This window comes from Peribacillus sp. NJ11 (genome assembly GCF_030348405.1).
Lineage (GTDB): Bacteria > Bacillota > Bacilli > Bacillales > DSM-1321 > Peribacillus.
Window position 1 is genome coordinate 634,387 of sequence record NZ_JAUCFO010000001.1, and the last position, 57,671, is coordinate 692,057.

A 57,671-nucleotide genomic window follows, 5' to 3' on the forward strand; every position below is an offset into this window, starting at 1 on the left:
ACCAAAATGAGTGCAGCAAGAACAGGTGTTAAAAACAGCCAATATGCGGCATCCCGATTCCTCAACGAAACCGACCTCCTTGAAATGATTTAATAGTTAACGGGTTTTAAATTATAGAAAAATCATCGATCATGACTAAGTTAGTTGATGAAAATCTTGTTGCGGCAAATTCCCTTAGAGACTTTCTTGTAACAAGGAACAACCAATCGACACACTTTTTTCATGCCGATTGGTCATTTGCCTTTCCAAACACTTATTTGCTATGAATCTTCTCCCAATTTTCAATGTTCTGTTGTACAAATTCCTCCCACGTCAATTTACCAGTTACGTATTTTTGGACACTTGCACCAAGGTCATCATTCCAACCAACCGGATATCCATTGAACACCCAACCAATCGTATTTCCTTCTTGGGAGTATTTATAAATTTCTTTTGAAATTGGATCGGCTATTTTTTCTACATCATATCCTTCATAAGCAGGAATGAATTTAAAATCCTCCAAAACGGCTTTTTTCCCTTCTTCAGATGTATACATCCAGTCGAGGAACTTCTTCGCTTCTTCCTGCACCTTTTCATCCGATTTCTTGTTCACTGCCCAATAGTTCGGTACGCCGACTGGCATGCCCGCAGAGTCTCCATTAGGAATCGGAATGATGCCAATGCCTTTTTCCGCTAACTCAGGGTCCATATCATACACTGTGTTATATACCCAGTTACCTTGCTGAATGATTGCAACCTTTTCAAGTGAGAACAGCTCTTCCACTTGTTGGGAGTAATCGAGACTTGCTGTCGGCTGGACGGAATATTTATTTTGGATATCGACCATTTGTTTAAACTTGTCACCATCAGTAAATTTAACCGTTGAGGCCTTGCTTGCTTCCAACACATTCCCATCAAACTCCGGAGATAAGAATACATTGGATAAATGGTTTCCTGTCACCCACTTCTCTTTAACCGGATACGCGAAAACTGCATCGATTTTCAATTTATCTTTCTGTGAATCCATTTTCTTAACTGCCGCCTCCAAGGCTTCATAACTTGTAATTTCATCAGGATTAATTCCGGCTTCTTTAAATATCCGTTTGTTATAAATCAAGCCGTAACCTTCCTGGTTAAATGGAAGTCCGAGAACTTGCCCGTCCTCTTCCACGCCATCCAAAGTACCATCAAGTGCCGCTGCTGCAGCTTTCGTGTCCTTTAAATCTGTTAATCTATCTTTATATTGCTCGACATCTACCGGTCCGCCAATGTTAAAAACCGCTGGCTCCTCACCGGAAGCGAACTTTGCCGTAATGGCTGATTTATAATCATTTCCACCGCCAACTGTCGATACCTTGATCTTCACATCTGGATTTTCTTTTTCATATTGTTTTGCCAATGTCTCGAATTGCGACTTGAATTCTACCTTGAACTGAAATATATCCAGCGTCACTTTATCCTTAGAGTCGCTATTTCCGCCAGTAGATGAAGAGCATCCAGCCAAAATCACACTAAAAATTAATAAAACAGAAAAGATTCCCCCGTACCATTTTTTTTGCTTCATACCTACCGACTCTCCCTTTTTCATAAGATTCACGCAATTTTAAGAAAACGTTTGCATAAAATTGTAAAATAAAAGCCTTTAATTCTGCGATAATCATAGTCTATCGTACTTCTTTTACATCACCTCCTCACAAAATCCCTTTGCAAACGTTTACATTTATGGGCTTTATATTACCACCTAATTCCATACTTTACAATAAAATTGTAGTATATTGTAAAAAAAGGATGTTAAAAACCTTCTCAACCTAATTATATGATTCAGAAACCTTTGATTATTCCTTTATCCGATTATAAAATCTAATTTATTGTACGGGCCGTTTTCTAGTATACGAAAAAGGGAAACCCAACGGTTCCCCTCTTTTCACTTCAATACCATTTTCACATTGGAAGGACCATATTCATCCTTCAATTCATAATATTTATCGCTTGCTTGTCCAAATTCTTTAAACACACCACTAATGATCAATTCATTCGTTTCCTTATCAACGACACTGTACTTGATATTGCTTTTCCCAAACTTTCTGTCATCCACTTTTAAAAGGATCATCTTGGACACCTCCACAATTAATGGCTGCACTCCTCAGGGTGTGTGGTTTCTTACTTACATAATATAACAAATTATTCCGAATTCACAGATTTTTTTTACAGTGCAAAATAAAAAAGCCTATTAGGCCTTTTCATTTCGAACTTACGATATCCTCCTTCTGCCAAATAGCTTCAGGACTTCGAAATATCCAGGAATCCTTCACCAAATACGTCCCGAACATCATGTATGGCTATAAATGCATTGCTATCAGTTGACTGAACAATTCTCTTTAACTTGAGTACCTCTTGCTTACTTATAACGATATACAAAATATCCTTTGATTCTTTTGTATAGTATCCATGACCGCTAAAAACAGTGACCCCTCGGTCCATCAATTCTGTTACTTGCTTTGCAATCTGGTCCGCTTCTTTTGAAATGATGGTAATCGCTTTTTTCGGGTTCAATCCCTCAATGATGAATTCCATCGTTTTTGTACCAATATAAAGCATGAGAATAGTAAGCATCAGACCTTCTGCACCAATGATGAAATAAGATGAGAACGCAACGATTAAATCGAAAAACAGAAGTCCATAGCTTAAGCTCCACCCCAAATATTTATTCGTAATTCGGGCTAGGATCGTTGTACCGGCAGTTGTACCTCCAACACGAATGATTATGCCAATACCTGCTCCTGCAAAAACCCCGCCAAATATCGCATTGATGACCAATTCATCTGAAGATATACTCCAACTTTCGGTTAAATGGAGGAAAAGCGAATTAAATGCAACGGCAATAATTGTATAAACCGTTGTCATTTTCGACAAATATTTATAACCGACAATGAGCAGGAAAGCGTTAATGATCAAACTTAACAGCCCTGGTGACCATTCAAAAAGATAAAATAAAATGATGGTTATCCCCGTGACTCCTCCCTCACCAAGTTCATTGGGAATAACGAAAAGATTTATTGCCAAAGCGAAAATAAAAGCTCCTATTAATATAAAGAAAACATCTAAAGAAATCTTTTTCATATTTAATACCTTCCTTTAAGTAATGGTTAATGTGAAAAGAGATAGGTTAATTTCACTGCTCTATAGTAACATGGATTGCCATTTAATCCTTCAAAGATTTGAAGGTTTAACAAAAAGACTCCCTTGGAAGTTAAATTATCTTCAATGAACTTTCATTAAGCTCTTTTAGCCATTAGCTCAAAAAAGCTGCTGCCAAAGGAAAACGCAGCCAGTCTTTGTGATTACCCAACCTGGATGCACCGATGATGGCCCTCATTTCTCCCTTCACATAGAGCAGTCATTATTCCTCCTTATTATTATCGACAAATGCTAGTTTACTCATCATCCGCCCCGCTTGGTTCAAATCACAAAATTACCAACCAGCATGTTGGTGATAGTTGTCTTCTTTCGCCTCTTGATATCTCCCTGATTTATGGATAATTAATTCATTATCCGGTTCCATTTCAAAGCTTGACAGTTTCATTGAGTCATGATTAGAATGTTTTATATGTTAACTAATATATTATTTAGTTAACATATAAAAAGGAGAATGGCCATGCACAGTGAAAAACAATTATCTTGGGAAGAAAAAATAAAGAAAGAGCTTGCCTATTTAGAAGAGATATCACAAAAGCGTGAACTCGTAACAACGGAATTTGCCGAGCAGCCATGGCTTATGATCGACGGGTGCAGAATGCTAAATCTAGCTTCTAATAACTATTTAGGATATGCAGGAGATGAAAGGTTGAAAAAAGCCATGGTTGATGCCGTACATACATATGGTGCAGGAGCAACGGCTTCACGGTTAATTATTGGCAATCATCCTCTTTACGAGCAAGCAGAACAAGCTCTTGTCAATTGGAAGAAAGCAGAAGCAGGACTCATTATCAACAGTGGCTATAACGCAAACCTTGGAATTATCTCCGCCCTGGTGTCTCGTAACGATTTAATTTATAGCGATAAATTGAATCATGCAAGCATTGTCGATGGCACTCTTTTGAGCCGTGCGAAACATTTGCGATATCAGCATAATGATTTAGATCATTTAGAAGCATTATTGAAAAAGTCATCAATTGAAGCACGTAAATTAATCGTGACGGATACAATCTTCAGCATGGACGGTGACTTTGCTTACCTTGAGGACCTTGTTCGGTTAAAAGAACGTTATAATGCAATGTTAATGACTGATGAAGCACATGGAAGCGGCATCTACGGTAAGAACGGTGAAGGTTATGCCTGTCATCTCCATCTTCAAAAAAAAATAGATATCCAAATGGGTACTTTCAGCAAAGCGCTCGGTTCATTCGGAGCCTATGTTGTCGGGAAAAAATGGCTTATCGACTATTTAAAAAATCGCATGCGCGGATTCATTTATTCAACTGCACTTCCCCCTGCCATACTTGGTGCTATAAAAACAGCGATTGAACTTGTGCAAGAAGAGCCAGAGCGCCGCACACTACTCCAAATGAATTCGGAATACTTTAGAGAAAAACTCACATATTACGGGTTTAATATTTGTGGAAGTCAATCACAAATTGTTCCCATTGTCATCGGAGAAAACGAAAAAACGATGAAATTTGCCAAACGTTTGCGGAAAGAAGGAATTGCAGCTATCGCTGTCAGACCGCCGACCGTTCCTGAAAATGAGGCGAGAATCCGGTTTACCGTGACAGCTCTCCACGATAAAAAAGATCTTGAGTGGGCAGTTGAAAAAATTTCGATTATTGGAAAAGAAATGGGTGTTATTGAATGAAAATGCCGAATTTAGTCATGCTTCCAGGCTGGGGAATGGAAAAAGGGGCGTTTCAACCGTTAATTCAACCGCTGTCTGAAGTATCTAACCTTTCATTTATAGAATGGAGAGATATGAAAACACTAAATGACTTTGAAGAAAGAGTCATAGACACAATCGCATCCATCGATGGTCCAATTTATTTACTGAGCTGGTCATTAGGATCACTAATATCACTGGAACTTGCAAGTTCGTATCGAGAAAAAATAAAAGGTTTCATACTCTTTGGCGCAACAAGTCGGTTTACCACAGCAGAAAATTATTCATTTGGCTGGGATCGACTTATTGTCGAGCGCATGAAGAAACAACTACAGCGTAATAAAGAGAAGACTTTGACTTCCTTTTATGAAGCAATGTTTTCCGAAGCTGAAAAAGAAGAAGGTTTTTATCATCAATTCAACGCGACAATTCAACGTGAATTTCATGGAGATGAGGTGTTTTCGCTTTCTATAGGTTTGGATTATTTACTTCAGAAAGATGCTAGAGTAAATCTAGACAGGATTGAAACCCCCTTTTTATTGATTCATGGGAGGGAAGACAAAATTTGTCCACTCGGAGCCTCATCTTTCATTAAAGAAAATCTGGGTGGGAAATCAGAGTTTCATATTATGGAAGGTGCAGGTCATATTCCATTTTTCACAAAACCACAGGAATGTGTGCAGCATATCAAAACATTTATTCAAAAGGAGTACATTCATGATTGATAAACGATTGTTAAGTAAGCGGTTCAGTGAACACGCGAAAACATATGATGCGTACGCCAATGTTCAAAAAAACATGGCAAAACAATTAGTGGATTTGCTTCCTCAAAAAAACACCAATCAAAAAATCAATATTCTTGAAATCGGCTGCGGCACTGGTTACTTAACCAGGTTACTAGTCCAAACATTCCCTAATGCCGCTATTACCGCTGTTGATTTAGCACCAGGAATGGTTGAAGTGGCAAAAGGAATGACAAAGGATGACCGTGTTACTTTTTTATGTGCTGATATCGAAGAAATGGCGCTTAATGAAAATTACGATATGATTATCTCTAATGCAACGTTTCAATGGCTGAATAATCTTCCTGCAACCCTTGAAAAACTGTGTACACGATTAACGGCTGAAGGGAGCCTGATATTTTCAACGTTTGGAATCGATACCTTTCAAGAGCTTCATAGGTCATATGAATATGCGAAAGAAAAGCTTCAACTTTCCATTGATAGTTCACCAGGCCAAATGTTTTATACTCTAGAAGAATTATCTCAAGTTTGTGAAGAAGCACTCCCCTTTTCACCAGCATTTCCAATCGAGATAACAAAAAAAGAAAATCTTGAACTAGAGTACTTTCAGACAGTACGTGAATTTTTCACTTCAATTAAAAAGATTGGTGCAGCTAACAGCAACAAAGAAAACTACTGCCAGCGCCCTTCCTTTTTTCGAGAGTTAATCAGCATATACGACACAGAATACCGAGATGAATCAGGTGTGAAAGCAACCTATCACTGTTTGTTCTTTAAAATAAAAAAACATGATTAATCCGAAGATAACCATCTGAGATCCAAGCAAAATATAATACATAATTGCAGGCCGTTTATATAAAGTAACGACTAGTATTTCAACTGCTTACTGTCGATTAACTAGGTTCTAATTCAAGCGATTCAGGTCGCCGCCTCCCCTAATTCCTTTGGAGAAACGGCGGCCTATTTACCGCTTATTGTAATGACTCAACTCATGAGAGTGTGTTTTACGTATAACTTTATCCAAATACCTTGCCATCTGTAATATTGACCACTCGATCACATAAATCTAACATTCTTTCATCGTGCGTTACCATGATGGCCGCTTTATTTCTTGACTTCACCTCATGTGCAAGCATTTCAACAACATCCCTGCCTCTTTTGGAATCAAGACTTGCGGTTGGTTCATCCGCTAAAATGATTTCTGGATCATTCATCAGCGAACGGGCGATGGCTACACGCTGCCTCTCACCGCCCGACAGTTCTTCTGGCAAGTGACCTGCCCGATGTCCAAGTCCAAGGTGGCTAAGCAATTCGTCCGCTTTTTTCACAATTTTTTTATCCCGCTTGCCAATCAGTTCAGAAAGTAGCAGAAGCTGATCTCGTACGGTGAGATATGGCACAAGATTCGACGATTGGAATACAAATCCGATCTTTTCAAGGCGTACTCTAGTCAATTCCTTTGGGGATAATGTTGTAATATCCTCATCATTAAGCAGTAAGCGACCTTTGCTCGGGGAAAGTAACGCACCTGCTATTGAAAGAAAAGTACTTTTCCCTGAGCCTGAAGGACCCACGATGGCGACGAATTCCCCCGCTCTCACATTCAGGGAAATATTATCAAGGGCTGTCACCTTATTATCGCCTTCCCCATAAATCTTACTGACGTTTTCAAATAATAGCTTATCCCCCATCATGATACCCTCCCTATTGCTTCGATCGCATCTATCTTCGATACTCGGTATAGTGATAGCAGCGAACCCAATACGGATACAACCAAAAGTAACAAGGAATATTTAATGACCAAATCTGTACTCAATTCAAATGGCACTCCTTCTGGCATGATTAAAGTGACGCCATATGTCAGTGCAACACTGATGGCTATACATGTCACGGCAAGCAGCATTACTTGACCAACGATACTTTTTGCCAGGTAGCCCGTATTGGCCCCGAGTGCTTTAAGGACTCCAAATTGATTCGTCTTCTGCAAGGTAATCACATAAAAGAATACAGCCAAAACGAAAGCTGCTATGACAAACAAGAAGGCAATCATCATCGTCAATGTACCCTGTTCCTCTTTGAAGCCTGGTATACTCTGAAGTGATTCTTCTTTCGAAATGAGCGTTACGCCTTCAGGCAATGATTCACGTACATTTCCTTCTGCCTTCGAATCCATTTGCACAGCTATTGTGCTGATTGAATCTTTCTCTTGATTTTTCAATGCAGGATTAATCTCCTGCCACCCCTTAACATTCATGTAAACTACCGGTGAATGGCTGTAAGATTGCTTTTCAGTAAAACCAACAATGGTGAAAACCTTACCTGATAGGTCATCTTTAAGTGAATCACCCAATTTATAACCCACTTCTTTTAAAGAACGATCTGCAACGACTTCACCTTGTTTCTTATTGTCATAGTTCGTTCCTTCTATGACCTTCGGTGCTAAAATTCCACTGGCATCGGTCGCAAAAATGGTGACATCCGTTTTTTCCGATGAGCCGATTTTATTCAATGTGATCATCATTTGCCCCAGACCTTCGGCTGCTTTAACATCCGACGAGGCACGGATTTCATCTAGCTTTTCCATGGATATGATGGATCGGTTCAATTTATTTTTAGACTCATGCTCCATAACGAAATAGTCGGCCTTCATGTTTTGTATGGATGAAGCATTATCTGAAGAAAGTCCATTAGCTAATCCTGAAATGATAAAGACAAGCAAAGCGACCAATACCATGATCAGTCCAATCAGCAGATAACGTAACTTTGAATGCTTTAGTTCACGTAATGCCAAAAACATCATTTCATCTCCCATTCCTTTTGTTTACCGATCAAGTCCTACCTGACTCGGTATGACCCGATTGTAAACAATCAATATGAATGGAAGATGAACAACTGATTACATAAGGGGCAACCGTATATAAAAAGTGGTCCCTTTACAAAGTTCGCTTTGAACTTCGATCGTTCCCCCATGAAGTTCAACCGTCTTCTTCGTAATCGAAAGTCCTAATCCGCTGCTTGTTTCACTCCTGTTCCTCACTTTGTCGACTTTATAAAAGCGATCAAAGATATAAGGGAGGTCTTCTACTGGAATTCCCATGCCCGTATCCGCGATCATCACTTCAACAGCACTGCCTATACTTTTAATCCGAATATCGATCGAACTGCCGTTTTCCGAGTATTTAATGCTATTTGTTATCAAATTCGTCCATACTTGATTTAAAAGTTTCTCATCTGCAGAAATAAGGGTTGAAGGCAAATCCATTTCGATCACCATATCCTTTTCCCGCCAATTCCATTCAAGCATGAACAACACTTGCCTTATTTGCTGTGCTAAATCGAAATTGGACCGTTGCAGCGGATCTTCTTCTTTATCCAACGAAGCAAGCAGGAGCAGCTGTTTGCTTAGTAACGACATGCGCCTGCTTTCTTTTTCAATAATGGACAAGTAATGATTTCTTCGTTCCTTTGTTAATTCTTCCGATTGGAGGGTTTGAGAAAAACCTTGGATGGATGCAAGCGGAGATTGAATTTCATGAGATACATTCGATACGAACTCCTGCCTCATATCATCTAACCGCTGTATGCTTTGAGTCATTTTCGAGAAATTTTGAGCCAAATCCCCAATTTCATCACTGCGGGTAACGTTCAATTCACTACTATAATCTCCATCGGCAATCCTCTTTGTAGCTTCCGTTAATTTCGTAATTGGTTTAACGATGAAACGCGTGTTAATGATCACAAATAAAAAGCTGAGAAGGAGCGTGAGAACAAGCAAAACTGCAAGAAAAAAGCGGAATTCACCAAACTGCAGCTCTATATTCGGCCTTACAAACAATGCATGTTTTTCGCCATTCACGTTCAATGGGACCCCAATGCTATTAATCAATACATCTTCAAAAAATCCGGTAATAAACAACCCATTATTATAATTGGCTATCCCTTGATAGGTCTTCCCGTTCAAAACTCCGGAAATCGTATCTCGATCCAAACCAGTTTCCCGAAACGGCTCACCATATAAAGTTCCTTCACCCTGCTCATTAAATAGATACATTTGATAGTGCAATCCTGCAATATGATTTAAATACGCATCAATATCCTGATCAGGATTTTCCTCATATAAGGAGACGATATCACTTGCAACTTTCTTTATCTTCTCACCATTGTTGGGTTTTTGAACCTGATGATAATAGACATTGGAAATCAAAAAGGCGATGACACTGGCAAGCACCATGATCAAAATGGTTTGAATAACTATCCTGAAATAGAGTGTTTTCACTTCTTGTTGACCTCCAGTTTATAACCTAAACCACGGACTGTCGTTATAACAAAATCATCGGTCCGCCCGGCAAAACGTTCCCTTAACCGTTTAATATGGACATCAACCGTCCGATCATCCCCTTCAAAATCAGCACCCCACACCAATTCAATAAGCTGCTCACGCGTAAAGACCTGATCAGGAAAACTCCCCAGCTGAGCCAGCAGCTCAAATTCCTTAAGCGGTAGGAGCAGCGTACTCCCATTTAGTCGCACCTCATAACTTTTACGGTCAATGACCGTTTGATTCAATGAAATGGATTCAGAATTCACCATACGGTACCTTCGTAATAGCGCTCTTATCCGAAATAGAAGTTCCCGTGGCTCAAATGGCTTTACGAGGTAATCATCCGTACCCGCAAAGTACCCCTTTTCCTTATCGATAAGTTGATCTTTAGCTGTCAATAAAATGACCGGCAGATCATATTGATCCCGGATTTCCTTACAAAGATCCAGTCCGTTTTTAAACGGCATCATAATATCAACAACGGCCAGATGGATCCGTTCCTTCTCCAGTATCAAGGAAGCTTCATTCCCGTCCTTCGCTTCGAATACCATGTACCCTTCCTTTTCCAAGTGAAATTTAAGCAACTCCCGAATATGCCGATCATCATCCGCAATTAATATATGTATCAAAGAAACCACATCTCCACTTCTTTTATAGCCCTGGCTAAACATACAATAGCAATAATTAAACCTGTAAAACAACAAATACTATTTCCTACTCTAGAAAACCGGTAACTACTTTCCATATCATTAGTATGCCAATAATTTGCACCTCTCTTATTTTTCAAAAAAAGAAAAAGGATAAAAGTGAACAGAATTTCTAAAACCTTTTTCTTTGTTAACAACCGCTAGAGAATTACAGTTCAAAAAAATCCCCTATATATATGTCTGTCCATAATGAAACAACCCTAAAGGCTGGTAGAAACGTATTGATTTCAGAAAAAGGTTTAAAATATTCTGAATATAAACTATAATTGTTTTATTTTAAAACATCTAGGAGGTCACTATGGGAGTAGTAGAGAAAATCAGCGGATTTGCTGGTAAAACATTTACCTTATGGGTCATTATATTTGCAGTTATTGCGTATATCTTACCTAATCATTTTGTATGGATTGGAGACTATATTGTTCCATTATTAGGAATTGTCATGTTTGGCATGGGGCTTACATTATCAACATCGGATTTTAAAGAAGTTTTCCGACGTCCGAAAGAAGTGGCACTAGGGGTAGCAGGACATTTTATCATTATGCCATTATTGGCATTTGTATTAGCAATAGGGTTCGATTTGCCCAAAGAAGTGGCTGTTGGTGTTATTTTGGTAGGATGCTGCCCTAGTGGAACAGCTTCAAATGTCATGGTGTTTCTTGCGAGAGGAAATGTTGCGCTTGCAGTTGCCATTGCTTCTGTTTCCACTATTCTAGCGCCAATCGTAACTCCCCTGCTTATTCTGCTCTTGGCAAGTAAATGGGTCAATATCAGTATTGGGTCATTATTCATTTCCATAATTCAAGTGGTGATTATCCCACTGATGCTTGGATTCATTGTTAAAAAGTTTTTCGGTAAACAGGCAGAGGCAGGTGCAAAGGCTTTACCTCTAGTATCTGTCATTTCCATCGTTCTGATCGTATCAGCCGTAGTAGCTGGAAGCCAAGCTCAGCTGGCTAAAACAGGTTTGCTTATTTTTGCAGTAGTCGTTCTTCATAATGTTCTTGGTTTTTTACTCGGCTTTTTCTTTGCTCGTTTATGCGGGATGGATTTAGCTAAACAGAAAGCTGTTGCAATGGAGGTTGGTATGCAGAACTCTGGTTTGGGTGTAGCTATAGCAACAGCCCACTTCTCACCTTTGGCCGCTGTACCTAGTGCCATTTTCAGTGTTTGGCATAATATATCAGGTTCCGTTCTAGCCTATATCTTCAGTCGTATGAAAGATAAGAAAAATGTAGGGACCGTTAAAAATAATTCGATAAAAGCAGACGCATCATAATCTTTTGGAGATGAACCAAAAACTCTTTTCATTAAATGAATAAAAAAAGCCGATTGAATAAATCGGCTTTTTTTATTGTGAATCAACCATCCGCATCTTCGAAATTCAAAGGAAATATCAATGATTGTGGTCTTAATAAGTGATTTCCCCATTCCCCACTAAATGAACTTACTACCCTCGTTAGGAGTATTTTTTTGAACTACCTGCTATACTACTAGATAAAAGTAAGACATTAAACATATAGATGATTCGTTAATAGTAATTGAATTTCATTTTAAGGATGAGAGAATATAATGTCACCAAAAATAAAATCGTCAAGAAAAATAGCTAGATATTCACTAATTATCATGGGGGCGGGTTATATTGCAACCACTCCATTTCAAGGTTCATTGCCGTTGGATTTATTACATGGAGGGTTTGAGGCCGGTTTAGTTGGCGGATTGGCAGATTGGTTTGCAGTCACTGCATTATTCCGCCATCCGCTTGGATTACCAATCCCCCATACAGCGCTTTTGCCCAACAATCGTAAAAGAATGACAAATGCACTTGTTTCGATGTTAAAAAACGACTGGCTTTCTAAGGAAAGTATTCAGGACAAAGTAAAACATATTTCTTTTACTGAGAAATTAATCCCTATTTTAGTAAAAGAGATACAAAGTGATACTTTTAGAAAAGTCCTGATTAAACTTATCAAGCAAATGATTGGTTATATAGATATTGAAAAGATCACACCTTTCGTTGCAAAAAAAATTAAAGCATCACTTTCTAACATAGACATGAGCAAGATTCTTCATTTAGTAAGTTCACAGTTACTTAACGAAGAGTTTGATAAGAAGGCTTTGGATCATGTTTTGAAAAAAGCTGAAGATTGGTTAGGAAAAAAACAAACCAGTCACCGTCTTGGCACTGTTTCCATGGATGTACTCAGCAAGATTGAACTGGAAGGTATGCTTCAGTTTGCCGTTAAATCCATTCAAAGCCTACTTAACGAAGAGAAACTTGGGAATATCATACAAAACCTGTTATTAAGTGTCGTAAATAATTTACAAAACGAGGACGAACCAAATAGAGAGGCTTTAATCTTATATATCAGGAAAGAGATACAAGGCATTAATCATAACCGGGAACTGTTAGAAGGAGTTGAAAAATGGAAAAAACAACTTCTGACAAAATGGGAGCCTGAGGCGACAATAAAGGGAAGTCTACAACAAATTCAACAAGAAGCATTGGATTTCGTCGAAGATGAACATTTCATGGATACTTATCTGACTCCAATGATTCATCACGTACTGGACAACATAAAAGAAAATAGCACCCACATCGATCATTGGATACAGAAACAAATTACTGTTCTCATTGAAAATAATCATACGCAGATCGGCAATCTTGTACAAGAAAATTTAGATAAGCTAGACAATGAAACGCTGATTGATATGATGGAAAATGGTGTAGGAAAAGACTTACAATGGATTCGTGTGAACGGAGCGGTCTGCGGTTTTATAATAGGACTTATCCTAACAGGTGCACAGGCTCTGCTTAGGCTATTATAATTCAGGCACCTTCGGCCGATTTGGTAACGGCAGTCTACTGTCGTTACCAAATCAACTGGGGCTGATTCGTTGCCTGTAGTTTGATACCCCTCAGTAAAAATATTGAGTTCTTGTAAATCTATACCTAACTCTTTTATCTTATTTTCATATTCACTTCGTGTCATTTTACCTTTGGAAATAAAGTATGCTGATTCCCGCATCACTGGACCGCGGATCATACCATTGGGTAATCTTACCCCATTCAAATACATTTTCAGACAATATTCCCTCAGGATAACCAATTTGCTCTGTAAGCCATTCGCCATGCTGAGATAGTTTTTCTTCATAGTCCCATTGGTTAATGGATGGATTATTTACTTTCAGATCAATCCCCCATATTAAATTATCTTTAAATGATAATCGGACATTAAAATATTTGCTACCTAATTTAGGTGCGTTTAAAAACCTTAAAGATTCATTATGACTATCAAGGATTATAGATTTAAACTTACTTGAAGATTCTTTTGTTTTTATATCAACTAATTTACAGTTAGGAAAAATAAAAACACCATCTATTTCTAACTCTCCCTTTTTCAGATTACTCATCACTTAATCCCCCCTCCACTTTCTTCTAATAATTTTACAGCTTTTTTAATTTGTAAAACTTCTTCTTCAGTTAATTTAAAATTTTTCAATTTGATAACATTTGGATCCTCTGCTATCTCTACAAAAGTCTTACTGATTGTTTCGTATATGTACTTACCACTTTCATCTTTTTGTTGTAACAATGTTGGATTAAATTCTATTCCATTTCCTCTTAATTTTTGCTTAGTTACATCGTCCAGTACAGGATTTACTTTTCCTTCTCTAAGTAGATCTTCAAAATCAGGTGTGAATATTTGCTCTAAACCGCCTGATCCAAATTGAGGATTCGCATCTGTCATACCTCTAGCTGATGGTAAATCATCCAGTAATTCGAACTCGATGACTTGAAATTTATAATCTCCCGTTCCATCATCAAATTCTCTAGGATTAACTTGAACACCTTGAAATAATTTTTTTGAATCTCCGTCTACGCTATCTAAAACCTCTTTTGTAAAACAATAACCTGTTGGTCTTGGATATCCAGCAAATAAGATTGTGCCTTTTTTCAAAATAATATCCTCATATGTATCTATACCAAAGTAAGGATGAGAACCTTGCCATAACCTTGCTCTCTGTGAAGGTTTAAGAATGGTCTTATTTTTTAAAGTAGCTTCCTCTATTACACTCCATTTTAAATTTTCCAGTTCTCTTATCGTGATATTCGGCTTAACTTCCTTTAAAACTTTTTCAACAACATCTCCATCGAGCATAACCTTAGTTCCTATGGAATTTTGTTTCTTAATTACATACTTTAGTACGTCTTCAACAGGTTTTGGATTTGGATGTTTCGCTATTTCCTTAGCATATTTTCTTAATACTTTATTTCCCTTTAATAAGTCAGTAGTTTGATAGAGTGCATTCTTTGCCTGTAAATGATCCACATACTTCGCCGCACCTGCCACACCGCCGATGCCGAGTGCCATCAACAGCCCGTTCTGGCGCTGTTCCTCGGTTAGCTGGTTACCGAACATGTCTTTGCCGGTGACGGCTTCGCCGAGTCCGTTGGCTGCGAGGAGTCCGTATATCCCGTATTCGGTTTTCTGGAGGAGACAAAAGTCCTTCAGTCATTATTATAAAAGGACCTTAACAACTTATGTTAAGGTCCTTTTATTAGCAAAAAATACTTTTGATAAAATATCTTTTATTTCATCTAATTCGTTATTAGCAACAATTCTCTTGTCATAGTTATCATGCCAAATAAAATAATCAGATAAACCCACTCTGGGTTTATTTATATCACGATAGATGCTACTCAATTCCATCATAGTTTTACGATATTGTTCTGATGATTGACAATCCAATAAGCAAGCATCAATCAACTCAATTGAGGCTTTAGCTTGACTTATTATAAATTCTAAATCATTCTTTTCCTTTGTCAATATTTTAACCAAACGAACATAAGCATCTTGAATAACTAATAATGTTTGCTCCAAGTTTATCCCCCATATTACAATTATTTTATTGGAATTTCATTAATCACTTCTAAATCCTTAATTTTCCATGGTTCTGACACAAAAATTTGATTTCCTCCACCTGAATAGATTCCAGCTTGATGGCCCGCTGGCCCCTCATATATAGTAGTTCCTTTAGGAATTTTCAGTGTATAAACACTATCTAGTGGCGATGAACCAGTTAGTGAACCTGTTTTTGGATCAATCCACTGTGCCTTTACAGCCAAATCAATTCTTCCTTCTATTCTAGTTGAAGGTTCCCTTGTAAAATATTGGCCTAAAGCATTTCTCCCACCACCGGCTTTTCCCGCTCTATATAAAATCAAATCTTGCTTAAGTACTTCCACATTATACTTTCCGCTTCTAAAGGTAGATGCAGCTCCCGGATTAATGTCTGCTAAAGGTCCTGGATTCTCTATCATATTATACTTATAGTTATCTCCAGGTCCGCCATGACCTGCTTTATCTAGTGATGTAATTGTTCCTCTATTTATTAATGCTGGATTCTTTGCCTGTAAATGATCCACATACTTCGCCGCACCTGCCACACCGCCGATGCCGAGTGCCATCAACAGCCCGTTCTGGCGCTGTTCCTCGGTTAGCTGGTTGCCGAACATGTCTTTGCCGGTGACGGCTTCGCCGAGGCCGTTGGCTGCGAGGAGTCCGTATATCCCGTATTCGGTTTTCTGGAGGAGGCTAAAGCCTTTTGTCGTTTTATAGGCATCGAGCGCGTGGTTCGCCGCGTTGAGTCCTTTGGCCGTTTTGTATAGGGCGCTGCCGCCTTTGATGGCCCGGCCTGCCCAGCCGACGACGGGGATGAATCCAGCGGCTGCCATGGCGCCGGCGGCGATTCGTTCGGCATCGGAAAGCTTGCGGCCCGTTACTGGATCGACTCCGGTTGAGGCCCTGATTGAATCATAATATCCCGTGAATTCCCCTGTAAAGGTTTTTGTGGTATCCCAGGCTTTTTCATACCATGGGCGGTTTTCGAGTTCTTCCATTTCACGTTCGATTTTCTGGGCCCCGGCTTGTTGCTTTTTGAAGGTCTGATAGTCTTTCATCTGACCGGCGACTTCATCCTTCACTTGATAGACGTCACTATTCTTGAATGCCGATTGGTTGAACGTCATCGGCGAAACGTTGCCGTCCTGTTTGGTGGCATCAAGCAAGGCGCGGAAGAGGCCAACGGCCACGTTTTCCTGCCCGACGGACACATCATATTCCTCAACCAATTGCCGGTCGACATTCTCGACCTTTGTCACGGTGTCATCCAGCCTTTGTCCGGCCAGTGTGATTTTTTCATTAAAGTCCTTTTGGTTGAACATATCAAGAGGCAGGATATCGTCAATGCTATTCAGGATCCTTTGGAGATCGTTCGCTTGTTCATCGACAAGCGACTTCGCTTGGTTAATGCCGGTCGAGACTTCGCCATCTAAAAAGGGAACCTCGACCACCGTATTTCCGGATAGGTCCGCCTCTTCCAGACTGGCTGGAATGCCATCCAAAAAACTGATCTGGGTAGTGAATAGTTCCATCCAGGCGTCGGCCACCTCGATTTGTGCTTCATAAAAGCTTTTGATGGCTGCGGCACCGGCCCCTTGAAACTCGTTATCCAGGCCGACGATGCCCTGAAATTCCTTTTTCAGGGCTGTGACTTCCTTCTTTAGTTCTTCATATTGCTTGGCCCGCGACTTGGTTGCGGCCGTCAATGTCTTGGCTTCATATATTTTCATCGCGGCTGGTACCCATGTGAAGACGTATGGGCGATGGCTTCATCCTGTTCTTTCAATAAGTCAATGTTGGCACGGGTATCTTCCACATTTTTCTGGACGATTTTGATATATTGCTCGAAGACCTTCTCCAGGTTCGTTTCCCGGTCAATCCATTTCGAGGTGAATTCCAATATATTGCTGCCAAGTTCGCCTGCCGGCAGATTTCCAAGCGTGACTGTACCAAGCGCCGTCTTCACCTGATCGACTTGCTTCATTACGGCAGGATGATTCAGTTTGATCGTCGTCATTAAAACAACCACCCTTTTAAATATGATATTTTACTTTCCAGTTGATCTATGACGGCTTCTCCTTTACCTAAAAGTACATCCGCTTCATGAGCTATGGTGCCTGCTGCACTCAGAGCCTTTTTCTCTATATTAAGCATCATGATTTTACCGTCGATTTTCTCTTGATAGTCGTCATAATCATCATGAATGATCGTTGACATTGCCTTGTATGCATCACTGCGGGCATCTTGAAAGCCTTCTGCTCGGTTCCCCGTCCAGCTTTTTGCCAAGTCTGGATTTTTAATTTTAGCAATTTCCCCCAGACAAGCGTTCTGTTCGTCTTTGATTTGTCTTTTTGCCTGCTCCAAACGATTAATTTTTTCATTCACATCGGACATTTTACTGGAGAGGGCAGAGTGAATTTCACTCAATGAATTTGCATACACTTAAAAAAATCACCTCAAACATACTATTCTCATTATGTAGACTGTCATATTTTTCATATTTTTTATTATAAGGATTATAGTCTTAGAGTTAAATAGGGATAAATAAGCTATTTATGCTAGGTGTTTAGGGAATTCATCCCATTCCGAACAATTACCGCTTAGACTTTTTACCTCTTCATTTCCATTTTCAAACATAAAAAGAGAGTGCAGGCTGCACCCTCTGACTATTTACTGCATTATTTGAATTCCTTTTCGTCAAATAAATGCGGAACTTTCACCTTTTTCCCTTTTTTATGATTGAGATCAGGTTTTTCAGTTTCGATTTTAGCTTGGTCATAGACAGCGGTGCCGACAATTTCAGCAACATCTTGAAGCTTTTCTTTTGAGATTTTATCAATGGTATCATCAGGAGTATGATACCAAGGTTCTGATGGACTATGGATGAATAATGCAGCGGGAATCCCAGCCTCTGCGAAAGATACATGGTCACTTCTACCGCCTTGTCCATATGGAGTCGGCTCGCCATTCAGTCTTGCACTTGATGCCTGAGCCAGCTCGGTTACAAGATTCATTTCTCCATCATTAGTTAAAATGACCAAATCTCCTGCGTCCCGGCTTCCTACCATATCCAGATTGAAGTTGGCAAGCGTCCGCTTGATATCATCATCAGAGAGATTGTCCACATAATGCTTCGAACCTAGAAGTCCATTTTCCTCGGCCCCAAAGGTGACGAAGCGAATTTCCGTATCTGTAGGAAGATTCTTCAGCACACGTGCAAGTTCAAGGGTGACGGATGTTCCTGATGCATCATCATTCGCTCCGGGTGCTCCAGCGACGGAATCATGATGTCCAGTAATATAAATGATATCGCTCTTTTTTGCTTTGATGTTCTTGGTTGCTTTTTTCGTTGCCACTACATTATAAGAGGTTTTCTCTCCGGAATAAGCTCCTTCAATTTTTAATGATGCTGTCAATTTAGCTCCAGCATTTAATTTCTCCAGCAGGGCTTCTCCATCCTTTTTGGTTATCGTGACAGATGGAATATACTTGTCATTAACCCCTCCGAGTGTCCCGTTTAATTCCCCATCGGCATTATTGAACAGGATGACTCCCGCTGCCCCTTTTTCTGCTGCATTCAATACTTTCTCTGCAAAAGTGAGGCTGCCTCTTTGTATAAGGGCAATCTTCCCTTTAACATCGGTTTCCTCAAGTTCTTCTTTCGTTCCTAAACCGGCGTATACCACTTCACCGGATAAATTCCCATTAACTGAATAAGTTAAATGGTTCGCTTGGATTTCCCCATCAATTCCAGCAACGGACAGCTTGACCAGATTTGGGTCTGTATAAGATAAAAAATTGAACTCTTCTATATCGGCTTCATAGCCATAAGAATTGAATTGCTTTTTGATGAATTGGACGGCCTTATACTCAGAATCCGTACCGGCCACCCGAGGTGTTTGTGAGAGGTATTCAATATTCTTGTAGATTTTGTCGACATCAATTTTCTTAACGACTTTCTTGTCCGTGGATGGCGCCTGTTGCACCTGTGATGAATGCGGCGTCGCTAAAGCGGTAGTTGTCCCAGTTGTCCCGAGTGTCAATGCTGCGATTAATGTTATCGATAGAAATTGTTTTTTCATAGATTGCCTCCCAGTTTAATAGATTACCTCCATAATTTTACAATATATAGATAATACTAACTAGGTAGGTTTATCCCTATTAATGCATGTCTAAAGTAACGAATTTACAAATTAAAGAAATAAGCAGGACATTTGACACGTGCCTAAAGTTCTCTACCATTTGATATTTTGTCATATTATATAAAAATACCTGGAATCCAAACAGGATTTTCGCTCTTTTTCGGGAAAATAATACAGAAGAGATTGAATTTTTACAGGGAGAAGGCGCAAAGATGTCGATAACTAAATTTGTGATGCCGGAAGTGATTTTTGGAAATGGTTCGATTGAACAAGCCGGTGAGGCCTGCTTGCGGTTGGGTGCCAAAAAGGCGCTTATAGTCAGCGACTCTGGTGTGGCCAATGCTGGCTGGTTAGATAAAGTCATTAAATCCTGCCAAGATGCTGGTCTTGCTTTTGCTACCTTCATTGATATGACGACCAACCCGAAAGACAGGGAGATTGAAGCCGGCTGTTTGACATTTAATGAACAAGAATGCGATGCCATCATTGGTTTAGGAGGAGGCAGTGCTTTGGATGTCGCCAAAGGGGTAGCCCTTTTAGCTACGAATGGCGGCATCATCAGTGATTATGAAGGCGTTGATAAAGTTCACTCCCCCCTCCCACCCATGGTGATGATCATGACTACGGCCGGATCGGGATCAGAGGTCTCCCAGTTTTCGGTGATTGTCGATTCATTCCGCGAGAAAAAAATGACGATCATTTCAAAATCACTCGTCCCCGATATTGCAATAGTCGATCCCGGTACCTTAACCACCTTGGGTCCGGATTTGACCGCGGCTACGGGAATGGATGTTTTAACCCACGCCATTGAATCCTACGTTTCAATCGCTGCCACACCATTGACCGATGTCCAAGCTAAAAATGCGCTTTCCATCGTTTCCCGTCACTTACGCCCCTCTGTTGCATCCAGGCATAATGAGGAAGCAAAAAAAGCGATGGCGATGGCAAGCCTGCAGGCAGGACTAGCTTTTTCCAATGCCATTTTGGGAGCGGCCCATGCCATTTCACATGCCATCGGCGGCAAGTACCTCCTTCCGCATGGTGAAATCAATGCGATACTCCTTCCCCATGTCATGGAGTTCAATCGAATTGCCTCACCAAGGCGATTCAGTGAGATTGCAGACATCATGGGCATCGATACTCGTGCATTGACCGAGCAGCAAGCTGGAATGGCAGCCATTCACTTCGTAAGGGAATTATCCCAGGATATAGGGGCTCCCAAGAGTTTAAGTGATGTCGGCATTACAAAGGAAATGATAGATCCCATAGGGATGACTGCCCTTGAGGATGCCTGCATGATCACAAATCCTCGTGATATGTCATTAGAACAGATTAATCATCTGCTTCTTACAGCCCTATAAGAGGTGAAAAACATGAACAAACTTGAATTGATAGATTTAATGACAGGTGTAAAATCTTCAAAAAAAACGTATTACACGGAACTTAAGAAAACTGTGGATCAGCTGAAGAAGAAGAATATGCAGCTTGAAATTATGAATGACATCACTAAAAATATGAATATGGACATCGACATCCAAGAGATTCTCCGAAATGTTATTGCAAAGCTCAAGCAGCTAATTACCTTCGATGACAGTCACTTTGTCATATTGTATGAGGAAGAACCTGCCCTGCTTCACATCTGCCCCAATGGTCACTGCGAACTTGAAATTGATTCCAATAACCTGTTACACCCATTTCAGGATTTCTCGTCTGCTCTGAAAGACAAGCAGCCCATTCAGGTGGAAGTTAAACGGTTACCGGACTTCCCAGAAAAAGAACGACTATTATCCCTTGAGATCGAAGCACTTCTATTGGTTCCTTTGTACGGAAAAAGTAAAAAAATCGGAATTTGGACTTTCGGCAGGAAGAATAAGAAAACATGGCATAAAGATGAACTGGATTTTCTTGAGCAACTATCAAATCAGCTTGCACTAACTTTGGAGAATGCCCAGCTTTATAAGGAAGTCCTTCATTCCAAGCAGGAGTGGGAGGATACGTTCAAGGCAGTTGAAGATATGATCATCGTTTTTGATCACAAAGGAACCGTCTATCAATCCAATGATTCTGCCAGGAACTTTTCCGACCTGGTTCCTTTAATTGAAAAATCCCAAAATCTGATTCAAGATACCTTTTCATTCAATAAGCCAGGATTTCAAGAAATACTCCTTCAGCATGATACCATCTTGGAAATGCATGCCTACCCGATTCAGAATAAGGAGCATCAAGTCTATGGGGTCATTGCTTATTATAAAAATGTCACTGAAAGAAGACAGATGGAGGTCCAGCTATTGCATGCCGGTAAACTTGGGGCGATCGGTGAAATGGCAGCAGGGATTGCCCATGAATTGAATAGCCCCTTAACGGCCATTCTTGGTAACTCCCAGATTTTATTACGGAAAACTCCCCATGACAATCTGGACTATATGCTTTTGAACGATATTAAGATTTGCGGGGACCGATGCAGGCAAATAGTGAAAAGCCTGCTTACCTTTTCGAGGCAGGATGAGTATAGATTCCACTATTACTCTATTAACGAAGCCATTCATCAGGTTCTGAACCTTTTGAAGTTTCAACTGGGGAAGAAGCAAATTTCCCTTCATCTTTCCCTTCAGGAAGACCTTCCTTTCATAAAGGGCAGCCAACCTCAAATAGAACAGATCATCATCAACTTGTTATTGAATGCCAAGGACGCATTGGATGAGTCCTCTCAATCGGAAAAATCGATTTCGATCACTACCTATTCAGAAGACAAGTTCATGGTGGTACAGGTGACTGATAATGGAACGGGGATTGAAAAAGAACGCCTGCCCTTCATATTCCATCCCTTTCATACAACTAAAGACCGTGAAAAAGGTACAGGTTTGGGGCTGTCCGTAAGCCTTGGCATCGCCAAAGACCATGGTGGCAAGATCGACGTTTTGAGCAAATCAGGACAAGGAAGCACTTTTTTCCTGAGGCTTCCCTTGCAAGCAGAAGAGGAAAGGCGATGATAAAGTGATCCATTTACTTGTGGTAGACGATGAGAAAGAAGTTGGGACTTTTCTATCCCGCCTTTTTACGATGAAAGGTTACCTCGTACAAGTTGTGAATAGCGGAAAGGATTTCCATGAAATCGATTGGAATCAGCAGCGTTTTGATGTAGCACTGATAGACCTGAAGCTTCCGGATTGTGATGGCCTTTCCCTCCTGCAACATCTAAAACAACTACAGCCGCGTTGCAAGGTACTGATCATGACCGGATACAGCACCGTCAAGACCGCTGTTGATGCAATGAAACTTGGCGCGAGTGATTATATGGAAAAACCCTTTGTGGATATTGAAGTATTGGAAAAGCAAATTGACAACCTATTGAATGAAAATGAAGATTTGAATCAACATTTCATCCATAAGCTAGCCGAGGAATCAGGATTGATTGTCGGTGAAAGTACTTTAATGAAGAGTTTGATTGAAACTGCATTCAAGGTTGCCCAAAAATCAGTCAATGTATTAATTGAAGGAGAAACCGGCAGCGGCAAAGAAGTGCTTTCACGTTTCATCCACATAGCCAGCCCCCGAAACCATGAACCTTTTATCGGCATCAATTGTGGAGCGATCTCTGAATCCCTGCTTGAAAGCGAATTATTCGGCCATGAAAAGGGGGCTTTCACCGGAGCTACCCAGTTGCGAAAGGGTTTTTTCGAAATTGCAGGGAATGGTACGCTTTTCCTTGATGAAATTGCGGATGCGAGTCCCGCCATTCAAGTCAAATTGCTACGAGTGTTGGAAACACGGGAATTCATGCGGGTTGGCAGCAGCGGGACATTACGGACGAATGCCCGGTTAGTGGCGGCTTCCAATGAAAACCTGCAACAGGCAGTGGACAAAAATAAATTCCGGGAAGACCTATTTTACCGGCTGAACGTCGTGACTCTGGATATCCCGCCTTTGCGCAACCGAAAAGAGGATATTCCCTTGCTTGTCCGTCACTTGATTGAGAGAAATGGTCATGGAGATATCTCTTTTTCCAATGAAGCCATTGAAAAATTACAGCAATACAACTGGCCAGGCAACATACGCGAACTATCTAATGTGGTCATGCGCACGCTAACTCTTGCAGACAATAAGTCTGAAATAACAGCCAATGATATCTCGCTATCTAACAGCCAGGTCACTCCGAAGAAGAAAGAGCGTCCGAATGAGATTCAGACAACTGAAAACCTTCTTGAAGAGTGGCGAAAAAAGCTGGTGGCCGACTTTAATGAGAAAGATGAACTGATGCTTGAAGAAATCCTTACGGAAATCAAACAGCTTCAATCCACAATTGGAAAGGAACTCGTCATGCAGGCACTGCAAAAAACCTACGGCAACCGGAATGAAGCAGCCAAACGCTTGCAGATATCCATAAGGAAATTACGCTATATATTAAATGAGAAGAACCAGACATAAAAAAAGGGGGATGCCCCGTTCCAGGGCATCCTCCTCTGTTACTATTCTAGCGTCAATACGATGCGTCCATTGATTTCTCCCTTTTCCATCATTGAAAACACATCATTGATTTCATCAAGTTTCCTCGTCTCTATATTCGTTCTGACTTTACCCTCAGCCGCAAATTGAACAGCTTCCTGTAAATCTTTTCTCGTCCCGACGATTGACCCTTTTACAGTTACCCCATTTAATACCGTATCAAAAATCGGGATTGGAAGTTCATCATTCGGCAATCCGACTACGACCAGTGTCCCGCCCCTCTTGACTGAACTGTAAGCCTGTTCGAATGCTTTTTTCGTAACCGCTACAGAAATGGCTGCCTGCACACCGCCAACTTTATCCTTAATGGCTTGTACAGGATCAGTCTTAAGCCCATTAACCGTGAAATCCGCCCCCAGTTCCGCCGCCAGATCAAGCTTATCATCTTGAATATCGACAGCAATGACATTAAAGCCCATCGCTTTCGCGTATTGAAGGGCAACATGTCCCAATCCGCCAATTCCATAAACCGCTACCCAATCACCAGGTTTTGCTTCTGATACCTTAAGCGCTTTATAAGTCGTTACGCCTGCACAGAAAATCGGTGAAACTTCCGCAAAGTCAAGCCCTTCAGGAACCTTCACCACATATTTGGCAGGTGCTTTACAGTATTCCGCATACCCCCCGTCCACGGAATAGCCTGCATTCAATTGATCCAAGCAAAGTGTTTCCCTTCCAGTCAAACAATACTCACAATCGCCACAGGCCGAGTAAAGCCATGGGATCCCAACGCGGTCACCGACTTTCAAGGAAGTTACGCCTTCTGCCACCTTTTCTATGATGCCTACACCTTCATGTCCAGGGATAAGCGGAAGTTTAGGTTTAACCGGCCAATCGCCATGTACCGCATGTAAATCGGTATGACACACGCCACATGCTTTAATTTTCACTAATATCTCACCATATTCCAATTCCGGGATGGGTACTTCTTTAATCTCAAGTTTTTGGTTAAATTCATTGACTACCGCTGCTTTCATTGTCTTGACCTGTTGTTTTGCATTCAAAGTGCTTGCCCCTTGTTTTACATTCATGATTCATATTCCTCCCTTAATTAAGTGGATATTATTTCTTACTCCACTTATACAAGATGCAAGTGCCATGCCAATGCAAAAAGGCCAAGACGACAGCATCCAATTTAAAAAAGTGCCGAAAATTCGGCGCTTTTGGACGAATTAACGGCTCAAGTTGGACGAAATCCGGTTTGTATATTGCAGAAAAAATAGCTCACCCTATAAATGGGAGGTGTCCAAAACATGGACCAATTTGAAAAAGCTTATGAATCCTATAAACAGCAGGGAACACCGCAAGCAAACCAACTTGATTCAGCAGGAAAAGAAGAAATCATCGCCGTAAGGAAAAATGAAGAGGACAATATTATCGCCATCAAGACCAACTCCGGCCGCGAACTCGACTACCCCACTGCCCTTTCGGAAGCCAAAGCAGGCATCCTGGCCAATGTTGACGTCTTTCATAAATACGGACGTGATATATTGCGGAGTGAGCCTGATGGGATAAAAGAAAATAACCTGGATCAACTGCCGGAGTTTTGAGTTTTCGGGGAAACTGCCTGATATGGGCAGTTTTTTTCTGTCTGGAGTTAAACATTAAAAAGAACCAGCATGATAGCCGGATCCTTATTTTTCATACTGATAGGATTCAGAGATTTCGAGCAGTTGCCCACAGGACTCGACAACCTCAATGATTTCCATCCACGACATGTCCAGTCCCAGTTCATTTGCATGGGAAATCTTATCCCGTAATTTCCGGATGGCATTCGCATCCTTCTTCCCTTTACTTTTCGAAGGGATTTGGAAGAAGCACCTCAATTCTTCATCCTTATGTATGATATCGAATTTATCACTGATTTGCAGGCACTCTATTAAATTGATATCCTCATTTTTATCGATTCTCCTCCTATATAATTCGGTTGCCTTTTCTAAACGGTCTTCGCTGATCATTGGATGCCAGCTTCCGTCGCCGAATCTATCCATGATGATATCGCTCATCCTCATTTCCAATAAGGTAATGTATCCGAATATCAGCATCCTGATTGGAGGCTTTTGAAGGTCGGCATGGGTAATCAACTTTTTAATTGAATTATTCTCTAATACGAAGACCCTTGTTTTATTCTTGAAAATATGGAGCAGCTGGATCAAAGGCGTTGAATCCGAAACCATTTCCCTTGGTGAAAAGTTTCTCAAATATTCCGAAATGCTCCCTTCACCCAGTTCTTCCCTTTCGATATATCCGATGATTTCCCCTTGATCTTGCACTGCCAATATATCAAAATTCTTTTTTTCCAATGCTTTCCGAATATCCAGCGCCAGATCGTTTGTATGGCAAAACTCAAGCTCCTGGGCTATGCTCTTAACCGTGATATTTTCTTCATAAAGAGTTTTAAGACTAAGATAGCTGCTATTGCTTTTTCTTTGGCTTCCATTTAACATCTTTCACCCTCCGCTCAGGAACACTTTCTGCACGATTTTCCGCTTTAAAATTATAGACCGCTAAAATGCATACGGCCCCCACAAATAAAGTCCACCCAAGTGGACTTTATCCCATTCATGTGGATCTTTTTGGTACCATTAATCAAAAGCCTTCCACTGCATTGCCTGCTGCCGTTTCCTCATTCCCCTCTTCATTCCAAGCCTTGCAAACATCCACCCAATCCTTTGCTCCTGAATATTCAAATAATTCCGCGGGTGTAAGTTCTATTGCAGAGTTCGTACTGCCGCATGCCGGGAACAATGACTCAAAGCGCTTCATCGATACATCAAGAAAAACAGCTAGATCGTTTGCCAGACCAAACGGACAAACTCCTCCGATGGCATGGCCGGTCTGCTCAAGCACTTCCTCGGGTGACAGCATCCGTGCCTTGAAACCGAACATCTGACGAAATTTCTTATTATCCACTTTTGCGTCCCCAGCCGCTACAACCAAAATCGCATCAACACCTTCCCCCCTAAAGGAAAGAGTCTTAGCAATCCTCGCTGGGATAACACCGATGGTTTCTGCAGCATCACTCACCGTAGCGCTCGATGTTTCGAACTCCATTACATCGCCTTCCCGATCCCATTGTTTAAAATGGCCTTTGACACTCGCGATAGACATATTATATTCACTCCTTTGAAGTACATATAAAAATAATATCATCCTTCATTGCCATAAATCAAAATCCTATGGATGCTTGTAAACCTATAAATTAAAACCATTCTTTACAAATTGACGAAACAAGCTTACTTGGGATACTATTAATCATCGGGCAAACGCCTATACGTGGTTCGTAACCATCCCACGATAAAAAACTAGGGAGAGAGTAAAATGAATGTTCGTACACTCGTGATAAACGGGTTATTGGCTGCCTTGTATGTGGCGGTCTCATTGGTGTTTAAACCAATAGCTTTTGAGATGTTCCAATTTCGTGTACCGGAAATGTTGAACCATCTTATTGTATTCAATAAAAAATATATCTATGGTATTGTCGGCGGCGTCTTCATATCGAATCTGCTCTTTTCACCGATGGTTCCATATGATTTAATTTTTGGGGTGGGGCAATCCTTACTCGCCTTGCTGCTTGTCATTTTTGTTTCACGTTTCATAAAAGGCATTAAAGGGCGGATGATCGCCACGATCATCTTTTTCACGTTCACAATGTTTTTAATTGCCATTGAACTGAACCTTGCCTTTGGCTTACCATTCTGGTTAAGCTGGATGACCACGGCTGTCGGTGAATTCGTTGTCCTCTTGATTGGCGCGCCAATCATTTATGGAATGAACAAAAGAATTCAGTTTGAAAAGTGGCTTTAAAGGAATCTTCTCTTCGTGAACCCACTATAATGTAAAAGAGCTGTCTGCATCATGCGACAGCTCTTTTTTCACCAATTAACTTAAAAATGATAAACTATTAGTCAGAATGGTGGTGACCCTTTGAAAAAAGTCCTGACCTTAACAGGTCTACTGGTAATTGCATTATTTATTTTTTCAAATGCAGAATTATTTACTTTGATTTGGAAAAGTGACTTGGATTCAGTTATTAGCATATTGAAGGAAAACCTTTTGCTCACTTTTATTGTGACATTCGTATTGATGTTTGTCCAAAATTCATTTACACTCATCCCCTTAATTTTGCTCCTGACTATCAATGTCACGATATTCGGATTCATATATGGCTACCTATGGAGTTGGTTTACAAGTGTCGTTGCTTCAGGATTCATTTTTTATGCAGCAAGAAATTGGTTTCAGGAACTTCTCTTAAAGAAGATGGGTGAAAAATGGCAAAAAACTGTTGTGGAGCATGGCTTCATGTACGTGTTTACAGGCAGGATTTTCCCGCTTATCCCAACAAGTTTAATTAACTTGGCAGCTGGAGTCAGCACCGTCACTTTCAAGGATTTTTTATTAGCGACGGCACTTGGCAACCTGATATACTTCTTCTTCCTATCGCTAATTCCATATGGACTCCTATCTGTTGAAATGAACCAATACACGCTAGTTGCACTCGCACTCCTCTTCTTATTATTTTTCATTATCTATAAGCGTGCAAAAAAGAAAAAGAACCTAACCTTATTCAGAAAAAACAGGTGACCTACATTGGCCCCTGTTTTTTTATTTAGGATTCTGCATATATTTTTTTCCGATAGTTTGTTAAAATGTGTATGTAATTTTACCTTTGAAATGTCTTAAAATCAGGGAGAATCTCCATGTCCAAACGCTCCATCTTAGCAATATATATCCTATCCGGGATTCTTACACTAGTCGTGTTCGACTTTTTTTTAACTACAAATATCCATAACAAAGAGGTCTTCATTCAACTTCAGAGAGTGGAAGGCATTGTTTTCCTTTTATCAATAGGCTTGATCTTATATCTTTATTTAGCTAAAAGGGAAGAATTCAAACAATTAAAAGAAGCGGAACAACGCCGGCGCACACTCATCAATTCAATGGTGGATTTCGTTAACTTCAAGGATGGTGATGGCCGATGGCTTGAGTCCAATACCTTCGGGCTGCAATTATTTCAGTTGGAGCATGTAGACTATAAGGGAAAAAAAGACAGCGAGCTCGCAGAATACTCCGAATTTTATAAAGAGTCGTTGATCTACTGTGAAGGTTCCGATGAAGAAACGTGGGTAAAAGGGGAAATCACAAGGTGTGAGGAAATCATCCCTCTTCCCGACGGCAATCACAAGACCTTTGATACGATCAAAGTTCCCCTGTTCAATGAGGATGGTTCACGAAAAGGCTTAGTAGTCATCGGCAGGGATATTTCTGAAAGGGTTGTCGCTGAGAATCAATTATTCGATAGTGAACAACGCTATAAATCATTGTTTGAACACAACCCTTATCCGATGCTGATGCTTGATTTAAACGGAATGATCACGACCGTAAATCCTAGGTTTGAAACGGTAACAGGCTTTCAACAGGAAGAAATACATGGAGCCTCATTCATTAAATTGAACTTTTCAACAGAAGATGCGGAACTGATCCGTACATCTTGCCAATATGTCATCGAAAACCATAAGGGGATTAAGAAAGGGAAAGATATAGAATTCCTAACGAAGTACGGGAAGTCCATCTTACTTTCTTGTACGTTTGTCCCGATGATGGTTGGCGAGGATTTGGTCGGGATCATCACTTATGCTAAAGAAGTCACTCAAATTCGCGAAACCGAAGCACGCTTAAGAAGAACAGAAAAATTGTCGATAGTCGGCGAACTTGCCGCAAGTGTAGCCCACGAAGTACGAAACCCGTTGACTTCTTTAAAGGGTTTCGTCCAGCTACTTAAAAAGAGCGACCATCCCTATGAACAATACTACACGATTATGTTAAGTGAATTGGACCGGATCAATCTTATTGTAAGCGAGTTACTCGTTCTGGCAAAACCACAGGAACTCCCATTCAGCAAGCATCAAATCATCGAACTGATGAATGATGTCAAAACCTTGTTGAAACCAGAGGCGGACTCGTACCCCACCCAAATATCAATATCTGTAAAAAACGAAATACCGCTTCTATCATGTGAGGGAAACCAATTAAAACAAGTATTCATAAACATGCTCAAGAATTCAATGGAGGCATCCGCCGATCACATTTGGATTGATTTTGAGCGCAAGGACAATAACCTTTCCATTACCATCAAAGATAATGGAAGCGGAATAGAAAAAAAACGGTTAAAGCATCTTGGAGAACCTTTCTATTCCTCTAAAGAAAAAGGAACAGGGTTAGGATTGACAGTCAGTTGCCGAATCATTGAGGCGCATCGGGGAAAGGTCCGCTTTAACAGCGAACCAAACCATGGAACCGAGGTCCAAATCCTTTTGCCCATATGAATATAAATCGGAGGACAAGCCCTTATCTTGTCCTTTTTTTTGCGATTCAGAACCATCCCTTGATAAAATTAAAATAGAGAGGTGAAGAAATCCTTTATATTCCCAAAGAATGACACGATCTCAACGGGCTGTTTCCCATTAACCTGGCCTCCTGTATTATTGGATGTATCGTTCAACGTCTTGCCAGCTGTACTCATTTGCGTTGCCTCAACTTCCGCCTCATTTGTTTTGACATCATCCACGGTTTCTTCCTCATCCATTTCCACATCCATATCCTTTTCGAAAACAAGGACGTAAGTACGGCGCTCCCCATCCTTTGAAACAGTAACGGAAATGGCCGTCTTCGCTTTATCCTTGATCTTCACTTTTTTACTGCTCTCACCGTCATATTCAATCGTCGCTCCGCTGGCATTTGTCGTTGCATACATTTCGACTGAAGAAACGTCATTATCGACCTCGATATGATAGGTATGCTCATTAGTATCAAAAGACTTGTTCCATACTCCGGATGATACAGTCAGATTGTTCAACACTGGTGCATTATTGCCTTCCTCGCCTAAAGAATCTGCTGACGCTACCTTCACTATAGAATCCGTTTTCGGTTTCTGTGTTGAAATACTTTCAAGTTGCTGTGCTTTCGGTACTTGGCTGACACCACTGGTTGGTTTTAGATTATTGGAGGATTCAGCTGATGTTAAAGATGATTTATTCCCCTTATCGGATGGAGGTTGAGCTTTACTTGTATCTGTTGAAGGCTCCTTTTGTACTTCACCCTCTTTAGGGGCATCTTTCGATTCGGTTTCCTTGGCAGCTGCCCGTGTAATCGTAAGCGTATATGTTTTTTCATCTCCGTTTTCTGCTGTAACGATAATCTTCACCGTTGTCTTACCGACTGGAAGGGTAACCTTTACACCGGCACTGGTTGCATTCTTTCCATTCACCTTTACAATTGCGGTACTGTCACTCAATGTCGGTGTTACTGTAACGGACTGGACTTCATTTCCAACAGAAGCATTATAAGCTGTCACTTTAGAATCGAATGTTAATGAGCCTTTTGATAATCCAATCGATGTTAAAAGGTTATCATCACTTTCAAGTTTTTCAACCTTGAGAGTATAGGCAACCGTTTCATTTTCCCCATCGCTGACGGTGATTTCAAACGTATTCATGCCAGTTTTAAGAGTTAAATCCTTCACTTTACCATCTGTCATTTTGATACCATTCACGTATATGGCTGCAGTCTCACTAGGACTTCCTGCAAGCAAGGTGATCTTTTCCACATCATTTCCCACTGCTGCACTATAGTCGTGTACACTTTCTGAAAATTTTTGATCCAGTGCTATACCCTCTATTTCTAGCCTTGAAAGACTATTTACCGTTTGTGCCTCTTCCTGCAGAACAGAAGGGCCCTCCGCAGCCTCTACCACGGGCATATAAGTGGATGCTCCCATCCCCACAAGGGAACCAACCAAAATCACCTTCACACTTTTTTCTTTTAACCCCTTATTTAGCAAAGCCTATCCCCCCTATAATTCCTGTAAACATGATAGGGTCAGGTTACCAAATAAATCTTAATTATTTCTTAATGAGGTTTATAGCTTGTTTCTTTAGGTAACAACTTGTGCAAGGGGTTACCAACCAATATTTCCCATCGATTGTTTTAATGGCTATAATGGTGGAAGCCAGACCAATCTAACCTTATGGTTATCACTTTTCTAGCGAACCTCTTAAACTGCCTTTAGATAACTAATTTATTTTCACTGTTTTTTCACATTTTCCTTTTATAATAAGCTTACATAACCTGATGAAAGGGTGATGGCACACCACGATGAAAAATTATTTATGGCTGGTATTCAGCCTATTCAGTTTGCTTTTATACCCAGCAATGGCTTCTGGTCATGCTACTGTAATAAGCTCTAATCCTAGCCCGAATGAAGCGTTAGATACTCTTCCTGAAAAGATCAGCATTCAATTCAGCGAGAATATACAACCAGCTTTCCATTCGCTTGAGGTATTCAGCCAAGATGGGGACAAAATTCAAATTCAAGACAGTACAATCTCGGAACAAAGTGAAAAAATACTGGAAGCTAAGTGGAAGGGCACTATCAATGAAGGGATTTACTACATTAAATGGAGAGTGGTCTCGAGTGATGGCCATCCCATTGAAGGAACCATTCCCTTTCAATTCGGAGATTCAGCTGGCCTTTCAGACCAAGACAATTCCGAAGTGAATGCAAGTTTTCCGAATTCCATCAATGTTATCCTGCAAAGTCTTCAATACATATGCTTCGCTGCCCTAACCGGAATCCTTTTTTTTAGATTATCGTTAATGAAGGATTCTCGACTTTTTGAAGCCAGCAGAAGAACCCGTCTATACCTTTGGCTTTCATATACAGGTTTAGCATTTTCCATCTTCTGCAGTCTGCCTTTAAAAGTTACGATTGATGCTGGCGTAGGTTGGACTGATGCATTTAAAGTGAATTATATGAAAGAAGTATTGAATGCTACAAACTTTGGAACCATCTGGATCATTGAAATTCTAATATTGCTCCTTCTATTTTTAGTGATTTATTTCATGCTCGAGAACTCCTTGAATAAATCACTACCTTACCTTTCTTTCATCATAATTGCCAGCTTGATGATTTGTAAGGCTTTCACTGGACATACAGCAGCCGTTCCTAATCAGGTTCTGGCCGTTTTGATGGATTTCCTTCATTTATTGTCCATGGCTTTATGGCTCGGCGGCCTTATGGCCTTATTGGTGATTTTGCCTGGGCTTGCTGATCGGCAGGCAGTCCAAGAAGATAAGAAAACATTTTACTGGTCGATCATTCAAAGGTTTTCCAAATGGGCATTTCTGTTTGTAATCATACTGATTGTTAGCGGGATATATAGCAGTTTACAGCATGTACCGACTATCCATTCATTGTTTAACACAACATATGGCCAATTGTTACTAGCGAAAATCGGTCTCATGTTAATCATGATCGTTTTAGGAGGCTTTCATTTTCTCAGAGGGAAAAAGCAAACGAAAAAACTTGGTTATAGTGTGGGAATGGAGTTTGGTTTAGGAATCATCATACTTCTCGTTGCAGCTCTATTGACAAATGTCCAAACTGCCATGTCTTCTCCCGGGCCAATAGAGAAAACGTTACAGACTGACGAAAATAATGAGGTCACATTAATGGTGACTCCCAATGAAGTCGGGGATAACCTGATTCAAGTAGATCTATCCAATGGTGGCAAGCCGATTGCTGAAATAGAACAGCTTACAATCACCATGCAGCCAGTCGATACGCCAGGCGGTGAAATAAAGCTGCAAATGCAGGAAAAAAATAAAGGTACATTTACATCAAAGTCAATATTAACCATGCCAGGAAAGTGGAATATCCATGTTCACGGATTAACTGAAAGCCTGGATACAATCAATGCTGATTTTATAATATTCATAGGGAATTCATAACAGGAGGGATTTATACTAATGAAAAACATTTCAAAACTACTTATTTTTACATTTGCTGCATTATTCATTTTTTCCGGATCAGCATATGCTCACGTTACAGTCAAGCCTAGTTCATCTGCACCTGAGGCGTGGGAAACTTATACACTCAAAGTACCTGTAGAAAAAGAAACTGCCACTACAAAGGTGACTTTAAAAGTACCTGAAGGGGTTACCTTTGAAAGCTATCAGCCTGTACCAGGATGGAAAGTAACAACGGAAGGTGACAAAGATGGCCATGTAAAAACGGTAACTTGGGCAGCAACTGATGAAGGAATAGCTGCTGGACAATTCCAGCAATTCTCTTTCGTAGCACAAAATCCTAAAGAAGAAACGAAAGTTGCCTGGGATGCATTTCAATATTACGAAGATGGTGAAATTGTTGAATGGAGCGGTGATGAAGGCTCAGACCTACCGCATTCTGTAACGGAAATTACGGTTGCGCCCAAGGCTGATGCAGAACCTGCGGACCATGGTCACAAAGATGAAGCTGACACTAAAGATTCAAAGACAACTGACAATTCAAAGGATTCAGCAACAACAGAAGGTGATAGCAATCAAACGCTAATCATCACTCTGGCTGTCATATCACTAATTCTTTCCATTGTAGCGCTTTTTGCAGCTCTAAGGAAAAACAAAAAATAATCATGACATTATGGAAGGTGCCCCATATTTCTCCCGGGGCACCTTTTTTCACTTCTAATATTCCATGACCACCGATTTACTCGGTAACTTAAGGTTTTCTGATTCTATGGTAATCTTAATCGATTTTTCAATTCTTTGTTCCCCTATCGTTAAGTTAAGCAGTCCATTTCCCTGTGCTTTTTTGCTGATTCCCAGATCTTCGGTATTTTTCACTAACTGTGCGTATAATTCCGCTTCGGTTAACTTACGGTCAAACTCCTTTTCAGCAATCACTTTCAAGAGAGCTGCTGCACCGCTTACATGAGGCGTAGCCATTGACGTTCCGCTCAGCCTCGCATACTTATTCCCTGGATACGTAGAGAGAATATCGACCCCTGGCGCCACCAAGTCAATTTCATCATTTGTATTTGAAAAATCCGCTAAATTCCTGCTTAAATCCACAGCTCCGACTTCCACTACTTCGGGATATGCTCCTGGATAATCCAATTCATCCGTTTCATGACGCCCATCCCCACTATTTCCAGCTGCGCAAACAACAATGATATCGTTCTGAAGGGCCTTTTGAATGAGTTTATGTTCAGCCTCATCCGGAGGTCCGCCAAGTGAAAGAGAAATAACCGAAACCTTTTCTTCATTAGGTCCCCGCCAATTGATTGCATACTCTAGAGCTCCATTAATCCAATCTATATCGCCTTGTCCTTGACCATTTAGGGCCTTTAACGCTAATATGCTTGCTTTCGGAGCCACTCCCACTACACCAGCATTATTAATGGCAGCCAAAACCGTACCGCTCACATGTGTCCCATGTCCGTTATCATCTTGAAAATCCCCGGTATTGGTAAAATCCTTCCCACCGATGATTCTTTCTTTGAGGTCTGAATGCCCCTTATCAATGCCTGTATCGATGACGGCAATTACCACGCCCTCACCATAATTGCTTTTTTCCCAAATTGCCGGTGCTTTCACAAGCTCGACACCCTCAGGAATCTTCTCTTTGACCGTTTCCATTACTTCAAGAACTTTGTAAGGTATTAATCTTTTTTCTCTTGTCATTTGATTACCCCTTCCTTCGTTCATAAGTTAAACTGCCATCAGTGTAGGAATTTTCATCCCGTCTGGTTGCCGTCTACCGTTGAAAGAGATGAGATCAAAAAACTCTTCTCTCTTATATATACCAGATTTTTGAAAATAAAAAAGAAGTTTTCCAAAAATTCCGTCTAAATAACTACTTTTTATTTCTTTTTAAGTTATTATCTGGTACTCTTATTATAGAACAAACGTTCCTGTAATTCCACATTTTTTTATTTATTGCACAATTTCATTTCTCAGCTTAGCGCTTGTTCAAATAAAAAAGAAGCTACTCCGAATCGAGTTAGCTTCCAAGATGTTAAGCTGCACCGCAGCATTTTTTGTATTTTTTCCCGCTTCCGCATGGGCAAGGTTCATTTCTGCCAATGACCGGTTCTGTATGAACATGCGGCATTTTAGCTGCCTTTGCACTTTCCATGATAATTTGCGTGCCTTTTTCCTTCATTTGCTGATACCGCTGTTTAAATAACTCCATTACATCTTTACTGTACTTTAATGTATCCTCCGCGATATCCATCGCCTTTTGTTTGGAAATATTATAATCCTCAAGGACAAATTGATTATCCCCGAAAGAAACCCTCACTCCAAAATGCTGTCCTGCCTGTTTATTGCCCTTGCGATCCTCAACGAACTCAAGGTATACTTCCTGGCAATCACAAGTCTGATGCATGCAATAATAATCATATATCCAATACGATTTATCTTCGTACTTACTCTTTAAAGCAATTCCATCATCAACGCCAAAAACATCCAAATATTTTATCGCTTTTCCATCGAGTATCTCAAATGGATCAATCGTTCTCATCTATAGACACATCCTAATTCATCAAAATTTATTCTTCCTAATGTATTGTACAACCTAATTCATCAATCGTCACTTGAAACGAAGCCTGACGAAGCCAAACCCCTTACATTAAAAGCCCAATTGAAGGCAATAAAAAAAGCTGCAGCAGTGTGTATGCACTGCTGCAGCTGCCCCTCAATCCTTCATCCGATCCATGTGGTCAATTCATCGATCGGTGTTTTCTTAGCAGGTTTCGGCTCCATGTCAGGATAACCCAAGTATATGAAAGCCAATACTTCTCCCTTAGAGGATAAATTGAAAAATTCACGGACCTTGTCATGATATGTTATTTTTCCCGTTCTCCATACTGCTCCCAGACCTAGGGAATGTGCTGCAAGAAGCATGTTTTGAATGGCACTGTTCACTGCCGCATATTCTTCTGCCACAAGGACATTATTCTTATCACTAGGCTCTATGCCCACTGCGATGATGACTGGAGCCCTTAAGGGATTCTTTTTTTGCCTTTCTAGCTTGCTGATTAGACTTTCCGGGGTATCATCAGCATTTTCGATTCTTGTTATTTCTTCGAAGACCTGCCCAAGTTTATTTCTTCCTTCTCCTGTCAATACAAAAAAGCGCCAAGGCTCCGTTCGGTGATGATTAGGTGCATATGTTCCAGCTTCGATGATTTGCTCGATCATTTCTTTCGGTATCGGATCTTGCTTAACGATTCCAATGCTTCTTCTCGTTTTTATAGCCTCGATAGTTTCCACGTTATCTCCCCTTATCCCTTTATCTCCAATAGTTTCTGTTTCAGTTCATTTTCCATTGACGCCAATTCCTGCTCGGCTTGTCGGCGTTTATGCCTGCCTTCTTCCTGTATCCGCATGGTTTCCTCAAGCGTGGAAATCAAGTTGGCTTGAGTATTTTTTAATGTTTCGATATCGACAAGCCCCCGCTCATTTTCTTTAGCCGTCTCAATGGTATTCGTTTTCAGCATCTCAGAGTTCTTCAGTAACAAGTCATTTGTAGTCTTGGAAACCTGCTTTTGCGCTTCTACAGCATGCCTTTGCCTGATTAGCGTCAGTGCAATCGCAACCTGATTTTTCCAAAGTGGAATGGCCGTCATGATCGAAGATTGTATTTTCTCGACTAGTGCCTGATTCGTGTTTTGAATCAGCCTGATTTGCGGTGCGCTTTGAATCGTGATTTCACGACTCAATTTCAAATCATGAAGCCTTTTATCCAACCGTTCAGCAAATTGGCGCATATCATTGACTTCTTGAAACTTCATTTGATCATTGCTTAATTCAGCTGACTTCCTTAGCTCCGGAATCGTTTTCTCATGGATTTCTTCGAGTTTTATTTCCCCTGCTGCAATATAGACATTCAACGCCTGAAAATATTCCTTATTCGTTTCATATAGCTTTTCAAGGATTACGATATCCGATAACAGGATATTCTTGCTCCGATCTAGTTTTACACTGATTCGATCAATCTGGGCCCCAGTTTTCTGATACTTGGAGAGCACCTCCTGTACAGATCCCGAGAGCTTCCCGAACATACGCGCAAAAAAAGAGGGCTTATCCGGTTTAAGCTCATCCGGGCTCAGCTCATTTAACTTCTTCATTAAATCACTGATAATGTTGCCTACTTCACCCACATCTTTTTTCTGGACATGCTCAAGCATGGAATTAGAAAAGGTCAGGAGTTTTGATTGGGCTGGTGTACCATAGGATATCATTGCCTGATGATTCGTTGGGTCGATTTGTTCGGCAAGCTGATAAGCCTTTGCCCTGTTCTCTTCAGGAATGACATCGATCAGTTTAACCGGTTTCGCTTCCTGGGAAGATACTTTCTCAAGCTCCTGCACCCCATCAAATGGATTGGCTAAAAGGTCATCGATCAAACTGGCATTATTCGTTTTATTCAACAGGTTTGGATCATTGTTATTCATTTTAACCTCCTGCTTTCATCAATTACTTGTGACTCTTTTCCAGTGTTAATGGATTGCTTAGCAACATCCAATTCGAAGTTAAGGTTATCGATATCATCGGCAATCACTTTATATAAATCTTTTTCTATCGTTTTAGTGAGTTCCTTTAAGGTTTTACGAGTTTCCGTTAAGGAAAGTTCGAGTTCCTTATTCTTTTTTGGCTGCTGTGATAAAAAAACATATTTCTCGGCGAGCTCCGTAGCCGAATCCAGATGCGAATAATAAAATTGCTCCGCATGGTAAAACCGCTTCGGTTCTTTTTTCGTCAGACTATATATTTTCCTGATCATTTTAATCATATCCTTCCTCTGTTTAAAAGAAGAGATATGCCTAACCGAGATTAGTGCCTTTTGCACCCGCCATATCTTTGGTTTTGCCTCAATTAAATTTTTCTTTATAAATTGGTATTCTTTTCTCGTCAATTCATGTTTTTTTAGGAATCGCGAGGAAAAATAAACGGAACTTAGCCAGTATGCAAGCGCCCCTCCTGCTAAAGATATGACAACAGACAGGACAAACGGTTGATTCAATACAAAATAGCTAATCAACCAAACCGGAAAAACCATTGGAAATGCAATCAATATCGGAACAATATCAGCAAGAAATCGATTCATTATCATTACACTCCTGACTTACACTCTTTTCTATATATACGGATTATCATTAAGATTGGTTTCAAGATGGATAAAAGAATTTCTCCTATCCTAAACGATATAGGAACCGGATGGTTTCTGCAAATTTATTGAAATTTTTTCTGTAAATTACCTCTTCTTCCCCTAATTATGGGCTAACGCCTAGTCACTTCACCGGAACTTACATAAGTTATTACGTATCCATCCCGATTTAAAAAAGGAGAGTTGACTATGAATTCATACGGATTTTATCCTTTTCCACAACAAAATGGAAATCATCAGTACTTTCAGTCTAATTATAACCCATATTTCCAACAGCCTGAACGATTTGAATATGTGCCACAGCAAGATTGGGACCTTCAGCAGGTTCAAGAGAATCCATATAGCCAGGTGCCCGACCAATTCGATGTTGAAAGGCAGCCTCAACAACTTGAAAGAAGAGTCCGGGAACTTGAGCGTCAAAACGAGCGTCAAACGAGGGAACTCAATCGGCAGAACCAAGAAATCACGCGGATAAATCGTGAAGTGAACCGCATTAACCAGGAAATCACCAGGCTAAGTCAAGCGGACCAGCGACATACGAATAGGTTAAACAGGCTTAATCAAAGACTCCGGGCCGTGGAAAGAAACCTAAACATCCCCTTCACCGCAACAGATGATGGTTTTTAATGAAAGAAATAGCTGGAGCTCATTATGGGCTCCAGCTTTTTTATTTTCCCATGCTTTTTTTGAGGTACTGATAGTCAGTACATGAGATTTAATCAAACGATTGATTAAACCTTTAAAGGTTTACTAAACCCTTGTCCGCGTTACTTAAACTGATTAATCCATTTTAAAGGAACACCATTTCGGTTACAGAGCTTTACGATTTCTCTACTATCATGTGTAATATTATACACAATTGTTTTTAGCCGCTTTAAATGTGAATCCTGCTATCTTCTTTAAAAAAGTAGTTACAATTACTGATACGCCGAATAAAAAAGAAAATTGGAGTCAGCCACATTCCCGCGGATTCCCTTAAATCGTTTAAAAGAAGATATTCCTTAATGGAAAAAAACAAAAAAAGAACAGGAGTCAAGCTTGCACTCCCGTTCTTTCTCATTTACAAAATTATTTGTTTCAACTTTTCGTTTCTTGATTCCTGCTCCTCCTGAGTAGACAAGTCATACTTCTTCAATAGATGAAAAAGTTCATTCAATGTTTCCTGCGAATTCGCTTTTTCCAGATAACGATCCAATGTTTGACTCAAAGCAGTTGGTAAAAATGCCTTTTGACTCTCAAATTTCATCCTGACATCATGCTGCGAATGATTAAGATTGCATGTACCCATATAAAATTCACCTCTCACTTGATTCTACCATGAGTATTATTGACATTACCTTGTCAATTCTTCTTCCTGCTTATAGTAGTCCTCTATCTTGATGAACTCCGGCGAGGTATGTGTGGCCATTATGCCATGATAACTGATATCCAACCCGAGTTCTTCTTCTTCTTCAGTGGATCTTATAGGCAGCCAAACATTTATAACTTTAAAAACAAGCCATGTCAATGAAAAGCCCCAGATGCATAACACCACTAATCCTAATGTTTGAACTCCGAGCAAATGCCATCCCCCACCTGCAAACAATCCGTTTTCAGTGGAGAAAAGCCCTACTGCTATCGTACCCCACATGCCTGATGCCGCATGAACAGGAAAGGCGCCAACCGGATCATCGATTTTTCTGGCTTCCAACCAATTTGTCGCAGCTAACATAAGCATTCCAGAAACTGCTCCAATCAGTAACGCCGCCAGATCACTAACGAATGCACAGCCTGCTGTAATCCCGACAAGGCCTGCAAGTGAGCCATTGATGACGGAAGGTGCATCCGAACGACCATACCTAAATAGTGTATAAAGCAATGTCGCCGCCCCCCCTGATGCAGCTGAGAGCATCGTGACAATGGCAATATGGCCAATGCGTCCATCTGTAGCTTGCAAGGTGCTTCCTGCATTAAACCCAAACCAGCCAAACCATAAAAGGAATGCCCCAACAGATGCCAATGGGAGATTACTCGGCAGCGAAATGGAACTAGTCCCCCGTGAAGTGAATTTACCTGCTCTCGGCCCGATTACAATGGCAGCCGCAAGTGCAGAAAAACCGCCTAGCGCATGAATGACCGCCGACCCTGCGAAGTCCTGCATGCCCAACTCGCTTAACCAGCCACCTCCCCATACCCAGTGACCGGCAATCGGATAGATGAATGCCGTCATCATTACGACAAAAATAAGGTACGCCCGAAAATTTATCCTTTCCGCAACTGCTCCCGAAACGATGGAAATAACGGCGATGACGAATGCGCCTTGAAATAACCAAAATGCATCCATGGAAATCGTAAGGTCGATGTGCGACAAATCACCTTTCAGCAGAAAGCCGCTTGCTCCGATAGTTCCAAATACATCCGTTCCGTACATTAAGCCAAAACCAACGATGAAATAGCAAAGCGTTCCGATCGTAATATCGGCAAAAACCTTCATGATGATGTTCACATTATTCTTCGTACGGACGAACCCTGCCTCCAATAAGGCAAACCCGCCCTCCATTAAGAGAATCATGGCTGCTGTCAGAACCACCCAAACCGTATCCAAGCCAGCGTTTAACGTTTCTAGAGTCATCTTGGTGTTCCCTCCGCTTTCTGCCAGGCCATTATTTCTTTAATGATATCTGATGGCAAATTCATTTCCCGTTTTTCCGGCTCAGCTTCAAGTAAACCGATCACCTCATTTAAAAAAGTGACCTTCTTTTTTATTTTCTCGATTTGTTTATATCTATCTTTAACATTCACCAAATGCTCAACGGCCTGGTGATGACTTGGAGCACGCCCTGTAAAAAAACGTTTAAATGGCGATAGGGATTGATACCAAGCTTCCTCAGCTCTTCGTTTTTGCTCATATTTATGTATTTTACTTTTTATCGCTTCAATTTCAGATTCCTGTTTGCTTTTATGAAATAGCAGTCCTTTTATCACTTCTTCAGATGAAATTTCAAAAACAACTCTACTATACAAATCGTCCCTAATATAAATGTCATATCACCTCACGTAATCACGTTATGTTATCTATAATTATATTAATAATTCTGAATTCAGTCAATAATTAAACAATAAAAACGATTTGTACTACGAATAAATCCGATTTTAACTATACTTCTGCCTGTTCCCATTCCATTAATCAAACGTTTGATTAATGGAATGAGCTAGTTAAACTCTTGATTTGAAAAAGAATTTAATGCGCTTCATTTCCTAGATAAATTTGGAAGGTATAGATAATCATTTTTTCCTCACTCTAATAAGGCAGTTACAAACTAAGGAGGTTCATATATGACAGTAATAAGCGATGTCAAAACAACTATAGCAGGGCTGAAAAGCGCTCAAGCAAGCTTTGAAACCTTTGCCCTTTCCACAGATAATGAGCAAGCCAAACAACTATACCAACAAGCTGCCCAACAAACACAATCGATTGTGGACAGCATCACCCCTCGCATTGATGAGATTCAAAACGAGGAACCTCAATATAAACAATAATCATTCATATAAAAAAGGTTGGTTAAAGCAACCAGCCTTTTTTATATCTTTCAATCCATATGGGGAATAAAATTCCCCTCCTTTTTCTATACCATCGTTTTTAAATGTTATTCCTTGTTTTTATCACAGCACTGGTAATGACAATACTCATACAATGGGGTGGTTTATAATGCTTACGGGGCATCGCACATGGGTGTTTGATCAAAAGCCTGTCATCGTCTCCACAGGAACCGTTGGCGGTCCATTTGAAGCAGACGGTTTGCTTGCGGATGATTTCGATCTTCTCCATTCCGATTTATGGATAAATCAAGATACTTATGAAAAGGCACATAAAGTCTTATTGGAAGAAGCCAGTACAAAAGCAATCGAAAAGGCGGGTCTTCAGAAGGAACGGATTCAATTTTTCCTTGGAGGCGACCTTATCAATCAAATAACCCCTACGAGTTTTGCCTGCCGAACACTTGGAACACCATATCTCGGCTTATTTGGCGCTTGCTCCACCTCGATGGAGGGACTGGCTCTTGGTGCATACCTTGTCAATACCAAAGGGGCAGAATACTTATTGACAGGAGCATCCAGTCATAACGCTGCAGTAGAAAAGCAATTTCGCTACCCAACAGAATACGGAGGGCAAAAACCTCCAACAGCCCAATGGACCGTTACGGGGGCCGGCGTGGCTTTATTAAGCAGTGCCGGGGAAGGCCCAAGGGTCACTTCAGCTACGATAGGCCGTGTCATCGATATGGGATTGACTGATCCTTTCAATATGGGAGGCGCCATGGCCCCGGCCGCTGTGGATACGATTGAAGCCCATTTAAGAGAACGGAACCTCGATCCATCCTATTATGATTTAATAGTGACCGGGGATTTAGGAAAGATTGGACATGAAGTTTCTCTGGAATTATTTAAAAAACATGGTACTCCGATAAAAGAGGAGCAATATAAAGATTGCGGTTTAATGATTTACAGGGATGGTCAACCGGTCCTGTCAGGAGCAAGTGGCCCTGGATGTTCCGCAACCGTTGTTTATGGTCATTTATTAAATCGCATGAAAAAGGGAGAGATAAAACGATTGCTCGTCGTGGCTACCGGTGCTTTGTTATCTCCCCTATCCTTTCAACAAAGTGAGACGATTCCATGCATTGCCCATGCCGTATCGATTGAATATGAGTGAACCACAAACATGATCTACTAAGGTTTGTGGTTCCAAACACAAGACTGCTCATACTGGATGAACACTCGTGGCTGCTAAGGTTGTTTCGGTAGCTTTAGCGGATACGGAAAGGCATGGATTGTTCCTGGCATGTTTGAAGTAACCATACCGGGATAAACAGCCTAGGAGTGTTCCAAGCCATTATTTTTAGACCTAAAGGATAAGGAGGAGGCTGCATGACGATAGCTTCTGATGTAAAACAATGTGTCTCTAGCCTGAAAGGAGTTGAAGCAGGCTTATCCAGCTTAGCACTCCGGACTCAAGATGAAGAATCTAAACGCATCTTGCATGAAACGATGCTGGTGGTGAATGAAGTTATGAAGGATGTAAAGAAGCGCGTGGGCGAGCTAGAACGGGAAGAACCACAATATAAAGGTTTTTAAAAACAATAATCAAGCAGGAGGTGTTTGGTAATGCCGGATTGGATAGAAATTCTTTTGCGTTCATTATTCTTTTTAATTGTTCTTTTTTTAATCACAAAAGTGTTAGGAAAAAAACAATTGTCCCAGCTCTCCTTTTTTGAATATGTAACGGGTATAACCATCGGTAATGTTGGGGCAGAATTAGCTACGAAAGTGGAGGGCAATATTATACATGGCTTACTGTCCATTCTCGTTTTTGCCATAGCACCCTTCATTGCAGGATTAATATCCCTAAAAAGTAAAACTTTTCGTGATCTTGTGGAAGGAAAAGCATCGGTTTTCATCAAAGATGGGAAAGTCATGGAAGATAATTTAAAAAAAGAGAAATATACCATTGATGAATTGTTAGGGTTGCTCCGTAAAAAGGATGTCTTCGATATCTCTGAAGTTGAGTTTGCCTTATTGGAAGCCAACGGGGATTTTTCCGTAATGTTAAAAAAGCAAAATCAACCTGTAACACCTAAGGACCTTAACCTGTCAGTGGCTGCAGTAAAGGAGCCACAAACCATCATTATGGACGGCAGCATACTCGATGAACCACTTTCCACGATTGGACTGAACCGAAATTGGCTTCATACTGAACTGGATAAGTTAGGGGTAATCCTCGAGAATGTTTTTCTTGGTCAAGCCAATTCTAACGGAGAATTAACTGTGGACCTTTTTGATGATAAACTTAAAGTTCCTTCTCCTCAAGAAAAACCTCTTATGCTCGCGACCTTGAAAAAATGCCAAGCGGACTTAGAGTTGTTTGCACTTGGAACTGAATCAAAGGAAGCTAAAGAGATGTATAGCAAAAATAGCGAAAAGTTGCAAAAGGCAATAGATGACGTAGCCCATATCTTACGGAACTGATTATATATTCATTTCCTCACTTTCATAAGCGAAGTGATCAGTCCAATGATGACGATCGTCACACATGAAAAAAGAAAAATTTCGATACCTAAAGTGAATGCTGCAGCTGAAATGATAAGTGTATCTATGATGATAATGGCCAAAGCAATATCTATGTAGGAAGATTTGGAGATGATTTTGGCTAACATATCCGTTCCACCGCTGCTTGTCTCATATCGAAGCATGAGCCCTATGCCCATCCCAATGATGGCTCCGCCAATCAAAGAGCTAGTTAGTATCGAAAGGGAAAAGACTTTTCTCAATGGATTTAGCCAATCCATAAAAAGGGATGTCAAAAGTAAACCGTGAATGCTGCTATAGAAAAAGGACCTTTCATAGTACCAGGCATATAAAAATATAGGAATACTTAGGATCAACATGGATAGCCCTGTTTGAAAACCAAAGAAATAATGAAGAATGAGTGCAATTCCAATAACGCCGCCATCTATTAAATGATGAGGCACTAAAAAACCATTGATTCCAATAGCCACCAAAAAGCTACCAACAATTACAGCCACTGCTTTTTGAAAATTAATAAAATCACCTTACCTCCCAATCATATATTCCTTAATATATGTCCAAGTCAGAGCGTCAAGAATATACATGCAAAAAAAAATCCCCCTCACTTTACTTCAATTTAACTACGTGAAAAAGGTCCCGGTCATTTAGACCGAGACCTACAGTTTGTAGACAAGGGGTTCGGAAAACATATCTTTCATTATTCCCGAACAAACTGACCCAAAGCAACACCTTCTACTCCTCAGGAACGGATTCTATCTAAACGTTATTACAAAGTTGATTGGAGAGAAAGGTGCGAGACTCCTACGGGAAAAGCGCGTCTAGGGAGACACAGGCGGAAAGCAAGTGCCTGGAGCGGAAAGCAACGTCCAAATTGTACAAGCCCTAAAAAAACTGTAGGCAAACTCGATTTTCATTGAGTTTGCCTACAGTCTAAAGGGCCCGGTCATTTAGACCGGGCCCCATTTCCTTATTTCAACTCTAATAACACTACATTTTCAACATGTGTCGTCATTGGGAACATATCGACAGGTTGGATATCAACTGCTTTATATCCGCCTTCTTCCAAGATATGAAGATCACGTGCTAGAGTGCCTGGGTTGCATGATACGTATACGACTTTGTTAGGTTTCATCTCGATGATCGTATTCAGAAGGGATTCCTCACAACCTTTGCGAGGCGGATCCACTACGATGACATCCGCAGTGTTGCCCTTTTGATACCATTCAGCAATCACGTTACCTGCATCGCCAACAATGAATTCGGCATTTGAAATTTCATTCAATTCAGCGTTGCGGCGTGCGTCTTCTATCGCTTCTTCCACTACTTCGACACCGATAACTTTTTTCGCTTTTTTAGCTAAGAATAAAGATATGGTTCCAATGCCGCAATAGGCATCTATCACCGTCTCTTCACCCGTTAGCCCTGCATAGTCAAGGGCTTTATCATAAAGGACTTTCGTTTGGTCTGGATTGATTTGGTAGAAGGATTTTGCTGAAATCGCAAATTTCACATCACCGATCATATCATGAATCACTTCGTCGCCCCACAGTAAAGTCATTTTATCGCCTAAGATAACGTTCGTTTTCTTGGAATTCACGTTTTGAACAATGGATTTCACTTGTGGAAGACGTTCAACGATTTCCTTAACGATGGTTTCGATGAAAGGGATACTATTCGTTCTTGTAACGAGAACAATCATCAATTCACCTGTTTGCTTGCCATAACGGGCCATGATGTGCCGCAATACACCTTTATGTGCCTCTTCATTGTAAGCAGGGATACCAAGTTTACTGAAGATCTCTTTAACAACTTGAACGGCTTCACTGATCACTTCATTTTGGATTATGCTTTCTTTCGTTTCAACAATTTCATGTGTCCGCGGTTTGAAGAATCCTGCTATTAACTTGCCATCCTTTTCACCAACAGGCACTTGCGCTTTATTGCGATAATGGGTTGGATTCTCCATCCCGATGATCGGGTGAACCTTTACATCCTCAAGCTTCCCGATGCGTGTCATCACTTCACGTACTTGCTTTTCCTTGAATTTCAACTGTCCTTCATAGCTCATATGCTGCAGCTGACAACCACCGTATTTATGGAAATCTTCAGTCGTGACCTCAACCCGGTATGGACTATTTTCTATAATTTCCATCAAGCGTCCGAAGCCATACCCTTTATTAGCCTTCATCACTTTAATTTTTGCCTTTTCACCAGGAAGGGCGTTCTGAACAAAGATCGGGTAGCCATCAACTTTAGCCACTCCAGCTCCTTCATGTGTTAAATCTTCAAATAAAACCTCTATAATATCATTTTTAGCAACTGGTGCTGTTTTTTTCATATCATCTTCTCTTTTCTTTTTTATGCTAGCCTGTATTTTACCACAATCGAGGCCTCGCCACAAAACCACTCACCAATTTACATTAGTTTTCATAAAATATAGTGGAAGGAATTATTGATTTTTCATAGTTCCATGTATAAAAGTTCAATAAAAAAAGAAAAATAAGGAAAAATAGAAGAGGTGAGGAAATGGGTTTATTTAACTCTATATCAGCCTGGAACGCAACAAGGTTAGAAAAACATCGAGCAAGTATGGAGGAAAAAGGCCTCTGTCCCGATTGTTACGGACGAGGATATAGCTCCTTCGTACCTACGGAATATCATTTTTCCGATATACACGACTGTCCCGGCTGTAATGGTACCGGTGATTACTCTGATTGGGCCGCCATGAATGGGCAGCAAATGTAATCGCATACAGTGCCAAATTTCAAATCAATAAAAAGGACCCCCTGTTAAACAGGAGGTTCTTCTATTTCCTTTACCATATAGCCAAATTCATGGCCGCCAATCGTAATGGTTTTCATTTCTTTATAACCTAATCTGCTATAGAGACGATTTGCCCCTTCATTTTCATTTTCAACGACTAAAGAAACCCTTGGATATCCCTTATGTCTAGCGTATCCCTCAACATATTGAATCAGTGCACTACCAATTCCTTTTCCTTGAAAATCCGGGTCAACGCATAATGTATCCAAATAAAAGTCTTTCATTTCCGCTTCTTTATCGAGCGTAACGCTTGGGTCTTTCATTTTCATCCTTAATTGTTTCACTATCGGTTCATCCAAGCTTTCTGCATCCTTACCATGGTAAGCAATGATCAATCCAGATACTTGTCCATCATGTTCACTTACGAACGTATTTTCAAAACTGATCCGATTTCCACTTTTTCTGAACAACTCGGCCAGAACGGTAAGGATTCTTTCTTCTTCCGTTTCACCTGTCAAAACCTCTGCAATTTCCTTAATCGCTAACCGGGTCAAAACGGCTGCCTTGTCCGCATCTTCCGGTGTCGCTTTCCTGATATACATGTTTATACATACTCCTTGATCTATTAAAATGAAAAGGCCACCAGATTCAGTGGCCTTTTCACCCTATTTATTTGCCGGATCGTCCGGCAGTATTCCTTGTGGGATGAATACATCAAAATGGCGGTACTGATTTACGAATTCAGCTGGGGCCATCCCGCCAAATTCCCCATCCAAATTAAGCATCATGTCATTTTTGGCCTGTACTTTAATCCGATTGGCTTTTACATAAATGACGTTTTTATCATGGATATGTTCACCGCGCATTGCCAATGTTGCGACACGGACAATATCAGCGAGGTTGGCCTTTTTCAAAATAAGCAACGTGAACATACCATCATTCAGAGAGGCGTCAGGAGCCAGTTTCTCGAAGCCGCCGACCGAATTCGTGTTAGCCACCAAGAAAAGCATGATCTCCCCTTCAAAAAGCTTCCCATCATATTCAATTGAAACTTCCGTCGGCTTAATTGAAGGAAGCATTTCAATTCCTTTAATATAGTACGCTAGCTGACCAAGCATGGTTTTCAGTTTGATCGGCACGTCATAGGTCAATTCGGTCAATCTGCCCCCGCCAGCAATATTGATGAAATACTTATCGTTCATTTTCCCAATATCGACCGGCATCGTATGCCCACCGGCAATAATTTCGGCTGCCCCTTCAATTGACTTCGGTAAATGCAGCGCCCGCGCGAAATCATTGGTCGTTCCCGTCGGAATGATTCCTAGTTTCGGACGTTTCTCTGCAGTGGCCAGTCCATTAACAACCTCATAAATCGTACCGTCGCCCCCTGCTGCAATAACTATATCATAGCCGCGTTCAATCGCTATCTTAGCCGCTTTCGTTGCATCCCCAGCACCGGTCGTCGCATGTGCAGAAGCTTCATAACCAGCTTCTTCAAGTTTTGCTAGCACACCTGGCAGGCTCTTCTTAATGGCTTCCCGGCCCGAAGTCGGGTTGTAAATCAACCTTGCTCTTTTCATTTCCCATCATCCTTATACATATTGATTCCATAATTTACATCTTAATCCTTCGTTGCATGAAAAGCAATATTCGAAAAAAAGAGGACCGTATTTCGGTCCATATCTTTTATGCACTTTACAAGAAAACTTATCAGGGAAATTATAATGCTTTTTACAATTTTATTCTAGTAAATGATTTCAATCATGGATATTGTACATTCACGTTAAATGTATCGGTAACGGTTAAAGTATGATTCCCTTTACCGGTATTGAATATCCCATTCTTTTTTACAATGCCATCATCACTTGTTTCTTCTTTCACTTCAGTCATCTTCCAGCTATTCTCAGGGCCTTCCAGTTCCTCGACCCCTCTGGCATCTATCTTGATATCGCTATTATCCTGAAGGAATACACTAAGATTCCCACTATCCTTCACACTCCAATCATTCAATAGCTTTCTAGGCTTCAAGACAAGATCGGTACTTTGTCCATCTATTTCCAATGCCAACTCAGCAGGGATTATAAGAGTGGCCTTAAGATTCATCCTACCACTGTCCAAAATTCCATTTTGAATCGGCAAATCCTTGAAGCTTATGTAAAGTGTATCACCATTTCTCTCAACCATTAGATAATCTTCCGCCTTCTTCAACACAGAATCAGCATCTTCCATTACCCGCTCACCATATGTTCCAAAAATGGATACTTCCCCATCCTTGCCACTTTCAATCGTCAATGGGTATGAGCCAGAATCCAGAACAACTCTCTGTATGTCTTTCCCGGCCTTTTCATTGAAACCAGGCAAATTGACCGTTTTTTCTTCACTATTCACGGCAGCCCTAACTTGATCCATCAATCCGCTTGATGTTAGCAGAATTAAAACGATCCCTGTCGTTCCTAGCAATCCTACGAAAAGAATGCTAAGAATATCATACTTTACAAAAGAACTTTCTTTTCTGGAAAAATAAATATAGAAGAGAATCTCCACACCCAAGATAATGAACAGCAACGGCCACCAAGATAGCATAATCGTCGTCAAATTCATATCCGTAATTTGAGAAACCAGTAAAACCAAACCCAAACCAACCAGGGAGATACCCATTGAAATCGTTCCGACTCTCCATGTTCTCATTTTGTCTCCTCCTTGACTCTCCCTTTTTTACTTCCCGACAGCAATTTGATTCCCCCGCCTATAAGAAGGATGCACACCAGTCCTTTTTGAAAATAATCTCTAAACCAATATTCCAAGTTACTTCCAATCCATTCATCTAAATGAGGTGCAATTGCAGGGATGATTATATTACTAGCCAAGAAATAGATTCCAAGCCCCACCAACCCAAATCCTACCCATTTTTGGTGATTGACGATTCCAGAAATGATGGGCGTATCTTCAACAGGACCCTCTTCCATTTTAGAGGCTTTTTGCAATCCATCAAAAAAACTATAAAACCAGATGATCGGAATTAGGAAAAAGAAGAAACCTAAACGAAGTAAATCCAAAATGTAAATGGCGAATAAAAAGCCAGCCATCAATTGAATCCCACGTTTTTGCAGCCCCAAATATAAGTGACCTGCTCCAGGAAAAATGGCGAATAAAGTCGCGACCGATTTACTCTTTTTTCCGGATTCCCGCCTCTCCTCGAAATCTTCCAAAACGGTCCGATCGATAAGCTCCTCCCCTCTTTGCTTTTTATTCAGCTGTTGAACGGAATCAAAAAAACTGTAAATCCAGATAACAGGCAATAGTGCCATGAATATTAACAGACCTTCCATATGTGTCATCACACTGATGAATACCACCATAATGCCAAGGCCTAAAAAGCCGATCAAAAAAATAAGTCCCCGATTCATGAGGCCCAACTGAAAATGCCCTAATCCTGGAACGAATGAAAGGATGATTACATAGAATCTTTCCGCTTCCGGCTGATCTACCATCCCCTCTAAATTCTCTTCACTTTTAGGATTCCTCAGTGAGGTGACCACCAAATCAAATATACTGATGAAATAAAACACCATTCCAATAATGGAAAAAGCCAGAAACTCATCCGCTTGACTGATCAATGAAAGAAAAAGACCTCCAAGTCCCAGTCCAGCTGCGGCAAGAAAATAAAATAAACCTTTATATTTCCTTCCTAGGTAAAAATGTCCAAACCCTGGCAGAAACGATAATAAAAAAGCTAATACCGGACTTTTATTCATTTCTAAACCCCTCCTTATTTTTCTTTTCGATTGTGTCCATCCAATTAAATGTTTTATCAATAAGCCCTTCGGTTAAGGACTGAGTTTCCTTTACACTGCTGGATTCCACAGAATCCACGTATTCTGTCAATGATTGAAATACTCCGCCTGCCATTAATAGGATCGTAAACCCGGCCGCGATCAGATAATGTCTCGTGATGGTCCGAAGGGATTTCTCTTGTCGGAGTTGCTTAGCCTCTTCAACAGACCCGCCTTTCAATCGGCTAATCGAGTCCATGATAGGACCTGCAATATCAAATCCTTCAATGTCCAGTCTGGATTCTTCTTTTTCCATCGCTTCCATATAGGCGGATAAACACTTGTCACAGGAGTATAGATGATTTTCATATTCAATTTTTAGAGCCTCTGGTATTTCATCTGCCAAATATGCAACCCATTCTGCTTCTGGAACATGATTCATGAAAAATCCTCCTCTTTCCAATGTTTTCTCATCCAATTTCTTGCCCGATATAGCTTTACCTCCACAGATTTCACTTGAATCTGCTGTTCCTCTGCAATTTGCTTGAATGTCTTTTCCTTTATGTAATAGCCATATACAACGTCCCGGTATCCCTCTGGAAGGTCATTCAGCTTCCTTAATACTTGCTTTCGCCTTTCATTCCGAAAAAATACTGCCTCGACATCATCAGTTAAGCCCAAATTAGCTTCCGATGAATGTTCGTCCTGCAATTCTTCCTTTTGGCGTTCCCTCTTTCTCTTTAAATCGATTGCATGATTGACAGCAATTCGGGTAATCCAAGTCTTGAAACCTTGGTTCTTATATTGAGGAAGAGAAGTATAGATTTTGATAAAGACTTCCTGGGTAACATCTTCTGCATCCTTTTGATTCCGCAAGACGGAATAGACGGTTCTATAAATCGACTGTTTATAAGTTTCAATTATTATTCGGAATGCATGATCATTCCCAGCCCTTACCTTCTCAACTAACTCATCGGTCACTTCTCTTCCTCCTTTCCTGTTAAACATTCATGTAATAGACGACACAAAAAGGAGTTACCCCTACAGATAACTCAAAAAAAATCAAAAATTATTTTCCCGCTTATTATTTTTGTCAATAAACTCTTTCCTTAATAAAGAGAAAACCGTACCACTTTAAAAGTGATACGGTTAATATTAACGTTTATTGATTTCTTCCACCAAAATTTTATTAACAAGCTGTGGATTGGCTTGTCCTTTTGTCGCTTTCATAATCTGTCCGACAAGGAAGCCGATTGCTTTTTGTTTACCGGCTTTAAAATCTTCAATTGATTGCGGATTATTATTCAATGCTTCTTCAACTGCTGTACGCAACGCGCCTTCATCGGAAATTTGGACTAGTCCCTTCTCCTTGACGATCGTTTCAGCGTCTCCACCGTTTTCAATCAATTCTTTGAAAACTTTTTTAGCTATTTTAGAAGAAATCGTACCATCTTCGATCAGCTTGATCATTCCAGCCAACGATTCGGCAGTCAATTTGACTTCATGCAGCTCTTTTCCTTCTGCATTCAAGAAAGCAGAAACCTCACCCATGATCCAGTTAGATGCTAGTTTCGCATCCGCACCTGAAGCCACTGTCGCTTCAAAGAAATCAGCACTTTCCTTCGTTACCGTTAAAACGGCTGCATCATATTCCGGTAAGCCAAATTCTTCGACATAGCGTTTTTTCCGGGCATCCGGAAGTTCTGGAATCTCGGCAGCGATGCGTGCTTTCCATTCTTCATCGATATGGATTGTCAATAAGTCCGGCTCTGGGAAGTAACGGTAATCATCGGAACCTTCTTTAATTCGCATTAGTAACGTTCTGCCTGTAGCTTCATCGAACCGGCGAGTTTCCTGTTCGATTACGCCGCCTTCATTCAAGATTTCCGCTTGTCGGATTTCTTCATGCTCCAACCCTTTGCGAACGAAGTTGAATGAGTTCAAGTTTTTCAATTCGGTCTTCGTACCGAATTCTTTTTGGCCGACAGGTTTCAAGGAAATGTTAGCATCACAGCGAAGTGAGCCTTCTTCCATTTTACAATCGGAAACGCCTGTGTACTGAATGATGGATTTCAACTTTTCCAAATAAGCATATGCTTCTTCCGGGGAAGTGATATCCGGTTCGGATACGATTTCAACAAGTGGCGTACCTTGGCGGTTATAATCACAAAGAGAATAGTTCCCTTTATGTGTCAGCTTTCCAGCATCCTCTTCCATATGAATGCGGGTAATGCCAATCTTCTTTTTCTTGCCACCGACTTCGATTTCAATCCAGCCATGCTCACCGATCGGTTGATCGAACTGTGAAATTTGGTATGCTTTAGGATTGTCCGGGTAAAAATAGTTTTTCCGGTCGAATTTCGTAATTTCAGCCACTTCGCAATTTAGGGCAATTGCAGCCTTCATTGCAAAATCAACAGCCTTTTTATTGACGACAGGCAATACGCCTGGGTAGCCTAGGTCAATTACAGTCGTGTTACTATTTGGAGCGGCACCAAAATGATTTGGGCTCGCAGAGAAAATTTTAGAATCCGTTTTTAATTCTACGTGTACTTCTAGACCAATCACCGTTTCAAAGTCCATTTATTTCACCCCTTACAGCTTAGGAAATTGTTTATGAAAATCTGTTGCTTGCTCAAAAGCGTGAGCTGCGCGGTAAATAGTGCTTTCATCAAAATGCTTTCCAATCATTTGCAGTCCAAGCGGAAGCCCATTCGCTGCGAATCCACATGGCACGGATATACCTGGTACACCAGCAAGATTGACTGGAATCGTTAAGATATCATTCGCGTACATCGTTAATGGATCGGCGACTTTTTCACCAATTTTAAATGCAGGCGTAGGTGTAGTCGGCCCGACGATGACATCATATTTTTCAAAGACATCTTCAAAGTCTTTTTTGATTAAAGTACGGACTTTTTGAGCCTTTTTATAATAAGCATCATAATAACCTGAACTTAAGGAGAAAGTTCCAAGCATGATACGGCGTTTCACTTCGTCACCGAATCCTTCTGCACGAGTTTGCTTATACATTTCTATAAGAGTTTCTGCATTATCTGTACGATGTCCGTAACGCACACCGTCAAAACGCGAAAGGTTAGCCGAAGCTTCCGATGAAGATAGCAGATAATAGGCAGCTAAGGCATATTTTGAATGCGGCAAGGATACCTCTTCCCATTCAGCTCCAAGTCCTTCTAATACTTTTAACGCTTCAAGAACGGAATTACGTGCCTCTTCGCCAACACCTTCACCAAGATATTCTTTAGGCACAGCTATTTTCAATCCTCTAACATCGCCTGTTAACGAATTCACAAAATTCGGCACATCAACGTTTGCAGAAGTCGAATCCATTGGATCTACTCCTGAGATCGCTTCAAGCAAATAGGCATTATCTTCGACCGTTCTTGTAATCGGACCGATTTGGTCCAATGAAGAAGCAAACGCTACAAGTCCGAAACGGGAAACCCGTCCATATGTAGGTTTTAAGCCGACAACACCACAATATGCCGCTGGTTGGCGGATCGATCCACCCGTATCGGAACCTAAAGAGAAGAGGACTTCTCCTGAAGCGACAGATGCAGCCGAACCACCTGATGAACCGCCTGGTACATAATCCGTATTCCACGGGTTGCGTGTCGCCTGAAATGCAGAGTTCTCATTTGATGAACCCATCGCGAATTCATCCATATTCAATTTCCCGATCGTCACCGTTTCTGCCTGCTGCAGCTTTTGAACGACGGTTGCATCATAAATCGGATCAAAGTTCTCCAAGATTTTGCTTGCACAAGTCGTTCGTAAGTTTTTAGTGACAATATTATCCTTCACTCCGATTGGCATACCAAATAAAGCGCCTTCGTTCTCGCCTTTTACCAATTGATCATCCAATCGTTTTGCTTGATTGCGGGCGTTTTCTTCATCAAGTGTCAAAAATGCCTTCACCTTGTCCTCTACCTGTCCAATGCGCTCATACGATTCGTTTACAAGATCAGTGACACTGATCTCTTTCTTATGTAAGCGTTCATGAAGCTCAGAAACCTTTTGTTCGAACAACGACATCATTGTCCCCCCTTATTCAATTATAGATGGTACACGGATATATCCTTCTTTGCTATCCGGTGCATTTTTAACTACTTCTTCTACTGGCAATCCTGGTTTTGCGACATCTTCGCGCATAACATTTTTCATATCCAAAACGTGAGAAGTCGGGTTTACTTGATCCGTATCAAGCTCATTCAACTGCTCCGCAAATGAAATCATTTGGTCAAGCTGATGTTGAAACTGTTGTGCTTCATCTTCCGTAATTGCCAAACGAGCCAAATGAGCAACGTGTTTAACTTGTTCCATAGAAATACGTGACATTCTCTTCACCTCCGAAAAAATATCCAAATCGACTGAATTTCGTCGCTATTCTCCATAAAATCATCGTTTAAATCATATCAAACTATTACACAGTAAAGCAACTAGAGATACCATGTCGAAATTCAATTATTTCTCAAGGAAAAAGAGATATTTTCCGGGAAATATGGGAAAGTTGTCAGAATTTCCGGGGAAATGACAAGAAAGCCTTTAATATTCGACATATGTTCCCCTTTTTAAGCATTCACTTCCTCTTTTGGAAGGGTTTACTTTCTACTATATGTGTCTGTTCCTGCTTAAAGGTTATTTTGAAATTCACCTTATCTCCGTAAGAATAACTTATGAAAAGTGGATTTCAGAGATTGTCCCAAAAAAAGATGAAGCCGTTAAGCTCCATCTTTTTTCATTCATATATATGCACGGTAGGTTCGTCCTGATTTGCTTCTCGGACAATGAGAGCTTCAGGTCCATTTACAGAGGTAATGGATACTTGTACGGCAATATAGTTAGGGAAACGCTCCATTACAAGCCCAGCAACATATTGGGTAAAGCCAATCGCTTCCGAGTTCCCATAAAATTGAATGGGGATATCGATGTTCAGACTTTGTAATTGATCATCCATATAGAACGCCCTGCCAATGACTCCGTTAAAGTTAGGGAAAAATTCTTCGACATCTTCTTTAAAGTTCGTGAAAGTATTGACGTCATCACGGTATTTTTTTTCAGCACCAGCAGAAGGAAATAGGAAATACTCTTCGTCCAAGTTCGTCCACTTTCCAATATTGTCAGAGTTTTTATCAATATTCGTATAGGAAATGAAATTCCCAGGAACTACTGAGGATTTTTCATTTTGCTCGAATAAGGCAATCGTAATCGGAACATTTTTCAGTTTGTCCATTTTACGCAGCCTCTTTAAGACTTCTGCAGCAATTTTCTCCCCTTCTTGCTTTAACTTTTTACTATCGATTTTCTTTTCATAGGTGGCACCGTATGCCTCTTTTTGATAGTAATGCACTGAATTCAACGCAAGACCTATTACAACCCCGCCTAGGCTCACTGAATTATCTTTTGTTTTGACTAAGTAATTATGTTCTAAAATATGAGCAAGATAGATTGGATTTTCTTCATTCCGCTTATCAATGTCACCTTTACCTGGATCAACCGGATTCAAGCCAACATTGTCTGAAGCTTTCATCTTCTTTTCTTTCAACTGACTATTGGTATATTTTCTGTTCAGCCAGGAAGATATTTTGGAACTATCAAGCGTTTGCCCCTCTTGAAATAGGTATTCTTCCGGGTCGAATTGGGTTTGGGCCAACCGCATCAATCCATTTTCGAATTCTTCAATATCATATCGGGTATTTAGATTAGATACGACCAAACCGCGTGCTTTTGATGGTTCAAACGGTAGGATCGTTTGATAATATTCTTCCGAAATTTTGTACTTCGGAATAATTGCCGTCTCTTTTTTGTCTTTGGAGTCTTGAACTACCTCTTGCTTATCCTCAAAACTAGGCGCACAACCAGCAAG

General features: G+C 40.6%; 57 protein-coding genes, 1 pseudogene and 1 riboswitch (2 of these 59 only partly in view). Of the genes and pseudogenes, 19 read left to right on the forward strand and 39 right to left on the reverse strand.

The features are described from left to right. From QUF86_RS03160 to QUF86_RS03175, 4 genes are all read right to left on the reverse strand, one after another. Positions 1-65, reverse strand: the start of a protein-coding gene (locus QUF86_RS03160) for a carbohydrate ABC transporter permease (protein WP_289318169.1). It extends 796 nt beyond the left edge of the window; the window shows 65 of its 861 coding nt (coding positions 1-65); it begins with the start codon at positions 63-65; the stop codon falls past the left edge of the window. Positions 66-253: 188 nt separating this feature from the next. After that, positions 254-1,543, reverse strand: a complete 1,290-nt coding sequence (locus QUF86_RS03165; protein WP_289318170.1) for an ABC transporter substrate-binding protein — start codon at positions 1,541-1,543, stop codon at positions 254-256. A 360-nt stretch (positions 1,544-1,903) separates the two neighbouring features. After that, entirely contained in the window at positions 1,904-2,089 is a 186-nt protein-coding gene (locus QUF86_RS03170) for a hypothetical protein (protein WP_289318171.1), read from the reverse strand. 170 nt (positions 2,090-2,259) lie between these two features. Beyond that, a complete protein-coding gene (locus QUF86_RS03175; RefSeq protein WP_289318172.1) occupies positions 2,260-3,099 on the reverse strand; it encodes a YitT family protein in 840 nt (279 codons plus the stop codon). A gap of 535 nt (positions 3,100-3,634) precedes the next feature. On the opposite strand from QUF86_RS03175, the gene bioF reads away from it, so the two are divergent. From bioF to bioC, 3 genes are read left to right on the forward strand one after another with little or no spacing between them, the layout of a single operon-like run. Then, positions 3,635-4,831: an 8-amino-7-oxononanoate synthase gene (gene bioF, locus QUF86_RS03180; RefSeq protein WP_289333602.1), complete on the forward strand. Its 1,197-nt coding sequence runs from the start codon at positions 3,635-3,637 to the stop codon at positions 4,829-4,831. Next, entirely contained in the window at positions 4,828-5,574 is a 747-nt protein-coding gene (locus QUF86_RS03185) for an alpha/beta fold hydrolase (RefSeq protein ID WP_289333603.1), read from the forward strand. The genes bioF and QUF86_RS03185 overlap by 4 nt, the downstream gene beginning before the upstream one ends. Then, positions 5,567-6,388, forward strand: a complete 822-nt coding sequence (gene bioC / locus QUF86_RS03190) for a malonyl-ACP O-methyltransferase BioC (RefSeq protein WP_289333604.1) — start codon at positions 5,567-5,569, stop codon at positions 6,386-6,388. The genes QUF86_RS03185 and bioC overlap by 8 nt, the downstream gene beginning before the upstream one ends. 220 nt (positions 6,389-6,608) lie before the next feature. On the opposite strand, the gene QUF86_RS03195 is transcribed toward bioC, so the two are convergent. The 4 genes from QUF86_RS03195 to QUF86_RS03210 all read right to left on the reverse strand — a co-directional run bounded on the left by QUF86_RS03195 (position 6,609) and on the right by QUF86_RS03210 (position 10,584). Beyond that, a complete protein-coding gene (locus QUF86_RS03195) occupies positions 6,609-7,286 on the reverse strand; it encodes an ABC transporter ATP-binding protein (RefSeq protein WP_289318176.1) in 678 nt (225 codons plus the stop codon). After that, complete coding sequence (locus QUF86_RS03200) at positions 7,283-8,389, reverse strand: ABC transporter permease (protein WP_289333605.1); 1,107 nt, start codon at positions 8,387-8,389, stop codon at positions 7,283-7,285. The genes QUF86_RS03195 and QUF86_RS03200 overlap by 4 nt, the downstream gene beginning before the upstream one ends. A gap of 99 nt (positions 8,390-8,488) precedes the next feature. Then, positions 8,489-9,868, reverse strand: a complete 1,380-nt coding sequence (locus QUF86_RS03205; protein WP_289333606.1) for a sensor histidine kinase — start codon at positions 9,866-9,868, stop codon at positions 8,489-8,491. Then, entirely contained in the window at positions 9,865-10,584 is a 720-nt protein-coding gene (locus QUF86_RS03210) for a response regulator transcription factor (protein WP_289336184.1), read from the reverse strand. The genes QUF86_RS03205 and QUF86_RS03210 overlap by 4 nt, the downstream gene beginning before the upstream one ends. A 334-nt stretch (positions 10,585-10,918) precedes the next feature. On the opposite strand from QUF86_RS03210, the gene QUF86_RS03215 reads away from it, so the two are divergent. Both QUF86_RS03215 and QUF86_RS03220 read left to right on the forward strand, forming a co-directional pair. After that, the gene (locus tag QUF86_RS03215) at positions 10,919-11,896 is read left to right on the forward strand and encodes a bile acid:sodium symporter family protein (protein WP_289318180.1); all 978 of its coding nucleotides are present in this window, start codon (positions 10,919-10,921) and stop codon (positions 11,894-11,896) included. A gap of 293 nt (positions 11,897-12,189) precedes the next feature. Then, entirely contained in the window at positions 12,190-13,446 is a 1,257-nt protein-coding gene (locus QUF86_RS03220; RefSeq protein WP_289333607.1) for a DUF445 domain-containing protein, read from the forward strand. A gap of 165 nt (positions 13,447-13,611) precedes the next feature. Here QUF86_RS03220 and QUF86_RS03225 read toward each other — a convergent pair whose 3' ends face one another. The 7 genes from QUF86_RS03225 to QUF86_RS03255 all read right to left on the reverse strand — a co-directional run bounded on the left by QUF86_RS03225 (position 13,612) and on the right by QUF86_RS03255 (position 19,606). Further along, positions 13,612-14,031, reverse strand: coding sequence for a hypothetical protein (locus QUF86_RS03225; RefSeq protein WP_289333608.1), 420 nt, complete (start codon positions 14,029-14,031; stop codon positions 13,612-13,614). After that, complete coding sequence (locus QUF86_RS03230; protein WP_289333609.1) at positions 14,031-14,993, reverse strand: hypothetical protein; 963 nt, start codon at positions 14,991-14,993, stop codon at positions 14,031-14,033. The genes QUF86_RS03225 and QUF86_RS03230 overlap by 1 nt, the downstream gene beginning before the upstream one ends. Positions 14,994-15,161: 168 nt before the next feature. Then, on the reverse strand, positions 15,162-15,503 hold the full coding sequence (locus QUF86_RS03235) for a hypothetical protein (protein ID WP_289333610.1): 342 nt from the start codon (positions 15,501-15,503) through the stop codon (positions 15,162-15,164). Between the two features lie 20 nt (positions 15,504-15,523). Continuing rightward, positions 15,524-17,254, reverse strand: a complete 1,731-nt coding sequence (locus tag QUF86_RS03240) for a ribonuclease YeeF family protein (RefSeq protein WP_289333611.1) — start codon at positions 17,252-17,254, stop codon at positions 15,524-15,526. After that, complete coding sequence (locus QUF86_RS03245; RefSeq protein WP_289333612.1) at positions 17,251-17,541, reverse strand: YwqI/YxiC family protein; 291 nt, start codon at positions 17,539-17,541, stop codon at positions 17,251-17,253. The genes QUF86_RS03240 and QUF86_RS03245 overlap by 4 nt, the downstream gene beginning before the upstream one ends. Then, positions 17,541-17,966 carry a YwqH-like family protein gene (locus QUF86_RS03250; RefSeq protein ID WP_289318190.1) on the reverse strand — a complete coding sequence of 142 codons (426 nt, stop codon included), beginning with the start codon at positions 17,964-17,966 and terminating at the stop codon, positions 17,541-17,543. Before QUF86_RS03250 ends, QUF86_RS03245 begins: the two co-directional genes overlap by 1 nt. A gap of 236 nt (positions 17,967-18,202) precedes the next feature. Then, positions 18,203-19,606, reverse strand: coding sequence for a M20/M25/M40 family metallo-hydrolase (locus QUF86_RS03255; protein WP_289333613.1), 1,404 nt, complete (start codon positions 19,604-19,606; stop codon positions 18,203-18,205). 272 nt (positions 19,607-19,878) lie between these two features. Between QUF86_RS03255 and QUF86_RS03260 the strand changes: the two genes are divergently transcribed. From QUF86_RS03260 to QUF86_RS03270, 3 genes are read left to right on the forward strand one after another with little or no spacing between them, the layout of a single operon-like run. Beyond that, a complete protein-coding gene (locus tag QUF86_RS03260; protein WP_289333614.1) occupies positions 19,879-21,027 on the forward strand; it encodes an iron-containing alcohol dehydrogenase in 1,149 nt (382 codons plus the stop codon). Between the two features lie 12 nt (positions 21,028-21,039). After that, the gene (locus tag QUF86_RS03265) at positions 21,040-22,656 is read left to right on the forward strand and encodes a sensor histidine kinase (protein WP_289333615.1); all 1,617 of its coding nucleotides are present in this window, start codon (positions 21,040-21,042) and stop codon (positions 22,654-22,656) included. 4 nt (positions 22,657-22,660) lie between these two features. Continuing rightward, entirely contained in the window at positions 22,661-24,091 is a 1,431-nt protein-coding gene (locus tag QUF86_RS03270; protein ID WP_289318194.1) for a sigma-54-dependent transcriptional regulator, read from the forward strand. Positions 24,092-24,132: 41 nt separating this feature from the next. Here the strand turns inward: QUF86_RS03270 and adhP are convergent, their stop codons facing one another. Further along, positions 24,133-25,146: an alcohol dehydrogenase AdhP gene (gene adhP, locus QUF86_RS03275; RefSeq protein WP_289336185.1), complete on the reverse strand. Its 1,014-nt coding sequence runs from the start codon at positions 25,144-25,146 to the stop codon at positions 24,133-24,135. Between the two features lie 276 nt (positions 25,147-25,422). Here adhP and QUF86_RS03280 point away from each other — a divergent pair, with 276 nt between their 5' ends. Further along, positions 25,423-25,719 (forward strand): DUF3892 domain-containing protein, encoded by a 297-nt coding sequence (locus QUF86_RS03280; protein WP_289318195.1) that lies wholly within the window; start codon positions 25,423-25,425, stop codon positions 25,717-25,719. 84 nt (positions 25,720-25,803) lie between these two features. Here the strand turns inward: QUF86_RS03280 and QUF86_RS03285 are convergent, their stop codons facing one another. Further along, the gene (locus QUF86_RS03285) at positions 25,804-26,616 is read right to left on the reverse strand and encodes a hypothetical protein (RefSeq protein WP_289323517.1); all 813 of its coding nucleotides are present in this window, start codon (positions 26,614-26,616) and stop codon (positions 25,804-25,806) included. Positions 26,617-26,758: 142 nt separating this feature from the next. Next, a complete protein-coding gene (locus tag QUF86_RS03290) occupies positions 26,759-27,280 on the reverse strand; it encodes a YbaK/EbsC family protein (protein ID WP_289333616.1) in 522 nt (173 codons plus the stop codon). Between the two features lie 159 nt (positions 27,281-27,439). After that, positions 27,440-27,484: riboswitch (PreQ1 riboswitch) on the forward strand. A 6-nt stretch (positions 27,485-27,490) separates the two neighbouring features. Here QUF86_RS03290 and QUF86_RS03295 point away from each other — a divergent pair. From QUF86_RS03295 to QUF86_RS03305, 3 genes are all read left to right on the forward strand, one after another. Continuing rightward, positions 27,491-27,976 (forward strand): QueT transporter family protein, encoded by a 486-nt coding sequence (locus QUF86_RS03295; RefSeq protein WP_289318198.1) that lies wholly within the window; start codon positions 27,491-27,493, stop codon positions 27,974-27,976. Between the two features lie 120 nt (positions 27,977-28,096). Further along, a complete protein-coding gene (locus QUF86_RS03300; RefSeq protein ID WP_289318199.1) occupies positions 28,097-28,753 on the forward strand; it encodes a TVP38/TMEM64 family protein in 657 nt (218 codons plus the stop codon). 116 nt (positions 28,754-28,869) lie between these two features. After that, positions 28,870-30,495, forward strand: a complete 1,626-nt coding sequence (locus QUF86_RS03305) for a PAS domain-containing sensor histidine kinase (RefSeq protein WP_289333617.1) — start codon at positions 28,870-28,872, stop codon at positions 30,493-30,495. A gap of 68 nt (positions 30,496-30,563) precedes the next feature. Here the strand turns inward: QUF86_RS03305 and QUF86_RS03310 are convergent, their stop codons facing one another. Further along, complete coding sequence (locus tag QUF86_RS03310) at positions 30,564-32,009, reverse strand: cadherin-like beta sandwich domain-containing protein (protein ID WP_289333618.1); 1,446 nt, start codon at positions 32,007-32,009, stop codon at positions 30,564-30,566. A gap of 314 nt (positions 32,010-32,323) precedes the next feature. On the opposite strand from QUF86_RS03310, the gene QUF86_RS03315 reads away from it, so the two are divergent. Together QUF86_RS03315 and QUF86_RS03320 are read left to right on the forward strand one after the other, a co-directional pair. Continuing rightward, positions 32,324-33,958: a copper resistance CopC/CopD family protein gene (locus tag QUF86_RS03315; RefSeq protein WP_289333619.1), complete on the forward strand. Its 1,635-nt coding sequence runs from the start codon at positions 32,324-32,326 to the stop codon at positions 33,956-33,958. A gap of 18 nt (positions 33,959-33,976) precedes the next feature. Continuing rightward, complete coding sequence (locus QUF86_RS03320) at positions 33,977-34,639, forward strand: YcnI family copper-binding membrane protein (protein WP_289333620.1); 663 nt, start codon at positions 33,977-33,979, stop codon at positions 34,637-34,639. Between the two features lie 54 nt (positions 34,640-34,693). On the opposite strand, the gene QUF86_RS03325 is transcribed toward QUF86_RS03320, so the two are convergent. The 5 genes and pseudogenes from QUF86_RS03325 to QUF86_RS03345 form a co-directional block, all read right to left on the reverse strand. Beyond that, positions 34,694-35,692, reverse strand: coding sequence for a S8 family peptidase (locus tag QUF86_RS03325; RefSeq protein ID WP_289333621.1), 999 nt, complete (start codon positions 35,690-35,692; stop codon positions 34,694-34,696). 334 nt (positions 35,693-36,026) lie between these two features. Further along, positions 36,027-36,104 (reverse strand): annotated as a pseudogene (locus QUF86_RS28880) (SEC-C metal-binding domain-containing protein); the annotation flags it as partial. A gap of 611 nt (positions 36,105-36,715) precedes the next feature. Then, positions 36,716-37,285: a nitroreductase family protein gene (locus tag QUF86_RS03335; protein WP_289333623.1), complete on the reverse strand. Its 570-nt coding sequence runs from the start codon at positions 37,283-37,285 to the stop codon at positions 36,716-36,718. A gap of 11 nt (positions 37,286-37,296) precedes the next feature. Further along, a complete protein-coding gene (locus QUF86_RS03340) occupies positions 37,297-38,469 on the reverse strand; it encodes a toxic anion resistance protein (protein WP_089362531.1) in 1,173 nt (390 codons plus the stop codon). Next, a complete protein-coding gene (locus QUF86_RS03345; protein WP_289318206.1) occupies positions 38,466-39,122 on the reverse strand; it encodes a 5-bromo-4-chloroindolyl phosphate hydrolysis family protein in 657 nt (218 codons plus the stop codon). Before QUF86_RS03345 ends, QUF86_RS03340 begins: the two co-directional genes overlap by 4 nt. A 249-nt stretch (positions 39,123-39,371) precedes the next feature. Here QUF86_RS03345 and QUF86_RS03350 point away from each other — a divergent pair, with 249 nt between their 5' ends. Continuing rightward, positions 39,372-39,809, forward strand: a complete 438-nt coding sequence (locus QUF86_RS03350) for a coiled-coil domain-containing protein (RefSeq protein ID WP_289318207.1) — start codon at positions 39,372-39,374, stop codon at positions 39,807-39,809. Positions 39,810-40,242: 433 nt separating this feature from the next. Here QUF86_RS03350 and QUF86_RS03355 read toward each other — a convergent pair whose 3' ends face one another. The 3 genes from QUF86_RS03355 to QUF86_RS03365 are packed head-to-tail and all read right to left on the reverse strand — an operon-like array spanning position 40,243 to position 42,185. Further along, positions 40,243-40,470 carry a hypothetical protein gene (locus QUF86_RS03355; protein WP_289333624.1) on the reverse strand — a complete coding sequence of 76 codons (228 nt, stop codon included), beginning with the start codon at positions 40,468-40,470 and terminating at the stop codon, positions 40,243-40,245. Positions 40,471-40,515: 45 nt separating this feature from the next. Then, a complete protein-coding gene (locus QUF86_RS03360) occupies positions 40,516-41,793 on the reverse strand; it encodes an ammonium transporter (protein WP_289333625.1) in 1,278 nt (425 codons plus the stop codon). After that, positions 41,790-42,185, reverse strand: coding sequence for a hypothetical protein (locus QUF86_RS03365; RefSeq protein WP_289318210.1), 396 nt, complete (start codon positions 42,183-42,185; stop codon positions 41,790-41,792). Before QUF86_RS03365 ends, QUF86_RS03360 begins: the two co-directional genes overlap by 4 nt. Before the next feature lie 312 nt (positions 42,186-42,497). Here QUF86_RS03365 and QUF86_RS03370 point away from each other — a divergent pair, with 312 nt between their 5' ends. The 4 genes from QUF86_RS03370 to QUF86_RS03385 all read left to right on the forward strand — a co-directional run bounded on the left by QUF86_RS03370 (position 42,498) and on the right by QUF86_RS03385 (position 45,188). After that, entirely contained in the window at positions 42,498-42,701 is a 204-nt protein-coding gene (locus QUF86_RS03370) for a DUF1657 domain-containing protein (RefSeq protein WP_289318211.1), read from the forward strand. Between the two features lie 169 nt (positions 42,702-42,870). Beyond that, a complete protein-coding gene (spoVAD, locus tag QUF86_RS03375) occupies positions 42,871-43,875 on the forward strand; it encodes a stage V sporulation protein AD (RefSeq protein WP_289318212.1) in 1,005 nt (334 codons plus the stop codon). A 215-nt stretch (positions 43,876-44,090) separates the two neighbouring features. After that, positions 44,091-44,297, forward strand: coding sequence for a DUF1657 domain-containing protein (locus QUF86_RS03380; protein ID WP_289318213.1), 207 nt, complete (start codon positions 44,091-44,093; stop codon positions 44,295-44,297). Positions 44,298-44,327: 30 nt separating this feature from the next. Then, positions 44,328-45,188 carry a DUF421 domain-containing protein gene (locus QUF86_RS03385; protein ID WP_289318214.1) on the forward strand — a complete coding sequence of 287 codons (861 nt, stop codon included), beginning with the start codon at positions 44,328-44,330 and terminating at the stop codon, positions 45,186-45,188. Between the two features lie 8 nt (positions 45,189-45,196). Here the strand turns inward: QUF86_RS03385 and QUF86_RS03390 are convergent, their stop codons facing one another. The 12 genes from QUF86_RS03390 to QUF86_RS03445 all read right to left on the reverse strand — a co-directional run. Next, positions 45,197-45,745, reverse strand: a complete 549-nt coding sequence (locus tag QUF86_RS03390; protein WP_289318215.1) for a YitT family protein — start codon at positions 45,743-45,745, stop codon at positions 45,197-45,199. Positions 45,746-46,215: 470 nt separating this feature from the next. Then, positions 46,216-47,586, reverse strand: coding sequence for a 23S rRNA (uracil(1939)-C(5))-methyltransferase RlmD (rlmD, locus tag QUF86_RS03395; RefSeq protein ID WP_289318216.1), 1,371 nt, complete (start codon positions 47,584-47,586; stop codon positions 46,216-46,218). 451 nt (positions 47,587-48,037) lie between these two features. Further along, positions 48,038-48,613, reverse strand: a complete 576-nt coding sequence (locus QUF86_RS03400; protein ID WP_289318218.1) for a GNAT family N-acetyltransferase — start codon at positions 48,611-48,613, stop codon at positions 48,038-48,040. Positions 48,614-48,676: 63 nt separating this feature from the next. Continuing rightward, complete coding sequence (locus tag QUF86_RS03405; RefSeq protein ID WP_289318219.1) at positions 48,677-49,591, reverse strand: diacylglycerol kinase; 915 nt, start codon at positions 49,589-49,591, stop codon at positions 48,677-48,679. A gap of 181 nt (positions 49,592-49,772) precedes the next feature. Continuing rightward, positions 49,773-50,699, reverse strand: a complete 927-nt coding sequence (locus QUF86_RS03410; protein ID WP_289318220.1) for a LiaF transmembrane domain-containing protein — start codon at positions 50,697-50,699, stop codon at positions 49,773-49,775. Further along, on the reverse strand, positions 50,696-51,766 hold the full coding sequence (locus QUF86_RS03415; protein ID WP_289318221.1) for a hypothetical protein: 1,071 nt from the start codon (positions 51,764-51,766) through the stop codon (positions 50,696-50,698). The genes QUF86_RS03410 and QUF86_RS03415 overlap by 4 nt, the downstream gene beginning before the upstream one ends. Further along, positions 51,759-52,226, reverse strand: a complete 468-nt coding sequence (locus QUF86_RS03420) for a hypothetical protein (protein WP_289333626.1) — start codon at positions 52,224-52,226, stop codon at positions 51,759-51,761. Before QUF86_RS03420 ends, QUF86_RS03415 begins: the two co-directional genes overlap by 8 nt. Further along, on the reverse strand, positions 52,223-52,765 hold the full coding sequence (locus QUF86_RS03425) for an RNA polymerase sigma factor (protein WP_289333627.1): 543 nt from the start codon (positions 52,763-52,765) through the stop codon (positions 52,223-52,225). Before QUF86_RS03425 ends, QUF86_RS03420 begins: the two co-directional genes overlap by 4 nt. Positions 52,766-52,939: 174 nt before the next feature. Beyond that, positions 52,940-54,367: an Asp-tRNA(Asn)/Glu-tRNA(Gln) amidotransferase subunit GatB gene (gatB, locus tag QUF86_RS03430; protein ID WP_289333628.1), complete on the reverse strand. Its 1,428-nt coding sequence runs from the start codon at positions 54,365-54,367 to the stop codon at positions 52,940-52,942. A 12-nt stretch (positions 54,368-54,379) separates the two neighbouring features. After that, the gene (gatA, locus tag QUF86_RS03435) at positions 54,380-55,840 is read right to left on the reverse strand and encodes an Asp-tRNA(Asn)/Glu-tRNA(Gln) amidotransferase subunit GatA (protein ID WP_289318225.1); all 1,461 of its coding nucleotides are present in this window, start codon (positions 55,838-55,840) and stop codon (positions 54,380-54,382) included. A gap of 12 nt (positions 55,841-55,852) precedes the next feature. Beyond that, the gene (gene gatC / locus QUF86_RS03440; protein WP_289318226.1) at positions 55,853-56,143 is read right to left on the reverse strand and encodes an Asp-tRNA(Asn)/Glu-tRNA(Gln) amidotransferase subunit GatC; all 291 of its coding nucleotides are present in this window, start codon (positions 56,141-56,143) and stop codon (positions 55,853-55,855) included. Between the two features lie 400 nt (positions 56,144-56,543). Continuing rightward, on the reverse strand, positions 56,544-57,671 hold the 3' portion of the coding sequence (locus QUF86_RS03445) for a CamS family sex pheromone protein (RefSeq protein WP_289318227.1). The gene runs 42 nt beyond the window's last position; 1,128 of the gene's 1,170 nt are visible here — the last part of the coding sequence; its start codon lies off the right edge, out of view; the stop codon is at positions 56,544-56,546.

Excerpts from the sequence above, each read along its gene's own strand:
- QUF86_RS03165 (WP_289318170.1), bottom strand. The coding sequence starts at position 1,543 with ATGAAGCAAAAAAAATGGTACGGGGGAATCTTTTCTGTTTTATTAATT.
- QUF86_RS03170 (WP_289318171.1), bottom strand. The coding sequence starts at position 2,089 with ATGATCCTTTTAAAAGTGGATGACAGAAAGTTTGGGAAAAGCAATATC.
- QUF86_RS03175 (WP_289318172.1), bottom strand. The coding sequence starts at position 3,099 with ATGAAAAAGATTTCTTTAGATGTTTTCTTTATATTAATAGGAGCTTTT.
- bioF (WP_289333602.1), top strand. The coding sequence starts at position 3,635 with ATGCACAGTGAAAAACAATTATCTTGGGAAGAAAAAATAAAGAAAGAG.
- QUF86_RS03185 (WP_289333603.1), top strand. The coding sequence starts at position 4,828 with ATGAAAATGCCGAATTTAGTCATGCTTCCAGGCTGGGGAATGGAAAAA.
- bioC (WP_289333604.1), top strand. The coding sequence starts at position 5,567 with ATGATTGATAAACGATTGTTAAGTAAGCGGTTCAGTGAACACGCGAAA.
- QUF86_RS03195 (WP_289318176.1), bottom strand. The coding sequence starts at position 7,286 with ATGATGGGGGATAAGCTATTATTTGAAAACGTCAGTAAGATTTATGGG.
- QUF86_RS03200 (WP_289333605.1), bottom strand. The coding sequence starts at position 8,389 with ATGTTTTTGGCATTACGTGAACTAAAGCATTCAAAGTTACGTTATCTG.
- QUF86_RS03210 (WP_289336184.1), bottom strand. The coding sequence starts at position 10,584 with ATGTTTAGCCAGGGCTATAAAAGAAGTGGAGATGTGGTTTCTTTGATA.
- QUF86_RS03215 (WP_289318180.1), top strand. The coding sequence starts at position 10,919 with ATGGGAGTAGTAGAGAAAATCAGCGGATTTGCTGGTAAAACATTTACC.
- QUF86_RS03220 (WP_289333607.1), top strand. The coding sequence starts at position 12,190 with ATGTCACCAAAAATAAAATCGTCAAGAAAAATAGCTAGATATTCACTA.
- QUF86_RS03225 (WP_289333608.1), bottom strand. The coding sequence starts at position 14,031 with ATGAGTAATCTGAAAAAGGGAGAGTTAGAAATAGATGGTGTTTTTATT.
- QUF86_RS03230 (WP_289333609.1), bottom strand. The coding sequence starts at position 14,993 with ATGGCACTCGGCATCGGCGGTGTGGCAGGTGCGGCGAAGTATGTGGAT.
- QUF86_RS03240 (WP_289333611.1), bottom strand. The coding sequence starts at position 17,254 with ATGAAAATATATGAAGCCAAGACATTGACGGCCGCAACCAAGTCGCGG.
- QUF86_RS03245 (WP_289333612.1), bottom strand. The coding sequence starts at position 17,541 with ATGACGACGATCAAACTGAATCATCCTGCCGTAATGAAGCAAGTCGAT.
- QUF86_RS03255 (WP_289333613.1), bottom strand. The coding sequence starts at position 19,606 with ATGAAAAAACAATTTCTATCGATAACATTAATCGCAGCATTGACACTC.
- QUF86_RS03260 (WP_289333614.1), top strand. The coding sequence starts at position 19,879 with ATGTCGATAACTAAATTTGTGATGCCGGAAGTGATTTTTGGAAATGGT.
- QUF86_RS03265 (WP_289333615.1), top strand. The coding sequence starts at position 21,040 with ATGAACAAACTTGAATTGATAGATTTAATGACAGGTGTAAAATCTTCA.
- adhP (WP_289336185.1), bottom strand. The coding sequence starts at position 25,146 with ATGAAAGCAGCGGTAGTCAATGAATTTAACCAAAAACTTGAGATTAAA.
- QUF86_RS03280 (WP_289318195.1), top strand. The coding sequence starts at position 25,423 with ATGGACCAATTTGAAAAAGCTTATGAATCCTATAAACAGCAGGGAACA.
- QUF86_RS03285 (WP_289323517.1), bottom strand. The coding sequence starts at position 26,616 with ATGTTAAATGGAAGCCAAAGAAAAAGCAATAGCAGCTATCTTAGTCTT.
- QUF86_RS03290 (WP_289333616.1), bottom strand. The coding sequence starts at position 27,280 with ATGTCTATCGCGAGTGTCAAAGGCCATTTTAAACAATGGGATCGGGAA.
- QUF86_RS03295 (WP_289318198.1), top strand. The coding sequence starts at position 27,491 with ATGAATGTTCGTACACTCGTGATAAACGGGTTATTGGCTGCCTTGTAT.
- QUF86_RS03305 (WP_289333617.1), top strand. The coding sequence starts at position 28,870 with ATGTCCAAACGCTCCATCTTAGCAATATATATCCTATCCGGGATTCTT.
- QUF86_RS03315 (WP_289333619.1), top strand. The coding sequence starts at position 32,324 with ATGAAAAATTATTTATGGCTGGTATTCAGCCTATTCAGTTTGCTTTTA.
- QUF86_RS03320 (WP_289333620.1), top strand. The coding sequence starts at position 33,977 with ATGAAAAACATTTCAAAACTACTTATTTTTACATTTGCTGCATTATTC.
- QUF86_RS03325 (WP_289333621.1), bottom strand. The coding sequence starts at position 35,692 with ATGACAAGAGAAAAAAGATTAATACCTTACAAAGTTCTTGAAGTAATG.
- QUF86_RS03340 (WP_089362531.1), bottom strand. The coding sequence starts at position 38,469 with ATGAATAACAATGATCCAAACCTGTTGAATAAAACGAATAATGCCAGT.
- QUF86_RS03345 (WP_289318206.1), bottom strand. The coding sequence starts at position 39,122 with ATGAATCGATTTCTTGCTGATATTGTTCCGATATTGATTGCATTTCCA.
- QUF86_RS03350 (WP_289318207.1), top strand. The coding sequence starts at position 39,372 with ATGAATTCATACGGATTTTATCCTTTTCCACAACAAAATGGAAATCAT.
- QUF86_RS03355 (WP_289333624.1), bottom strand. The coding sequence starts at position 40,470 with ATGGGTACATGCAATCTTAATCATTCGCAGCATGATGTCAGGATGAAA.
- QUF86_RS03360 (WP_289333625.1), bottom strand. The coding sequence starts at position 41,793 with ATGACTCTAGAAACGTTAAACGCTGGCTTGGATACGGTTTGGGTGGTT.
- QUF86_RS03370 (WP_289318211.1), top strand. The coding sequence starts at position 42,498 with ATGACAGTAATAAGCGATGTCAAAACAACTATAGCAGGGCTGAAAAGC.
- spoVAD (WP_289318212.1), top strand. The coding sequence starts at position 42,871 with ATGCTTACGGGGCATCGCACATGGGTGTTTGATCAAAAGCCTGTCATC.
- QUF86_RS03380 (WP_289318213.1), top strand. The coding sequence starts at position 44,091 with ATGACGATAGCTTCTGATGTAAAACAATGTGTCTCTAGCCTGAAAGGA.
- QUF86_RS03385 (WP_289318214.1), top strand. The coding sequence starts at position 44,328 with ATGCCGGATTGGATAGAAATTCTTTTGCGTTCATTATTCTTTTTAATT.
- rlmD (WP_289318216.1), bottom strand. The coding sequence starts at position 47,586 with ATGAAAAAAACAGCACCAGTTGCTAAAAATGATATTATAGAGGTTTTA.
- QUF86_RS03400 (WP_289318218.1), bottom strand. The coding sequence starts at position 48,613 with ATGTATATCAGGAAAGCGACACCGGAAGATGCGGACAAGGCAGCCGTT.
- QUF86_RS03405 (WP_289318219.1), bottom strand. The coding sequence starts at position 49,591 with ATGAAAAGAGCAAGGTTGATTTACAACCCGACTTCGGGCCGGGAAGCC.
- QUF86_RS03410 (WP_289318220.1), bottom strand. The coding sequence starts at position 50,699 with ATGAGAACATGGAGAGTCGGAACGATTTCAATGGGTATCTCCCTGGTT.
- QUF86_RS03415 (WP_289318221.1), bottom strand. The coding sequence starts at position 51,766 with ATGAATAAAAGTCCGGTATTAGCTTTTTTATTATCGTTTCTGCCAGGG.
- QUF86_RS03420 (WP_289333626.1), bottom strand. The coding sequence starts at position 52,226 with ATGAATCATGTTCCAGAAGCAGAATGGGTTGCATATTTGGCAGATGAA.
- gatB (WP_289333628.1), bottom strand. The coding sequence starts at position 54,367 with ATGGACTTTGAAACGGTGATTGGTCTAGAAGTACACGTAGAATTAAAA.
- gatA (WP_289318225.1), bottom strand. The coding sequence starts at position 55,840 with ATGTCGTTGTTCGAACAAAAGGTTTCTGAGCTTCATGAACGCTTACAT.
- gatC (WP_289318226.1), bottom strand. The coding sequence starts at position 56,143 with ATGTCACGTATTTCTATGGAACAAGTTAAACACGTTGCTCATTTGGCT.